Origin of the sequence: Planomonospora antibiotica, assembly GCF_014647955.1 — a bacterium.
In the GTDB taxonomy this organism is placed as follows: Bacteria; Actinomycetota; Actinomycetes; order Streptosporangiales; family Streptosporangiaceae; genus Planomonospora; species Planomonospora parontospora.
This window is the reverse complement of sequence record NZ_BMQE01000054.1, coordinates 1-41,528: the sequence shown is the minus strand read 5'-3', so window position 1 is coordinate 41,528 and position 41,528 is coordinate 1. Positions and strand designations below refer to the sequence as shown.

The 41,528-nt window shown below is 74.3% G+C and carries 39 protein-coding genes; 22 read left to right on the top strand and 17 right to left on the bottom strand.

Translation table 11 applies throughout. The annotated features are described in order from the left end of the window. The coding region (locus tag IEZ06_RS37760; RefSeq protein WP_373293966.1) for a biotin carboxylase N-terminal domain-containing protein at positions 1–70 on the bottom strand (70 nt) is incomplete at its 3' end. Positions 71–161: 91 nt separating this feature from the next. Then, positions 162–902 (bottom strand): SDR family NAD(P)-dependent oxidoreductase, encoded by a 741-nt coding sequence (locus IEZ06_RS31030; protein WP_189240235.1) that lies wholly within the window; start codon positions 900–902, stop codon positions 162–164. A 157-nt stretch (positions 903–1,059) separates the two neighbouring features. Here IEZ06_RS31030 and IEZ06_RS31025 point away from each other — a divergent pair, with 157 nt between their 5' ends. After that, positions 1,060–1,332, top strand: a complete 273-nt coding sequence (locus IEZ06_RS31025; RefSeq protein ID WP_189240234.1) for a WXG100 family type VII secretion target — start codon at positions 1,060–1,062, stop codon at positions 1,330–1,332. Between the two features lie 78 nt (positions 1,333–1,410). Here IEZ06_RS31025 and IEZ06_RS31020 read toward each other — a convergent pair whose 3' ends face one another. Continuing rightward, positions 1,411–6,354, bottom strand: a complete 4,944-nt coding sequence (locus tag IEZ06_RS31020; protein ID WP_229798960.1) for an FtsK/SpoIIIE domain-containing protein — start codon at positions 6,352–6,354, stop codon at positions 1,411–1,413. A 168-nt stretch (positions 6,355–6,522) separates the two neighbouring features. Beyond that, positions 6,523–7,062 (bottom strand): hypothetical protein, encoded by a 540-nt coding sequence (locus IEZ06_RS31015; protein ID WP_189240233.1) that lies wholly within the window; start codon positions 7,060–7,062, stop codon positions 6,523–6,525. Between the two features lie 346 nt (positions 7,063–7,408). Between IEZ06_RS31015 and IEZ06_RS31010 the strand changes: the two genes are divergently transcribed. From IEZ06_RS31010 to IEZ06_RS30955, 12 genes are all read left to right on the top strand, one after another. Next, positions 7,409–8,113: a hypothetical protein gene (locus tag IEZ06_RS31010; RefSeq protein WP_229798958.1), complete on the top strand. Its 705-nt coding sequence runs from the start codon at positions 7,409–7,411 to the stop codon at positions 8,111–8,113. Position 8,114: 1 nt separating this feature from the next. Continuing rightward, positions 8,115–9,227, top strand: coding sequence for a CpaE/TadZ family protein (locus IEZ06_RS31005; RefSeq protein WP_229798962.1), 1,113 nt, complete (start codon positions 8,115–8,117; stop codon positions 9,225–9,227). A gap of 52 nt (positions 9,228–9,279) precedes the next feature. Beyond that, on the top strand, positions 9,280–10,581 hold the full coding sequence (locus tag IEZ06_RS31000) for a TadA family conjugal transfer-associated ATPase (RefSeq protein WP_189240231.1): 1,302 nt from the start codon (positions 9,280–9,282) through the stop codon (positions 10,579–10,581). Further along, positions 10,578–11,465 carry a type II secretion system F family protein gene (locus IEZ06_RS30995; RefSeq protein WP_189240230.1) on the top strand — a complete coding sequence of 296 codons (888 nt, stop codon included), beginning with the start codon at positions 10,578–10,580 and terminating at the stop codon, positions 11,463–11,465. Before IEZ06_RS31000 ends, IEZ06_RS30995 begins: the two co-directional genes overlap by 4 nt. After that, positions 11,458–12,435, top strand: coding sequence for a type II secretion system protein (locus IEZ06_RS30990; protein ID WP_189240229.1), 978 nt, complete (start codon positions 11,458–11,460; stop codon positions 12,433–12,435). The genes IEZ06_RS30995 and IEZ06_RS30990 overlap by 8 nt, the downstream gene beginning before the upstream one ends. Then, a complete protein-coding gene (locus IEZ06_RS30985) occupies positions 12,432–12,713 on the top strand; it encodes a Flp family type IVb pilin (RefSeq protein WP_229798955.1) in 282 nt (93 codons plus the stop codon). Before IEZ06_RS30990 ends, IEZ06_RS30985 begins: the two co-directional genes overlap by 4 nt. Next, the gene (locus tag IEZ06_RS30980; protein WP_229798954.1) at positions 12,694–13,143 is read left to right on the top strand and encodes a TadE/TadG family type IV pilus assembly protein; all 450 of its coding nucleotides are present in this window, start codon (positions 12,694–12,696) and stop codon (positions 13,141–13,143) included. The genes IEZ06_RS30985 and IEZ06_RS30980 overlap by 20 nt, the downstream gene beginning before the upstream one ends. Then, positions 13,140–13,583, top strand: a complete 444-nt coding sequence (locus IEZ06_RS30975) for a TadE/TadG family type IV pilus assembly protein (RefSeq protein ID WP_189240228.1) — start codon at positions 13,140–13,142, stop codon at positions 13,581–13,583. Before IEZ06_RS30980 ends, IEZ06_RS30975 begins: the two co-directional genes overlap by 4 nt. Next, positions 13,580–13,996 (top strand): pilus assembly protein TadG-related protein, encoded by a 417-nt coding sequence (locus IEZ06_RS30970; protein WP_229798951.1) that lies wholly within the window; start codon positions 13,580–13,582, stop codon positions 13,994–13,996. The genes IEZ06_RS30975 and IEZ06_RS30970 overlap by 4 nt, the downstream gene beginning before the upstream one ends. A 66-nt stretch (positions 13,997–14,062) precedes the next feature. After that, entirely contained in the window at positions 14,063–17,002 is a 2,940-nt protein-coding gene (locus IEZ06_RS30965) for a hypothetical protein (RefSeq protein ID WP_189240227.1), read from the top strand. Beyond that, positions 16,972–17,904 carry a hypothetical protein gene (locus IEZ06_RS30960; RefSeq protein ID WP_189240226.1) on the top strand — a complete coding sequence of 311 codons (933 nt, stop codon included), beginning with the start codon at positions 16,972–16,974 and terminating at the stop codon, positions 17,902–17,904. Before IEZ06_RS30965 ends, IEZ06_RS30960 begins: the two co-directional genes overlap by 31 nt. Continuing rightward, positions 17,901–18,887 carry a hypothetical protein gene (locus IEZ06_RS30955; protein WP_189240225.1) on the top strand — a complete coding sequence of 329 codons (987 nt, stop codon included), beginning with the start codon at positions 17,901–17,903 and terminating at the stop codon, positions 18,885–18,887. Before IEZ06_RS30960 ends, IEZ06_RS30955 begins: the two co-directional genes overlap by 4 nt. Before the next feature lie 124 nt (positions 18,888–19,011). On the opposite strand, the gene IEZ06_RS30950 is transcribed toward IEZ06_RS30955, so the two are convergent. From IEZ06_RS30950 to IEZ06_RS30935, 4 genes are all read right to left on the bottom strand, one after another. After that, positions 19,012–20,298, bottom strand: a complete 1,287-nt coding sequence (locus IEZ06_RS30950; RefSeq protein ID WP_189240224.1) for an ArsB/NhaD family transporter — start codon at positions 20,296–20,298, stop codon at positions 19,012–19,014. Between the two features lie 300 nt (positions 20,299–20,598). After that, the gene (locus IEZ06_RS30945; protein ID WP_189240223.1) at positions 20,599–21,057 is read right to left on the bottom strand and encodes a CBS domain-containing protein; all 459 of its coding nucleotides are present in this window, start codon (positions 21,055–21,057) and stop codon (positions 20,599–20,601) included. Positions 21,058–21,194: 137 nt separating this feature from the next. Then, positions 21,195–21,467: a cation:proton antiporter regulatory subunit gene (locus tag IEZ06_RS30940; RefSeq protein ID WP_189240222.1), complete on the bottom strand. Its 273-nt coding sequence runs from the start codon at positions 21,465–21,467 to the stop codon at positions 21,195–21,197. A 40-nt stretch (positions 21,468–21,507) separates the two neighbouring features. Next, positions 21,508–22,272 carry an SPFH domain-containing protein gene (locus IEZ06_RS30935; protein WP_189240221.1) on the bottom strand — a complete coding sequence of 255 codons (765 nt, stop codon included), beginning with the start codon at positions 22,270–22,272 and terminating at the stop codon, positions 21,508–21,510. Positions 22,273–22,491: 219 nt separating this feature from the next. Between IEZ06_RS30935 and IEZ06_RS30930 the strand changes: the two genes are divergently transcribed. Together IEZ06_RS30930 and IEZ06_RS30925 are read left to right on the top strand one after the other, a co-directional pair. Beyond that, a complete protein-coding gene (locus IEZ06_RS30930) occupies positions 22,492–23,469 on the top strand; it encodes a HAMP domain-containing sensor histidine kinase (RefSeq protein WP_189240220.1) in 978 nt (325 codons plus the stop codon). A 93-nt stretch (positions 23,470–23,562) separates the two neighbouring features. Continuing rightward, positions 23,563–24,219 (top strand): response regulator, encoded by a 657-nt coding sequence (locus tag IEZ06_RS30925; RefSeq protein WP_229798949.1) that lies wholly within the window; start codon positions 23,563–23,565, stop codon positions 24,217–24,219. A 73-nt stretch (positions 24,220–24,292) separates the two neighbouring features. Here the strand turns inward: IEZ06_RS30925 and IEZ06_RS30920 are convergent, their stop codons facing one another. From IEZ06_RS30920 to IEZ06_RS30900, 5 genes are all read right to left on the bottom strand, one after another. Continuing rightward, entirely contained in the window at positions 24,293–24,964 is a 672-nt protein-coding gene (locus IEZ06_RS30920) for a methylated-DNA--[protein]-cysteine S-methyltransferase (protein ID WP_229798946.1), read from the bottom strand. Next, the gene (locus IEZ06_RS30915; protein ID WP_189240218.1) at positions 24,961–26,460 is read right to left on the bottom strand and encodes an AlkA N-terminal domain-containing protein; all 1,500 of its coding nucleotides are present in this window, start codon (positions 26,458–26,460) and stop codon (positions 24,961–24,963) included. Before IEZ06_RS30915 ends, IEZ06_RS30920 begins: the two co-directional genes overlap by 4 nt. A 75-nt stretch (positions 26,461–26,535) precedes the next feature. Further along, a complete protein-coding gene (locus IEZ06_RS30910) occupies positions 26,536–27,477 on the bottom strand; it encodes an NYN domain-containing protein (RefSeq protein ID WP_068894511.1) in 942 nt (313 codons plus the stop codon). A gap of 101 nt (positions 27,478–27,578) precedes the next feature. Continuing rightward, positions 27,579–27,776 (bottom strand): acyl-CoA carboxylase subunit epsilon, encoded by a 198-nt coding sequence (locus tag IEZ06_RS30905; RefSeq protein ID WP_189240217.1) that lies wholly within the window; start codon positions 27,774–27,776, stop codon positions 27,579–27,581. Continuing rightward, on the bottom strand, positions 27,773–29,365 hold the full coding sequence (locus IEZ06_RS30900) for an acyl-CoA carboxylase subunit beta (RefSeq protein ID WP_189240216.1): 1,593 nt from the start codon (positions 29,363–29,365) through the stop codon (positions 27,773–27,775). Before IEZ06_RS30900 ends, IEZ06_RS30905 begins: the two co-directional genes overlap by 4 nt. A gap of 146 nt (positions 29,366–29,511) precedes the next feature. Here IEZ06_RS30900 and IEZ06_RS30895 point away from each other — a divergent pair, with 146 nt between their 5' ends. The 3 genes from IEZ06_RS30895 (at position 29,512) to IEZ06_RS30885 (ending at position 34,730) form a co-directional block, all read left to right on the top strand. Continuing rightward, complete coding sequence (locus IEZ06_RS30895; RefSeq protein WP_189240215.1) at positions 29,512–30,291, top strand: ABC transporter ATP-binding protein; 780 nt, start codon at positions 29,512–29,514, stop codon at positions 30,289–30,291. After that, complete coding sequence (locus IEZ06_RS30890) at positions 30,267–32,018, top strand: hypothetical protein (RefSeq protein ID WP_229798944.1); 1,752 nt, start codon at positions 30,267–30,269, stop codon at positions 32,016–32,018. The genes IEZ06_RS30895 and IEZ06_RS30890 overlap by 25 nt, the downstream gene beginning before the upstream one ends. A 75-nt stretch (positions 32,019–32,093) precedes the next feature. After that, the gene (locus tag IEZ06_RS30885; RefSeq protein ID WP_189240214.1) at positions 32,094–34,730 is read left to right on the top strand and encodes a phosphoenolpyruvate carboxylase; all 2,637 of its coding nucleotides are present in this window, start codon (positions 32,094–32,096) and stop codon (positions 34,728–34,730) included. 110 nt (positions 34,731–34,840) lie between these two features. Here IEZ06_RS30885 and IEZ06_RS30880 read toward each other — a convergent pair whose 3' ends face one another. From IEZ06_RS30880 to IEZ06_RS30865, 4 genes are all read right to left on the bottom strand, one after another. Further along, positions 34,841–35,212, bottom strand: coding sequence for a type II toxin-antitoxin system VapC family toxin (locus tag IEZ06_RS30880; protein ID WP_189240213.1), 372 nt, complete (start codon positions 35,210–35,212; stop codon positions 34,841–34,843). Between the two features lie 2 nt (positions 35,213–35,214). Beyond that, a complete protein-coding gene (locus IEZ06_RS30875) occupies positions 35,215–35,466 on the bottom strand; it encodes a type II toxin-antitoxin system Phd/YefM family antitoxin (RefSeq protein WP_189240212.1) in 252 nt (83 codons plus the stop codon). Between the two features lie 107 nt (positions 35,467–35,573). Then, the gene (fdhD, locus tag IEZ06_RS30870) at positions 35,574–36,470 is read right to left on the bottom strand and encodes a formate dehydrogenase accessory sulfurtransferase FdhD (protein WP_189240211.1); all 897 of its coding nucleotides are present in this window, start codon (positions 36,468–36,470) and stop codon (positions 35,574–35,576) included. Beyond that, the gene (locus IEZ06_RS30865) at positions 36,467–38,686 is read right to left on the bottom strand and encodes an FdhF/YdeP family oxidoreductase (protein ID WP_203872273.1); all 2,220 of its coding nucleotides are present in this window, start codon (positions 38,684–38,686) and stop codon (positions 36,467–36,469) included. Before IEZ06_RS30865 ends, fdhD begins: the two co-directional genes overlap by 4 nt. 152 nt (positions 38,687–38,838) lie before the next feature. Here IEZ06_RS30865 and IEZ06_RS30860 point away from each other — a divergent pair, with 152 nt between their 5' ends. From IEZ06_RS30860 to IEZ06_RS30845, 4 genes are all read left to right on the top strand, one after another. Further along, positions 38,839–39,672 (top strand): biotin--[acetyl-CoA-carboxylase] ligase, encoded by an 834-nt coding sequence (locus tag IEZ06_RS30860; protein ID WP_189240209.1) that lies wholly within the window; start codon positions 38,839–38,841, stop codon positions 39,670–39,672. Between the two features lie 33 nt (positions 39,673–39,705). Continuing rightward, positions 39,706–40,227, top strand: coding sequence for a PH domain-containing protein (locus IEZ06_RS30855; protein WP_189240208.1), 522 nt, complete (start codon positions 39,706–39,708; stop codon positions 40,225–40,227). Further along, positions 40,224–41,204 carry an adenylate/guanylate cyclase domain-containing protein gene (locus IEZ06_RS30850; protein WP_189240207.1) on the top strand — a complete coding sequence of 327 codons (981 nt, stop codon included), beginning with the start codon at positions 40,224–40,226 and terminating at the stop codon, positions 41,202–41,204. The genes IEZ06_RS30855 and IEZ06_RS30850 overlap by 4 nt, the downstream gene beginning before the upstream one ends. Before the next feature lie 116 nt (positions 41,205–41,320). Further along, the coding region (locus tag IEZ06_RS30845; protein ID WP_189240206.1) for an alcohol dehydrogenase catalytic domain-containing protein at positions 41,321–41,528 on the top strand (208 nt) is incomplete at its 3' end.

Genomic DNA, 41,528 nt, shown 5'->3' with positions numbered 1-41,528 from the left:
CGGCGTCCTTGCAGGCGCGGGCGATTCGCACGGCGATCTCACCGCGGTTGGCGATCAGGACCTTCTGCACCGGATCGTTCCCTTCGTACACGCGAGCAGGCGGCTGCGAGCCTTCAGGGAGTGTAAGCGTCTCCTGATGTCCAGGTCTTGTCGGGGACCGCTCAACGGCCGAGATGAGCGCCGCCGTTGACGTGGACGACCTGACCGGTCAGGTGGCGGGCCTGCGGGGAGGCGAGGAACCTCACGGTCTCCGCCACGTCCTCGGGCGTGCCGGCGCGTCCGTTCCTGGTGTTCTCCACCCGGCGCCGGATCCCCTCCTCGGTGAGTCGGCCCCGGAAGAACTCGGTGTCCACGACCAGGCCGGGGGAGACGACGTTCGCGGTGACGCCGCGCGGGCCGAGCTCGGCGGCCAGGTCGGCGGTCCACGCCTCCACGGCCGCCTTGGCCGCGCCGTACGAGCCGGACCCGGTGCCCTTGGCCGCGATCGAGCCGATCGTGACGATCCGGCCGTCGTCGGCGAGCCGGGGGAGCAGCGCGCTCGTGACCAGTACGGCCGACATCAGGTTGGCGTTGAGGTTGGCCCACCACCCCTCGGCCACGTCCATCAGGTCGCCGTCGTCGGCCGTACGGTCCAGGTCCGTGTTCCCGCCCGCGTTGTTGACCAGCACGTCCACCCGGGACGGCAGCCTGTCCAGCGCCTCGCCCACAGCGACCGGGTTGGCCGCGTTGAAGGCCACGGCGGCGACGAGCCCACTGTGACCGGAGCTCAGCCGGTCGGCGGCCTCCTTCAGTACGTGTTCCCGCCGTCCGGTGATGGTGACCCGGTCGCCCTGGGCGACGAAGGCCGCCGCGATGGCGTAGCCGATCCCGGTGCCTCCACCGGTCACCACGATCTCACGCATTGCCGTTAGTCCCTCATACGCGGATAAGCCAATAAAAATCGCAATGATAACTGGTGGAGATCATAACCGATAGGTATAAAGCTGATAGTGAGTGATCCATGCGCGTACCGTGAGTTCGATTAGTGTCCGCCCTGATACTGACCCCGAAGGAGACGGCATGAGTCAGCCGATGCTCGGCGGCAACATCGAGGAAATGGAGGGCATGGCTCGCCAGTTCCAGCAGCGGGCCGGCCAGGTGCGGGAAGTCGTGGCCGCCCTGAACAACGAGGCGAGCAAGGTCGGTGTCGCCTGGACCGGTCCGGGAGCCCAGCGGTTCGGTGAGGCCTGGCAGAACTACAGAGTCGCCTTCGAACGTATGGCCGAGGAGCTCGACAGAGCTTCGGAGGTCATCAGGTCCTACCGCGGCAATATCGAGTCCGCCACGCGCTGACCCGATCCGCCACGGCGCCGTCCCGGCACCGAAACGCCGCCGGGGCGGCGCTGTGGCGTTTCACCACTCACGGCCGCCTCACCCCGGCAGCGCCGTCTGCACCGGGGTGACCGTGCCCAGGGTGAGCAGCAGGCCCCGTCCCGGAGGGCCGCCGACCGCGCCGCGCGGCAGCCGTACGGTGAACAGGTCCCCGTCCGCGGGGCTCTGGACCGAGAGCAGCAGGCCGGTGCGGGACTTGCGGGCCTCGGCGGCGAACCCCCGGTAGGCGGTGGTCAGGTCGCCGGTGGCGCCGGCGACGATCAGGCCGTGCTCGCCGTCCCGCCCGGTGCGCAGTACCTGCTCCAGGGCCGTGCCGAGCGGGCTGTCGACGGAGACCAGTTCGGCGTCGTCGACCAGCACGACGTAGCGCTCCAGGCCGGCGACCGCCTGGCCCAGGTCGCCGCCGCCGTCGAGTACGGCCAGCACCCCCTCGGTGCTCTCCAGGGTGCGCAGCGGGCTGCGCCGGGGGGTGACCAGGACCACCGGCGTGCCCCGGGAGAGCAGCGACCGGGCGGCCGTCAGCAGCGCGGAGGAGCGGCCGGACCGGGGCGGGCCGCCGATGACCGCGCCGGGGCCCTGGGCGAGCAGGTCGACGCCGAGCGGCGCCAGGGAGTCGCCCCCGACGCCGAGCAGCGCCCACAGGGGGGAGGGCGGCTCGAAGGACGGCACCAGCTCCATCGCCTGGGCCGCGGTGATCCGGGTGGGCAGCGGATCCACCCGCAGCGGCGGCTCGCCGTCCCAGATCCACGCACCGGACCTCCCGGAGATCTCTCCGGCGCCCCCGGCAGACCGTCCCGCGCCCCCGCCTGCGACACCTGAGACGCGGTCGGCGCCGTCCCCCGCGATGCCGTCCGGCCCTCCCCCGGCCGGGCCGGGGAACCTGGCGGGCACTGTGCGGGCGAGCGACTGCACCACGGCGACCTGGGCGGGGCCGGAGGGGTCGTCGTCGAGCAGGGCGATCTGGCTCTCGGTCAGGCCGTGCTCGCCCATGGACAGCGCCCGGCCGGGGCCGAGGGAGGCGGGCAGGTCCTTGACGGGCAGCCCGGCCAGGCCGTAGTCGGCGGGGTCGGCCAGGCGCAGGACCAGCCGGTCGTCGAAGACCGTGGAGATCTGCCCGATCAGCGCGGACCGGTCGCCGGTCACCACGGCCCGGAGCCCGACCGCCGGGCCCTCCCGCAGCAGCTGCAGCATCGAGTCGATCAACCGGCCGTAGTCGTAGCCCTCGAACGCGGCGACGAACCCCTCCCAGCGGTCGAGCATCAGCACCATCCAGGGCAGCCGGGGAGTCCCCCCGGCGGCCCGGAGCTCGGCCAGGGAGGCGTATCCGGCCTCGGCCAGCAACTGCTGGCGCCGCCCCACCTCGGCCCGCAGCCGGGTCAGCAGGCGCTCGACCCGGTCGAGCTGGTCCCGGGTCACGACGGCGCCGCAGTGCGCCATCGCCACCAGGGGCAGCAGCGCCCCCGAACCGCAGTCGATCGCGTGGACGTGCACGTCCTGGGGGGAGGCGCCCGCCGCGATCGCCCCGGCCAGCGTGCGCAGCGCGGTGGACCGGCCGCTGCGCGCCGTACCGGCGACGAGCAGGTGCCCGCCGTGCGGCAGGTCCAGCGTCAGCGCCCGCCGGTCCTGCGCCCACGGCAGGTCGGTCGCCCCGAACACCAGGGGCGGCACCTCGTCCCTCCCCGCCCGGTACGGCGGCGTGCTTCGGGGCCCGGGGACCACGACGAGGTGGGGGAGCGGCTCCAGCCAGGGGCTGGGCTGCTCGGGGATCCCGGCGACGCGGGCCGCGTCCACCAGGGCGTCGACGAGCAGCGACAGGTCGGTGGCGGCGGAGCCCTCCGGTCCCGCCTCCGGCGCGGCCGGGGGGTGTCCCAGCGCCCGCCAGCCGACCTCCGTCACCCGCGTCCTGGCCTCGCTCGCGGCCGGGCTCCGCCCGCCGATCCGCGCGGTCTGCACCGCCGCCGGCGTGCCCGTCCCCGACCGCACGTAGCACCGGCCGGGCGTGGACTTGGAGATGTGCGCGGCGTCGGGTGTGCCGATGACGTCGGTGGACTCGGCGGCCTCGGTCACCCGCAACGCGATCCGCAGCGACGTGTTCGCCTGGATGTCGGCGGTCACCACGCCCCCGGGCCGCTGGGTGGCGAGGATCAGGTGGATGCCCAGCGAGCGGCCCCGCCGGGCGATGTCCACCAGCCCGGTCATGAAGTCGGGCAGCTCGCTGACCATCGCCGCGAACTCGTCGATCACCAGGGCCAGCCGGGGCAGCGGCGCCAGGGGACCGCCGCCCCGCCCCCGCAGCGGCGTGATCGGCGCCCCGCCCGGTGCCCCGGCCGATGCACCGGCCGGGGCGCCGATCGGGGAGGGCCCGCCCGCCACCAGCAGGTCGCGGGACGCGCGGGCCGTCTGGGCGTCGCGCAGCGCGTGGTAATCCTCGATGTCCTTGGCCCCGGCGGCCAGCAGCAGCCGCTCCCGGCGCCGGATCTCGGCGGCCAGGGAGGCCAGGGCCCGCTGGGTCAGGTGGCCGTCCAGGTCGCTGACCATGCCGACCGTGTGCGGGAGCCGTACGCACTCCTTGAAGGCCGCCCCGCCCTTGTAGTCGATCAGTACGAACGTCATCTCGTCCGGCCGGTTGGCCGCCGCGAGCGAGCAGATCAGGGTCTGCAGCAGCTCCGACTTGCCCGCGCCGGTGGTGCCCGCGATCAGGGCGTGCGGCCCGTCGCGGCTCAGGTCGACGGAGAACGGGCCGTCCGGCCCGGCGCCGATCACCGCCTCCGTGGAGCGGCCCCACCGCCCGGCCAGGACCTTGCCGCCCAGCGGGTCCGGCGAGCCCGCGGGGCCCGCGGACGGGAGCCCGAGCAGGTCCAGCAGGCGCGCGGAACCGGGCAGCGCCACGCCCGCCTCGTCGCGGCTGACGTCGCGGATCGGGGCCAGCGAGCGGGCGAGCCGGTCGCACCAGGAGGCCGGGACCTGGTCGGCCAGGATCTCGCCGAGGCTCTCCATGCCGCCGCCGAGCAGCCGGAGCCGGCCGTCCGCGCCCGCCCGGACGACGGTGGCGCACTCTTCGGGCAGCAGCCGCTGCTCGTCGTCCAGGGCCAGGGTGTGGACGCCCGCGCGGGGTCCCTGACGCAGCACCTGCGGCATGCCGGGCAGCGCGCGCAGCACCCGCGCGCCGTCCAGGAGGACCAGCACGTCGTAGGGGCGCTCGTCGTAGCGGGGCGGATCGGCGGAGTCGCAGCCGAGACCGCCCCAGCCGGACGGGACGCGCGGCGCGGCGGACCTGAGCGGCCCGTCGCCCTCGCCCAGGCGCTCGTCGATCAGGGCGGTCAGCTCCGCGACCCGGCGGGCCGCGGCCTCCGGGTCCGCGCCGACCAGTGCCAGGCAGTCCTCGCCGCCGTGCGGGGCGCAGTGCGGCAGCCAGCGCACCCAGTTCCACCGCTCCTCGCCGTCACCGTGCGCGGACAGCACCACGATCGCCAGGTCGCGCGGGCTGTGCAGGGCGGCGGCCTGGCCGACGAGCCAGCGGGCCAGACCGGACACGGTCTCCCTCGGGCCGGTCAGGCCGGCCACGCCGAGCCGCCGCATAGCCAGCGCCACCGGCACCGCCCGGCAGGCCGGCGGCTCCGGCAGCGGGGAGTCCGGCGGGGCGCCGCGCTCCGGTACGAGCTCCAGCGCCGCGGGGAGGTCGGCGAGGCCGACCCGGAGGCGGAGCGCGTCGGGGTCGTGGTCGCGGCGCTCCCAGAGCCTGCGCCGCGGGCCGGTCGCGGTGAGCAGCACCTCGGCGGGATCGGGCGCGGCGGCGCGGCGGGCGGCCTCGTCGGCGGCGCGGGCCCGCTCCAGCTCGGTCTCGAAGACCGCCAGGCGCTCCCGGTAGTCCTTCAGCTGCTGCCGGTGCCGCTTGCGGCCGTGCCGCCGGTCGCTCCACCACTGCCCGATCATGATCGTCGGACTGAGCAGCGCGAACAGCAGGAAGTACCAGATCTGCAGCGCCCAGGCCATGCCCACGCCCAGCACCAGGGGCAGGAACGCGGTCAGCAGCTGCAGCCGCATGCCCTCGGCGCGCCGGGGCTCCACCGGCACCTCCAGCCGCCGCGCGGGCTCGGGGGGGCGGATCCGGGGCGGCCGGTTGTAGGCGAGTCCGCCGTCGGGCCGGCCGTCCAGATGCGCGTCGGGCGGCTCGACGGCCGTCAGCGTCAGCACCGAGGAGCCGCAGGTGAGCACCGCGTGCTCGGGCCAGTCCACCGCCTCCTCCACCGGCTCGCCGTCCAGCGCGGGCCCCGCACCGCCCGTCTCCGGCCCCGCACCGCCCGTCTCCGGCCGCGCACCGCCCGTCTCCGGCCCCGCGCCGCTCGTCGCGCCGCCCGCTCCCCGCCTCCCGCCGCCCGCTCCCCGCCTCCCGCCGCCCGCTCCCGGACCGGCGCTCTCCGCCGCTCCCGGCCTCGTGTTCCCGGCTGCCGGTACGGCGGGCCCCGCGGTGCCGGGTGCGGCGGGCTCCACCGTGATGGCGTCGGGCGTGAGCCGTACCACGGCGGCCCGGCCGGGGAGCGAGGGATCCCGCAGGGCCACGGCGCAGGCGGGATCGGAGCCGATGGTGTGCACGCCGAAGCCCAGGCGGTGCACGGACCCGGCGCAGGGCCCGCCGGACACCCGGATCTCCACGATGCCGGCGGGCTCCTCGGCGAAGGTGGAGACGGCCAGGCGCCGGTCCAGGGTGACCAGGTCGCCGTCACGCAGGAGGCCGAGCACGGGGGCGTCGGCGGGGAGGACCCGGCCGTCCAGCCACAGGTCGGGGGGCGCGGCCCCGGCGCCGGCGCGGCCCAGGCCGTAGGGGGCCCGGCTGCGGGTCAGCCGCACCACGTTGCCGGAGCGCTCGCCCGGAGGCTGTCCGGCGAGCGCCTCGGCGAGCCGGGCGACCGTGGTCGACTCGTCGCCCTCGACCAGGACGTCCCGGTCGGCGTGCTCGCTGAGCACGGTGAGCATGATCCGCATCGCCGCTCTCCTCGGTCCGGTCCTCCGCCCAAACCTAATGACTGGGAACGGCAGGGGAAGGGGTGTTCGCGGCAGAAGTGCGGCCTCGGGGGCAGCATGTGGAAAACGCGGCAACCTGTGGATAACCACCGGTCGATGCCGACTTGTTATAGCGGTTCATGTGGGGTGTCACCGCGATGGGAGCTTTTCGTCATCTGGGGAGCACCCGGACCGGCCTGTGGAAAACTCGGTGGAAAACTCCCGGGAAGCGGGCGGATCCGGCGCGCGCTCCCGGTCGCGGGCCCGGGCCCGCAGCTCGTCGGCCTTCTCCTCCAGCAGCTCCGCATAGGCGTTGACCTCGGAGGTGACCTCGGCCAGCCCGGCCGCCGCCCGGTGCAGGCGCGCGGCGGTCCGCTCGGTGACCCGGACGGCGGGCGGCCGCCGGGCCCCTCCGGCGGCCCTTCCCGAGGAACCGCTCCGGGCGGCCCTTCCCCAGGAACCGCTCCGGGCGGCCCTTCCCGAGGAACCGCTCCAGGCGGCCCTTCCCCAGGAACCGCTCCGGGCGCCGCTTCCCGGGGAGCCGCCCCGGGCGGCGCCGTCCCCGCGCACGCCGCCTTTCCGGTCGGCCTCCCTCCCGGCGTCCCGGCGGCGCAACCGCGCGGCGGCCTGCCGGACGATGCGGCGGAGCCGCCCCGAGCTCGGCGGGAGCCATCCGAACCACGTTCCCATGCTTCCAGGGTGCCACTTTTTGAACTGGTTCAGGATGAATCACTATGAAAAGTGGCGCACAACCGCCGGTCCCGGAGGGGTGAAGGCGTCCGGCCCGTGATCCGAATGACGCCTGAAACCATTGTGACGGTTGTTATCGGGATTTGTTGCTGTCCTTATCATCCGGATAAGTCAGGTGTCACCTGCCGGAAGCGTAAGGTTTCAGTGGATCTCCATTGACAAACCCGTTCCTACCAAACGAGCATTGGTCCTCGCTTTTGCCCTACGGGACATCGGCAAGGTGCGCATAATGGCGTAAATTCGATCAGTAGCCCGCAAAATGATCACTCTGGGAGCCCCCACGCCCATGAGGACGAGCGAGAAGCCATCCAGCCGCGCGCCGGCGAACGCCGACCGGCCTGTTCCGGCGGGCACCCTGTCAGGGCCGGCGTCACGCAAGCTGCCCGTCTCCCCCCGAGAGCGCAAGCCCGCGCTCGCGGCGCTCGCCGTACTGCTCATCCTGGGCGGCGCGCTCGCCACCACCCTGCTCGTGCTGCGCAGCGGCGACCGGGTCTCCGCGATCCAGATCGTCCAGCAGGTCGGCACCGGGCAGCCCATCGCCCAGACCGCGATGCGGGAGGTGCAGATCGCCGACACCGGCATCGGCTACGTGCCCTACGCCGAGCGCGCCCGCGTCGCGGAGAACTTCGCCCGGGTCACCCTGCTCCCGGGCACCCTGCTGACCAGGGAGATGGTCCTGTCCTCCAGCGAGGAGCTGGGCCCGGGCAAGGCCCAGGTGGGCCTGGCGCTCAAGCCCGGCCAGCTGCCCGCCACGCTGCGCCCCGGCGATCGGGTCCAGGTCGTCCACGTGCCGGGCCGGGGCGGGGACTCCGAGTCCGCGGCCGGACGGATCCTCGCGCAGAGCGCGCTCGTCCACGGCGTCGGCTCGTCGGGCCGGAACGGCTCCGGCGGGCAGATCACGATCATCGTGGACGCGACCATCTCGCCCACGGTCGTGACCTACGCCGCCCGGGGCGAGATCGCCCTGGCCGAGCTGCCGGGAGCGCGCTGACGTGGCGCTCATCGTGCTGGCCGCCGACAAGGGCGCGCCCGGCGTGACCACGGCGGCCACGGCGCTCGGCGCGGTCTGGCCGCGCCCGGTGCTGCTGGCCGAGTGCGACCCCGCGGGAGGGGACGTCGCCTACCGGCTGCCGGCCGCCGACGGGGGCGTGCTCAACCCCGGGCGCGGGCTGCTCACGCTCGGGGCCACGGCCCGCCGCGGCCTGACGACGGCCCTGATCCACGAGCACACCCAGAAGATCGTCGGCGGGCTGGACGTGCTGGCCGGGCTCACCCACGGGGAGCAGGCGGCCGGGCTGACCTGGCTCTGGGGGCCGCTCGGCCGGGCGCTGGCCGCGCTGCCCGGTGCGGACGTGCTGGCCGACTGCGGCCGCCTGGGCGGGCACCCGGAGCTGGGGGAGCTGATCGCCGAGGCGGGACTGGTGGTGCTGTTCACCCGGGGAAGCCTGGACCACGTCGCGCACCTGCGCGAACGCCTGCACGTGATGCCCCGGGGGGCGCGGGTCGGGGTCGTGGTGATCGCCGACCCCCGGCAGTACCGCGGCACGATCGAGGACGTCCGCCGGATCGTGGCCGCCACCAGCAAGGACGTCGTCTTCGTGGCGGGGCTGGCGCACGACCCCAAGGGAGCGGAGCTGCTGCGGGGCCAGTGGGGCGGCCGCCTGGACCGCTCGCTGCTGATCCGCACCGCCCGGGAGCTCGCCGGCCGCCTGGCCGCCGAGACGGCCCCGCGAGAGGCCCGGAGCGCCGCCGCCCCGGCACCGGGAGCGGCCCCGCACGGCGCCCGGAGCGCCGCCGCCTCCGCACCGGGAACGGTCCCCGCCACGATCTCGGGCGCGGCCCCGGGTGCACCGCACCGCCCGATCCCCGGCGCGCCGCCGCGTACCTCTCCGGGCCGGGATCCCGGCCCGGAGCCCGGAACCGGCACCCTCCGGGGTGCGGTCCCGGGCGCTCTCCCTGGCACCGGCCTGGGGGCCGCCCAAGGCGCCGGCCCGGCCGCCGCGGCTCCCCGCACGGCCCCCGGCCCCTACGGCGAGGCCCCCGCCCCGCACGGCGCCCCGGCCCCGTACCCCGCCCCGGCCGGATGGCGGGAGGAGGGCACGTGAGCGGGCCGACCGGAGGCGCGGCGGCACTCGCGTGGCCGACGGAGGAGGTCGCATGAGCATCGACCACACCCTGGTGAAGCGGTTCCGGCAGGAGGTCGGCGACCGGCTGGCCCACCAGCGGCGGCTGGACCAGGCGAGCGGCCTGCCCCCGATGACCGGCGAGGACGAGCGCCAGTTCGCCCGCGCGCTGATCGCGCAGGTGCTGGAGGAGTACGCCCGCGGCGAGATCGGCGTCGGCCGCACCCCGCCCACCGCCGAGGAGGAGGAGGCGCTCGCCTCCGGCATCCACGCGGCGCTCTTCGGCGTGGGCCGGCTCCAGCCGCTGCTGGACGACCCCGAGGTCGAGAACATCGACATCAACGGCTGCGACCGGGTCTTCATCGGCTACGCCGACGGACAGGAGCTCATGGGGGAGCCGGTCGCCGAGTCCGACGAGGAGCTGGTCGAGCTGATCCAGATCCTCGCCGCCTACAGCGGCCTGTCCAGCAGGCCGTTCGACACCGCCAACCCCCAGCTGGACCTGCGGCTGCCGGACGGCTCGCGCCTCTCGGCGGTCATGGACGTGACGGTCCGCCCGTCGATCTCCATCCGCCGCGCCCGGCTCGGCAAGGTCTTCCTCAGCGACCTGGTGGGCAACGGCACGCTCACCCCGAAGCTGGGCCGCTTCCTGTCGGCCGCCGTGGCGGCCAGGAAGAACATCATGATCGCCGGGTCCACGAACGCCGGGAAGACGACCCTGCTGCGGGCGCTGGCCAACGAGATCCCGCCGTACGAGAGGCTGATCACCGTCGAGCGCGCGCTGGAGCTCGGCCTCGACCAGTTCCCCGAGCTCCACCCCAACGTGGTGGCCTTCGAACAGAGGCTGCCCAACTCCGAGGGCCAGGGCGAGATCAGCATGGCCGAGCTGGTCCGCCGGTCCCTGCGGATGAACCCCTCCCGGGTGATCGTCGGCGAGGTCCTCGGCGACGAGATCGTCACCATGCTCAACGCGATGACCCAGGGCAACGACGGCTCGCTCTCCACCATCCACGCCAACTCCTCGATGGAGGTCTTCAACCGGATCGCGACCTACGCGCTCCAGGCCACCGAGCGCCTGCCGATCGACGCGACCCACATGCTGATCGCGGGCGCGATCGACTTCGTGGTCTTCATCGAGAAGCGCAACGAGTACGCCCAGGGCGGGACGCTGCGGCGCTTCGTGTCGAGCGTGCGCGAGGTGGCCGGGGTCGACGGCCGGGTGCTCTCCTCGGAGGTCTTCGCCGCGGCTCCGGACGGCCGCGTCCTGCCGCACGCGCCGCTGTCCTGCATGGAGGAGCTCGCCCGGCACGGCTACGACCCCGGGGAGTGGGCGTGATCCCCATCCCGCCGGGGCTGTTCGACCCGCTGGCGCTCCTGGCCGGGGCCGCGATCGGCGGCGGCCTGTTCCTGCTCGGCCTCGCCCTGTACGGCGTGCGCCCCCGGCCGGCCGCCCCCGGCCGGAAGGCCGCCAGGCGCGAGTTCCTCCGGGCCCTGTCCACCAGGACCGCGGCCGGAGTGATCTCCGGGGTGGCGGTGCTCCTGGTGACGGGGTGGCCCGTGATGGCGGCCGGCGCCGTACTGCTCGCCCTGGGCTGGCGCGGCCTGTCCGGCGGCGCGGCCGAGGAGCGTACGGCGATGCACCGGCTGGAGGGGCTGGCCGCCTGGACCGAGTCCCTGCGCGACACCATCGCCGGGGCCTCGGGGCTGGAGCAGGCGATCCCGTCGTCGATCCGGGCCGCGTCGCCCACGCTCCGCCCGCACCTGCGCGGGCTGGTGGACCGCCTGCACACCCGGATGCCGCTGCCCGACGCGCTCCGCCTGTTCGCCGACGAGCTGGACGACCCCTCCGCCGACCTGGTGGTGGCCGCGCTGATCCTCAACTCCCGGCTCCGCGGTCCCGGCCTGCGCGACGTGCTCGGCGCGCTCGCCGTCTCGGCCCGCGAGGAGCTCGACATGCGCCGCCGCGTCGAGGCCGAGCGCCGCTCCACCCGGCGCAGCGTGCAGATCGTGGTCGGCACGGCGGTCGCCTTCGCGGCGATGCTGGTGGTGTTCAACCCCGACTACGTCGCCGAGTACGACGACGCCCTCGGCCAGGCCGTCCTGGTCGTGGTCGCGGCCTTCTTCGGCGCCGGGTTCGCCTGGATGCGCCGCCTGGCCCGCTTCGACAAACCCGCCCGCCTGCTGGGCCTGTCCACCGGAGGCGAGGTCCGCGATGACTGAGGCGCTGCTCGCCGGAGGGGTGCTCGGCCTCGGCCTGTTCCTGCTGGTCCGGGCGCTGTTCCCGGCGCGTCCGGGGCTGGTGACGCGGCTGCTGGCGCTGGACGCGGCCCGTGAGGGCACCGACGCCCCGCGGATGCAGCTGGTCCTGCCCGACGAGGAGGTCAGCGCCTTCCGGCGCGGCCTGGGCGTGCGGCTGGCCCGCTTCTACGCGGCCCGGGGCTGGGAGGTCCGCTCCGCCAGAGCCGACCTGGCGCTGCTGGGCAAGTCCTTCGAGGGCTTCCTGGCGACGAAGGCGCTGCTGGCCGTCTCCGGGCTGCTGGCCTTCCCGCTGCTGGCCGGCTGGCTGGCGCTGATGGGGTGGGGCGTCTCGCCGACCGTGCCGCTGTGGGCCGCGCTCGTGGTCGCCGTCGTCTTCTTCTTCCTGCCCGACCTGCAGATCAGGCGGGACGCCGCCCGGATGCGCCGCGACTTCCGGCACGTGGTCGGCGCCTTCCTCGACCTGGTGGCGATGAACCTGGCCGGCGGGCGCGGCGTGCCCGAGGCGCTGATGATGGCGGTCTCCGTCGGCACACCGGGGGCGTCCGGCGCGCCCGGAGCCGGGGGCGCGGGGGGTGCGGCGGACTCCGGCGAGGGGGCGAACTGGGCGATGGCCCGGATCCGCGAGGCGCTCGGCAACGCCAGGATCGTCGGCATCACCCCGTGGCAGGCGCTCGGCCAGCTCGGCGACGAGATCAACGTGGACGAGCTGCGCGACCTGTCCGCCGCGCTCGGCCTGGTCGCCGACGACGGCGCCAAGGTCCGCGCCTCCCTGACCGCCCGTGCGGCCACCCTGCGCCGGCGCGAGCTCGCCGAGGTGGAGGGGCAGGCGGGGGAGCGGTCCCAGTCGATGCTCGTCGCCCAGCTCCTGCTCTGCGCAGGTTTCGTGATCTTCCTGAGTTTCCCGGCCGCTATGAAGATGTTGGGGTCATGACCATGATCAATCATCCGTGGATCGTCTATACGGTCGCCCTGCTGAACGTGCGCATCGACAGGGCGCGCAGCGCCCCCACCCGCGGTGCCTCGGCCGTCGAGTGGGTCATCATCACCGCGATCATCGCCGGGGTCGCCCTCGGCCTCGCCACGCTCATCAGGACCCTGGTCCAGGACAAGCAGGCGGAGATCTCCGACCAGTTCGGCGGAGGCGGAGGCGGGGGCGGGGGCGGGGGCGGGGGCACCGGAGGTGACGGCGGTGGCTCCACCGAGCCGTGACCGGCCGTACGGCGTCCGGAGGCGCCGTGACGGGGAGCGGGGTGCCACCGCCGTGGAGCTGGCGATGATCATGCCGGTGGTGCTGGTCGTCATCCTGCTCGTCGTGCAGTTCGCCCTCTGGTTCCACGGCCGCCAGGTGGCCGACGCCGCCGCGCGGGAGGGGGCCCGACTGGCCCGGCTCGACACCGACTCCTGGCAGCAGGACGCCGAGGCGCGAGCCGCGGAGGTGCTCCGGGCGGTCGGCCCGGAACTGCTCTCCGGCGCCACCGCCACGGCCTGGGAGGAGGGCGACCGGCGCGGAGTCGAGATCACCGCCACCGCCGTCCAGGTCGTCCCGCTGCTGCCGTCCACCACGTTCACCGTCACCGCGCGATTCGGAGGTCCCGTCGAGTGCTTCCGCCCCGACGACGGCGGCGAGGACTGTCAGTGAGCCGCCGGTACGGGGGTGAACGCGGGTCGCTCTCGGCCGAGAGCCGCCGGTACGGGGGTGAACGCGGGTCGCTCTCGGCCGAGACGGTGCTGCTCGCCCCGGTGTTCCTGCTGTTCCTGCTCTTCTTGGTCGGCGCGGGACGCCTCGTGGAGGCCCAGGGCGAGGTCAACGGCGCGGCCAGGGACGCGGCGCGGGCCGCGTCGGTGGAGCGCACGCGCGCCGACGCGCAGGCCTCCGCCGCCGAGGCGGCCGGGGCGTCGCTGGAGGGCGAGTGCGAGCCCTCGGTCGAGGTGTCCGACGACGGCTGGGAGGCGGGCGGGCAGGTCAGGGTCGAGGTGACCTGCTCCCTGGACCTGGGCTTCCTCGGCTTCGGCGCGGCCAAGGAGGTCAGCGGGGACTCGGTGGTCCCGCTGGAGCAGTTCAGGCGGGTGGAGGAGTGAGCGGGGACCGGGGTTCGATGGCGGTCTTCACGGTGCTCTTCTCCGCGGTGGTCTTCCTGCTGGCCGGGCTGCTGGTGGACGGCGGGGCCGCGATCAACGCGCGGCTGCGGGCCGCCGACGTCGCCGAGCAGGCCGCGCGCGCCGCCGCCGACCGGATCGACGTCGAGCACCTGCGGGAGACCGGCCGGGCCCGGCTGCTGGAGGGCGACGCCGTCTGCGGCGAGGCCCGGGAGATCGTCTCCGCGCACGACGGCGGCGACGTCGAGCTGGTCGCGTGCGAGCCCGGCGGCGAGCAGGTGGAGGTGACCGTCTCCGTCCGCTGGGAGGCGTTCTTCCTGGCCGCGCTCGGCTTCCCGGGTTCGGCGATGGAGGCCTCGGTCACCGCCGGTCCCGACATCGGCGAGCAGACCTAGACCGAATACGCCGAACCACTGGCCGAGCGGGCGAAGGACGACGAACCTGGACACGGAGGAAGACGCATGCCGACGCGACAGCCCATGCGCATCAGGCCGAGGCGCACGACCGGCGACCTGCTCGCCGGGCTCGGCGCGCTGGCGGTGCTGGTCGCGCTGCTCGGCGGCGTCCCGTACGCGCTGCTCCGGCTCGCCGGGCCGCCGCTCACCCCTGAGCTGCTCGACCTCGACCTGCTGACCAGCCGGGTCGGCACCGGCACGATCGTGGCGATCCTGGTGCTGCTGGTCTGGCTCGCCTGGCTGCAGCTGGTCGCGTGCGTGCTCGTCGAGCTGTACGCCGGGATCCGCCGGGTCGGCATGCCCGCCCGGGTCCCGCTGGCCGGGGGCACGCAGGCTCTGGCCAACCGGCTGGTCTCGGCGGTCCTGCTGCTGTTCACGGTCTCGGCGGTGGCGGTCCCGCTGCTGCGGCCGGCCGGTCCGCCCGCCGACCGCCCGGCCGCCGTCGCGGCCGGGACGTCCCCGCTGGCCGCGCCGGCCGCCGCGGAGCGGGCGCCGCTGGTGCCGGTGGGGAAGGCCAAGAAGGTCTACGTCGTCCAGCCGCCGCACGGGCGGCACCACGAGAGCCTGTGGGAGATCGCCGAGAAGTGCCTCGGGGACGGGCGCCGCTACCCGGAGATCTACCGGCTCAACCAGCACAAGGAGCAGCCCGACGGGAGCCGGCTGCGCATTGCGGACCTGATCAGGCCCGGCTGGGTGCTCGACATGCCGGACGACGCGCGCAACGTCCACATCGTGCCCGCCGCCCAGCCCCGGCCCGCCACCCTCGACGACCACCCGGACAGGCCCGCCGAGCTCGACGGCCGGACCCGGTACGTCGTCCCGGGCGGGGCCGGTCTCCCCGCGGAGGCTCCCGCCGAGTCGCGGGAGCGGCCGGCCGTACGGCCCGAGCCGGTCCCGGAGCGGGCCGATCCGCCCGCGGAGGCCGACAGGGCCCCCGCGGCTCCGGAGGCGGAGGGTTCCCCGGGGTCCGGGGACTCCACCGGTTCCCCGGGATCCGGGGGTGCGGGGTCCGAGGGCCCGGGTGCTGAGGGCTCGGGTGCTGAGGGTCCGGGTTCCGCGGACGAGGGGGACCCCGGCCGCGGCTCCGGCGACTCCGTCGGCTCCGGTGATGCCGGCCTGGGGATGCTCGACTACCTGGCCGGAGCCTCGCTGGCCGCGGCCGGCCTGCTGGCGGCGCTCGGGCGCAGGCGCAGGGAGCAGCTCTGGCACCGGGCGTTCGGACGCCGGATCGTCCGTCCCCGGGAGGACGCCGCCCAGGCCGAGCTGGCGCTCAGGCTCGGCGCGGACGCCCCCGGGAGCCGGATGCTGGACATCGGGCTGCGGCTGCTCGGCCGGTCCCTGGCGGCGGCCGGGCGGGTCCCGCCGACGGTCTACGCCGCGCACCTGTCCCCGCGCCACCTCGACCTGTGGATCCATCCGCCGGACCCGGACGCCCCCGCACCGTGGGCCGCCCACGACGGGGGCCAGGTCTGGCGGCTCCCCGCCCACGAGGGCCGGATGCTGGACGAGGCGGCGCTGGCCGACGCGCCCGCGCCGTACCCCGGACTGGTCTCCCTGGGCGGGGACGGCGAGGGGCGGGTGCTCGTCGACCTGGAGGCCGCCCACGGCCTGATCGCCGTCAGGGGCGCGCAGACCACCGCGGCCCTGGCCGCGCTCGCCGTGGAGCTGGCCACCAACCGCTGGTCGGACCGGATGCGCGTCACGCTCGTCGGCTTCGGCGAGGAGCTGACCGTGATCGCGCCCGAGCGGATCAGGTGCGCGAGCGGCCTGGAGGAGGTCCTGCCCGAGCTGGAGGCCGAGGCCCGGGCGGCGGCCGACCGGGGGCACGGCGCCGAGGTGCTCACCGGGCGGATCCACGGCCGGGCCGGCGACCCCGTCTGGTCGCCGCACTACCTGCTCTCGGCGATCCCGCCGACCGCGGAGGAGGCCCGCAGGCTGGCGGTGCTGGCCCGCACGGGCGCCCGGACGGCCGCCGGGTACGTCATCGCCGGGGACGTCCCGCACGCCACCTGGAACTGGGAGATCGACGGGGACGGCCGGGTGCGGGTGGACGCGCTCGGCTTCGAGGTGGCCGCGCAGCTGCTGCCCCGCCGCCAGTACCGGGCCCTGGTCGAGTTGTTCCTGACCGCCCGGCGGATGGAGGGCGAGCCCGTGGACGACGAGGCCGGGCCCGTCACCCCGGACCCGTCGGTGGAGGTGCGGATCCTCGGCCCGATCGAGATCGCGGGCCCGCCGCCGATGGAGGAGGGCCGGGCCGGGCTCGCCGTCGAGATGGTCGTCTACCTGGCGACCCACCCGGGCGGCGTGCACCCGGTCGTGCTCGGCGGGGTGCTGTGGCCGCGCGGCGTGCAGGCCGTGGTCAGGGACGCCACGATCGCCCGCGTCGTCGCCTGGCTGGGCGCCGACTCCGAGGGCAGGCCCAACCTGTACGCCGACGAGTCCGGGCGGCTGCGCCTCGGCCCCGGGGTGCGGACCGACTGGATGCTCTTCCGTGAGCTGGTCCGCCGCTCCCACGCGGACGCCGCGGCGCGCGCCGTACTGCTGGAGCAGGCGCTCGGCCTGGTGCGGGGCCCGCTGCTGAACGGCCGCCCGCGCGGCCGCTACGCGTGGCTGGCCGCCGACGACCTGGAGTACGACGTGGCGGCGGGCGTCGCCGACGCGGCGCACCGGGCGTGCGAGGTGTGGCTGGCCGCCGGGGAGCCCGGACGGGCGGTGGCCGCGGTGCGGGCCGGGCTGCTGCTGGCCGCCGACGACGAGGGGCTCTGGCGGGACCTGCTCCGGGCGACCCACCGGACCGGGGACCCCGCCCGCCTGCGGGCCGTGGCCGAGGCCCTGCACCGGCGGGCCGAGTCCCACCCCTACGGGGGCGGGATGGCTCCGGAGACCGAGGCCCTCATCGACGAGCTGCTGCCCGCGTGGCGGATGAGTTCGGCGCCGTCGGCATGAGCAGCGTGTGGACCGGGACGGAGGCAGGCATGGGCACCTCGGCGGAGGGTCCGCGGAAGACCCCGCGCAACGGGCTTCGGGGAACGCCGGGGACGGCCCGGCACGGGATCGCGGCGGCCTCGCACGGGATCGCGGCGGCCTCGCACGGGATCGCGGCGGCCCCACACGGGGTCCCGGTCGTGCGGCGCGGGGTCCCGGTCGTGCGGCGCGGGGTCACGGCCGCGGTGGCCGTGCTGGCGCCGCTCGCACTCGCACTCGCACTCGCAGGGTGCGCTCCGCCGGCCGCGGAGCCGTTCGTGCCGTTGGACGGGACGGCGGGCGCGACCGCGGCGACCGGGCCCTCCGGCCCGTCGCCGGGAGCGGACGGCACACCGGGGGCCGGGCGGAGCCCGCGGGCCGAGACGGTGCAGGCCGGGCCGGACATGCGGCTGGTGGTCGAGCCGCCGGCCGCGGCCGACGCGGTCACCGCCGGGGCGGTCGCGGCCTTCCGCGCCTACTACGCCGGGTCCCTGCGGATCGTCTCCCTCGGCGACCGGGATCCGACCGGGAGCGACACCGCCTACCTCGACCTGCTCGGCGAGGAGGCGGTGCGCCAGGACTACGACTGGGTGGCCTCCTATTGGCGCGACCACCACGCGCTGCACGGGACGGTCCGGCTGTACGGGTTCGTGACCGAGCCGCTCGCGCAGGGCGGCGTACGGCTCGGCGCGTGCGTGGACATGGCCGGGACGCGGACGGTCGACACGCGCACGGGCGGGGAGGTCGCGCCGCGGGACGCGTGGATGGCCGAACCCTTCCTGCACGCCGCCGACCTGCGCGAGGACGGCGGCGGCGTCCTGCGGATCCAGTCCTTCAGCCACGCCCTGTACCCCAGCGAGGACGCGAAGAGGTGTCTGCGATGACCGTGAGAAGAGCCGCCGGCGTGATCCTGCTGGCCCTGGCGACGGCGGGGGCGGCACACGCCGCCCAGGGCGCGGCGGCCCGCGCGGCGGCGGACGACCCGCCGTCGGGCGGGGTGACCCAGGACGGCAGGCGGGCCGGTGTCTGGCTGAAGAACTCCCGGATCGTGATCAGCGGGAACGGCGCCGGGGCCGGGAAGGGCGACGGTTACCGCCTCAAGCGCCCGTGCTGGTACGAGCCGTCCCTGGACGGCCTCGACATGCTGGCGCAGCAGCAGCGGGGCAAGGCGTGGTGGACGCGCGACCGGGAGAACGCGAAGGCGCAGCAGAAGTTCGTCGAGCAGTTCAAGGAGAAGGCCGGCGAGAAGGGCCGCTGGTGGCTGCCGGCCCACAACGAGGGCGACCCCGCGGGGCTGGCGTGCGCGCAGGGGCTCGACTCCTACGTGTGGGTGCCGGAGGGCTCCCCGCCCCCGCCCGGCGGGATCACCATGGCCGAGCTCGCCGACATCGCCCGCGCCGCGCTGACCGTGCCCGAGCCGAGGATCAGGTTGAACCCGGACGTCAGGAGCTACGTCAACCTGCCGACCTGGGTCTGGCTGGACGGGACGGGGGAGACCACGCGGTCGGTGACGGCCACGCTCCCGGGCGTCATGAGCGCGACCGTGACCGCCACGCTCGACGACATCGAGATCGATCCCGGCACGACCGCCGACCGGGCCGAGGTGAAGAAGGACTGCGGCGCGCGCGGCAGGCCGTACGCCAGGGGCCGGGAGTTCACCTGCGGCGTCCGCTACCTGCGGGCCTCGGTCGACCAGCCGCGCGGGGTCTACGAGCTGACGGTGACCTCGGTGTGGGAGGTGACGGCCCAGGGGCAGGACCAGAGCGGCGTGGCGCCGTTCGCGTTCGACCCCTACGACCCCGTCCAGGTGGGCGCCACCCGCGATGTCCCGGTGGGCGAGGTGCAGAGCGTCGTCCGGGGCGACTGAGCCCCGGCGGCGCCCCGGCCGGGTGTCGGCGCGGTCCGGCGATCCGGCCGCCACGGCTCGCCGGACCCGTCGGCCGGCCGGACCCGTCGGTCCGCCGCACCGGGAGTCCGGCGGACCGGCCGGCTCAGGTGAAGTAGCGGAGCCAGACGTAGACCCAGGCCATCAGCGAGCTGAGGGCCGTGACGAGGATGCCGTACTTGGTGAACTGCCAGAAGGAGATGGGGTGGCCGGCGCGGGCGGCGATGCCGATGACGACGACGTTGGCGCTGGCGGCCACCGCGGTGCCGTTCCCGCTGAAGTCGGCGCCCAGCGCGAAGGCCCACCACAGCGCCTGCCCGGTGGCCGGGTCGGGCGCCTGGGCCACGAGCCCCTCGACGATGGGCGCCATGGTGGCGGCGTAGGGGATGTTGTCGAAGAAGGCGCCCAGCACGGCGGAGCCGAACAGCAGCGCGGTCGCCGCGCCGAAGAAGTCGTCGCCCACCACGCCGATCGCCCAGTCGCCCACGGTGGAGATGACGCCGGTGTGCACCAGCCCGGCGACCATGACGAACAGGCCGGTGAAGAACACCAGGGTCGGCCACTCGACCGCGCGGAGGGTCTCCTGGACGTCGGTGCCCGAGACCAGGACCATCACCCCGGCGCCGACCAGTGCGACGATCGACGGTTCGACGTGCAGGACGGAGTGCAGCCCGAAGCCGACGATGACGAGACCGAGCACGGCCAGGCAGCGCGTCAGCAGGTGCGGGTCGGTGATGGCGCGCCGCTCCTGGAGGGCCATGACGGCGGTCACGCGGTCGGGGTTGTAGCGGAACGACTTCCTGAACAGCGCGCGGGTCAGCAGCACGAACGCCGTGAAGGTCACCACGACGATCGGTGCCATGTGGACGAGGAAGTCGTTGAACGTCAGCCCGGCCCGGCTGCCGATGATGATGTTGGGCGGGTCGCCGATGAGCGTGGCCGCGCCGCCGATGTTGGAGGCGAGGATCTCGGCGATGAGGTAGGGCTGGGCGGGGACGCCCAGCCGGTTGCACACGACGACGGTGACCGGGGCGACGAGCATGACCGTGGTGACGTTGTCCAGGAACGGCGAGGCGACGGCGGTGATGATCATCAGCATCACCATCAGCCGGTACGGCCTGCCCCGGGACTTCTTGGCGGCCCAGATGGCGAGGTAGTCGAAGACCCCCGTCTGCTTGAGGACCCCCACGATGATCATCATGCCCAGGAGCAGGAAGATCACATTCCAGTCGACGCCCTCGTGCTCGGAGAAGAACACCTCCGAACCGGGGATCAGTCCGAGCACCGCCATGACCCCGGCGGCGATGAGCACCACCTTGACCTTGTCCGCCTTCTCCGTGGCGATGTAGAAGAACGCCACCACGAAGACGGCGAGTGCGGCGAGGGCGCTCATCGGTCACGCCTCGGCGGTCCGGTCCGGGTCACGGCCGGGGCGGTGGGCCGGGTCCGGCGGGACGGTGCCGGGAGCCGGGGCATGCCCAGGGGGCGTCGCCGGAAGTCGTGCATGGGAAATCCTCCGAACGGCGTGTGCGCATGCGGGATCCCGGACGTGCGGGATCCCGGGCGCGCGGAACAGGACCGGGGTGGTGTACGGCGGGCGGGAAAGGTCCGGCCGGGGCGCTCCGCGAGGCGCCGGCCGGGAAGATCGTCCGGGGCGCTCCGCCCGAGGCGGTCCGGGAGCGCCCCGGCGGGGTCAGTCGTCGGGGCCGGACAGGGCCAGACTGGTGAGCAGGCGGTCCAGGGTGATCGTGCCGACCAGGACCCCGGCGTGGTCGACCACCGCCACCAGCGGGCTGCGCAGCCGCGCCATGAGGGCCGCCACCTCCAGCAGCGTCGCGTCGAGGGCCACCGTGGCGGGCTTGACGGGCTGGCGCGGCAGGCAGTCGCCCACCGTCAGGTCGCCCTGCTCCTGCCAGAACAGGTCGGCGCGGGCCTCGTCGACGGTCCGGGCGAGCGCCGGGTCCTCCTGGTAGGCGCCGGGGACCGTCATCCGGAGCACCTGCGTGCCGGGCAGCACCATGCGGGGCCGCGAGTCGTCGTCGACGACGATCAGTCCCGGCAGGCGGGCCAGTGTCATCACCCGCACCGCTCTGGTGACCGGGTCGCCGACCGTCACGGTCGGCAGTCTCACGGCGATGTCCCGTGCCAGCATCACACCGTCCCTCTGGGCCTTCCGGACGCGGTCCGATTCCGAGCAGTGGCGTTTCACATCCGGAGCGTGCACCGCCGGTATCCGGAAGTGCCTCTCCCGTGTCCTCGGGGAAGGGGCGCCGTCCCTGCCCGTTCTCGTCACGGGGCCCCTCCGGTGAGTGCGGCGATCCGGTGCTCGAGGTCGGCGACCCGGTCGGCGATGGGCCGGGGCTGGAGGATCTCCGCGAGCTGGGCGGCCTCGTCGCGCTCCATGACGACGCACTCCACCGCGAGGTCGGGATCGTCGGGGCCGTACACCATCAGGGAGAGACGGTCGGTCTCGTCCACCAGCATGGAGAACCGGTGCCCGCCCCTGGTTCTGAAGTGGTGCACGGTGCCGGTGCCGGGCACGGTGGTGTGGGTGATCTCCATGTTGATCCTCCGTTCTCGTGGGTGGGACGGGAGGGCGGGGTCAGCGGCGCGGACGGGCGAAGCGGACCGCTCGGGAGCACTCCTCTCGGGTGTGGGCCGGTCCGGTGCGGATCGGCCGGGTGTGGGCCGGTCCGGTGTGGATCGGCCGGGTGTGGGCCGGTCCGGTGTGGATCGGCCGGGCGCGGGCGGTCGGGCGGGTGCGGAGGCCGGGGCCGGCGCTGAAGCCCTCCGCCCAGCGGAGCAGGCCCGCGCCGAGCGGGATCTCGATCCGGCCGAGTTCGGCCCGGGTGACCTCCACGCCCTGCTCCCGGGTCCTGGCGGTGATCCGGGAGGCCAGCTCGCGCCGTTCACCGCCGGGCGGTACGGCCAGCTCCGCCAGGTCGCGTCCGGCGACGTGGCGGCGGACCTCGTCCTCCGCCGCGGCGGTCACGGCGGAGAGCGGAGAGTCCCCGGCCAGGCAGTGGCGGACCGGGTCGCGCACCGCCGCGAGCACGGCGCCGTTGACCGTCACGGTCACGCCGTCGCGGGTGGTGGCCTCCAGCCAGAGCAGGTCGACGCGGACCGGACGGAGCGGAACCCGTACGCCGCGCTCCAGGAGCGGCAGCACCAGGGCGATGCCCGGACCCCGCACCCCGACCGGTCGGCCGAGCCTGAACAGGACGAGGCGCTCGCCGGAGCGGACGAGGCGGACCGGGCAGGCGGCGAGGGCCGCGAGCGCGCCCAGCGCCACGGTGCCCGCGACGATCCAGGCGGGCAGCGCCTCGACGGCGAGTGCCGCCTGCGGGCCGTTCCCCAGTACGGTCATGACGTCCCCCTCCTGAACTGACTGCCCTGTTTTGGACATTTTGCGCGAATTGCCCTGTTTCAATTGTGTGCCAGACCCTCTCGCGGGACCATCGGGGCCGACACCCATCTCCGGTGGGGGACGACATGTAGAAGGACCAGGCGGGAATGGGAGGAGGCGCGGCCCTGTGGGGGGCGCCCCGCATGGACAGACGGGTCCGGCCGCGATGGGGTTGGAGACATGAGCGATTTCCGGAGGACACCGGCGCAGGCGCTGTTCCGCAGGCTGTTCGCGATCAATGGCCTGGTCTTCACGGTCGGCACGCTCGTCCTGGCGCTCTCGCCCGCCACGGTGTCCTCGCCGGTCCTGCTCACCGAGGTGCCGGTCCTGGCGGTCGGGCTGGCGCTGATCCTCACCGCCAACGCGCTGCTGCTCCGCACCGGCCTGGCCCCGCTCGGCGCGCTCACCGCGCTCATGCAGCGGGTGGACCTGCTGAGACCGAGCGACCGGCTCACCGACAGCGGCAACGGCGACCTCACGTACGTGATCGACGCCTTCAACGCGATGCTCGACCGGCTGGAGGCGGAGCGCAGCGCGAGCAGCGCGCACGCGCTGGCCGCGCAGGAGGGCGAGCGGCAGCGCATCGCCCGGGAACTGCACGACGAGATCGGCCAGAGCCTCACCGTGGTGCTGCTCGGCCTGAAGCGGGTGGTGGACCGCGCACCGGAGGACCTGCGGGAGGAGCTCCACGCCGTGCAGGAGACGGTCCGCGCCAGCCTGGACGAGGTGCGCCAGGTCGCCCGCAGGCTCCGCCCCGGCGTGCTGGAGGACCTGGGGCTGCTCAGCGCGCTCAACAGCCTGGCGACGGAGTTCTCCCAGACCAGCGGTGTGCAGGTGGCCCGCAAGCTGGCCGCCGACCTGCCCGCGCTGGGATCGGAAGCCGAGCTCGTCCTCTACCGGATCGCGCAGGAGGGCCTGACGAACGTGGCCAGGCACGCCCGCGCCACCCGGGCGGAGCTCTCGCTGACCGCCGAGGACGGCGCGGTGGTCCTGCGCATCACGGACGACGGGCGGGGAGGCGAGCTCATAGAGGGCGCGGGCATCCGCGGCATGCGCGAGCGCGCGCTCCTCATCGGCGCCCGCCTGACCTTCGCCCCCGCTCCCGGCGGCGGCACCGAGGTGCGCCTGGTCGTGCCCGCGGCGGCGGACCGGGGATGAATCCGGTGGACCCTTTCGTGCCCGCGGCGGCGGACCGGGGATGAATCCGGTGGACCCTTTCGTGCCTGCGACAGCGGATCGGAGATGAATCCGGTGAACCCTTCCCCGACGCGGATCCTGCTGGCGGACGACCACGCCCTGGTCCGGCACGGGCTGCGGCTGATCCTCGACGCCGAACCGGACCTGACGGTCGTCGCGGAGGTCGCGGACGGCGCCGAGGCGGTCGAGGCCGCCTCGGAGGCGGAGGTCGACCTGGCGATCCTGGACATCGCGATGCCCCGGATGACCGGGATCCAGGCCGCCAGGGAGATCTCCCGGCGGGCTCCGGGCATCCGCATCCTGATGCTGTCCATGTACGACAACGAGCAGTACTTCTTCGAGTCGCTCAAGGCCGGGGCCTCGGGCTACGTGCTCAAGTCGGTCGCCGACCGGGACCTGCTGGAGGCCTGCCGGGCGGCCATGCGCGGTGAGCCCTTCCTCTATCCGGGCGCCGTCACCGCGCTCATCCGCGAGTACCTGCAGCGCGACCGGCAGGGCGGGCGCCTGCCCGAGAGCATCCTGACCCCCCGGGAGGAGGAGATCGTCAAGCTGATCGCCGAGGGGAACTCCTCCAAGGAGATCGCCGAGACGCTGTTCATCAGCGTCAAGACGGTCGACCGGCACCGCGCGAACATCCTGCAGAAACTCGGCATGCGCGACCGGCTGGAACTGACCAGGTACGCCATCCGGGCCGGACTGGTCGAACCGTGAGGCCGCTCCGGGGCCGCCGGTCCGGTCCGCGGGTTCCGGAGGCGCCGGCCCGGTCCGCGGAGCGGCCGCCCGGTCAGGCGGTCCCGGCCTCGTGGGCGAGCAGCCACTGCTTGACCGGCGTGCCGTAGTAGTAGCCGCCGTAGCCGCCGGTGGACGGCAGGACGCGGTGGCAGGGCACGAACGGGGCGATCAGGTTCTGCGCGCAGGCCCCGCCCGCCGCCCTGGCGGCCGTCCGGGGCATGCCCGCGCGCTCGGCCAGCTCGGCGTAGGTCACCGTGGCACCCGGCGGCACCTCGCGCAGCGCCGTGAGCAGCCGCTGCCGCCTGGGGCTGCCGGGCTGGCTCACCGCCACGCCGTCGAGCGCCTTCAGGTCGCCGTCCAGATAGTCGCGTACGGCCTGCGCCGCGTGGCCGAGGTCCTCGACCCGGGTCATGCCCAGGGCCCGGAGGGCGGGTGAGACCCGGGCGAGCATCTCGTCCGGGTCGGCGGTGAATCCCGCCGCGACGAGCACTCCCTCATGGGAGAGCAGCGACAGCGGTCCGGTGGGGGTGGGAAGGATCTGCGCCTCGATCATCAGGGCTCCTCGGTCGTCGGAGAGGCCGCCCGGGAGGCCGGAGCCGCCGGACGGGTGGGGAGGACGGCCGTACGGGACGCCGGTGGCGTCACCGGACGGGCCGGTGGGAGGGGCGTCGGATCCCCTCGCGGCGTGGAGGATCCCCGTCTTCAGGTGCGGGGAGGGGGTCATTCGGAACTCCAGAGATGGAGGGCTGCGTACGCCCGCCAGGGGCGCCACCGCTCGACGTGGTCGTCGGGGATGCCCAGGCACGCCATGGCCCGCCGCAGCCCCAGGTCGCCCTCGGGCCACGCGTCGGGGTCGCGCAGCGCCCGCAGCGCGACGTATCCGGCCGTCCAGGGCCCGATCCCGGGCACCCGGAGCAGCTCGGACACGGCCTCGCCGGGCTCCTGCGCGCCGTCCAGGTCGATCTCACCGCCCGCGACGCGCTCCGCGAGCGCCCGCAGCGTGGCGGTCCGCCGCCCGGTCAGCCCGAGCCCGTCCAGGTCGGCCTCCAGGAGCTCCCCGGCGGTGGGGAACAGGCGGTGGACCTCCGGCGCGTCCGCTTCGGGGAACCCACCCTCGACTCCGGGTACGGCGGGCCGCCCGGCCCGGGCCGCGATGCGGCCGAGGATGGTGCGGGCCCCGGCGACGGAGATCTGCTGGCCGACCACCGCGCGGACGGCGACCTCGAACCCGTCCCACGCGCCGGGCACCCGCAGGCCGGGACGGGCCTCGACGAGCGGGCCCAGCGCGGTCTCGCCGAGGGCGGAGGCGATGGCCCCGGGGTCGGCGTCGAGGTCGAGGAGGCGGCGGCAGCGGGCGACGACGCGGGCCAGGTGGCGGGTGTCGCCGAGACGCGCGTCGAGACGCACGTGGCCGGGCAGGGGCGTCAGGGTGATCACCCCTCCGGGGACGGCGCGGGTGTAACTCCAGCCGTCCGCCCCGCCCGGTCCGGCGTCGCCCTCCCGGCCGGAGGCGACGGAAGCGCCGGGGCCGGAGACCCGCTCCAAGCCCGGGACCGCCCGGCCGGCCAGGAACCGCATCAGCGCCCCGGCGTCGTACGGCTCCCGCACGTGCAGCCGGAGCGTCAGAGCGTCACCGGCCCCGGCCGCCCGCCCCGCCGCGGCCCGCAGGTCGCCGGGGGTGAAGCCGTAGGTCTCCTTCATCGTCGCGTTGAACTGCCGCACGCTCCCGAATCCCGAGGCGAACGCCACGTCGGTGATCGGCAGGCCGGTCTCGGTCAGCAGCTGCTTGGCCAGCAGCAGGCGCTTGGTCCTGGCCACGGCCAGCGGGCCGGTGCCCAGCTCGGCGGTGAACAGCCGGCGCAGGTGCCGCTCGGTGACGTGCAGCCGTCCGGCCAGCCCCGCCACCCCGGCGTCGTCGGCCGCCCCCTCGTCGATCAGCCGGAGCGCCCGGCCGATCAGGTCGCCTCGGTGGTCCCAGCCGGGGTCGCCGGGGCTGAGCTCGGGGCGGCACCGGCGGCAGGGCCGGAACCCGGCCGCCTCGGCGGAGGCGGCGTGCCGGTAGAAGCGCACGTTGCGGGAGGCGGGCGTGCGGGCCGGGCAGATCGGGCGGCAGTAGATCCGGGTCGAGGTGACCGCCGTGTAGAACCGCCCGTCGAACCGGGCGTCCCGCGCGGCGACGGCACGGTAACAGGAATCGAAGTCGAGCTCTCTCACGGACACGTCTACGACGCTATCCGCAGCGCAGGCCGTACGACTGGCGGGAATCGGACGCGACCGTGACCGCTCGCGGCGCGATCACTTGGAGGAGATGCCGACCCCCAGGTCGAACTCGCGGTAGACGCGGGCCCAGAAGCCGTCGCGGAGCCAGACGCGGGCCTCGGGGAACGGCCGCAGGGAATGGCCGAGCTCCTTCTCCGCCTCGATCAGCAGCTCGGTGTCGATGACCGTGGGCAGGATCGGGCCGGGGAGCAGGTCGCGGATGTTGTCCCGGCCGCGGGTGAGGATCCACTTCTGGGCGACGTGCTCGCCGACCTCCTCGACGCGGGGGCGGCTGGGGCCGAGTTTGGCGACCTGCCCGGCCGGGATCTTCGGTTTGATCGCGGCCGGGGTGCGGCCGGCGAAGACCTGCGCGGGGGAGGGGGCGGCCGGTGGGACCGGGACGGGCTGGGGGGCGCGGCTGAAGAAGTCGCGGAGGAAGTCGGCGCTGAGGATCTCGACGGTGTCGGCCTCCCAGACGAGCCGCTCGGCCTGGTTGGTGCCGTACGGCGGCTCGACGCCCCACAGGTGGATGCGCACGCCGTAGGCCTGGGCGGCCTCGACCGCCGGGACCATGTCCTCGTCCCCGGCGAGCAGGATCGTGTCGCTGACCGCGTGGTGGCGGGCCAGCGCCTCCAGGTCGCTCCTGATCTGCGCGTCCACGCCCTTCTGCTGGCCGCGGGCGTTGAGGTTGCCCAGGCGGACCTTGACCCAGGGCAGCTGGGCGATGACGCGCTGGTCGACGGTGGGCACGCGGTCGCGGGCGGCGTCGTACCAGTAGATCCGGAGCAGCTCGCCGTGGATGCGCGCCTCGGCGTGCTTCTGCAGTGCCTGGATCAGCTCGTCCGCGGCGACCTTGTACTCCTTGCGCTCCTTGGCGCCCAGCAGCACCTCGCCCGCCGCGGCGTACAGGTAACCCACGTCGACCAGCACGGCGTACTTCGCGGCGACGGGGTGAGCGGTGAGGTCAAGGATGGCCATGTCGTCCTCCAGGCCTCGTGGCTAGCTGATCGGCTGACTATATGCGCCCATTTCTTAGATGGTCCCAACTCTCACGCCACTTGACACCCTGTTCCGGGGATCTATCTTGGCAGTCCGCTCGATCTCCATGCGCCTTGTCCGACCGGGAGAGGCTTTCGCATTCGATGGGCGGGATTACGCCAATTTTCTGATTTTCGTGTGACTTTCTCGGGTGAAATGCTGCGCGAGGTCAGGGCGAGGACCAGCGCGGCGACCTCCTCGGGCGTCGCGTCGCCCCGGACGATCTTCAGGTGGGTCATAGCGGGATGTTCCCATGCTTCTTCGGCGGCAGGGCCGCGCGCTTGTTGCGCAGCGCGCGCAGCGCCCTGACGATCTGCACCCGGGTGTCGGACGGTCGGATCACCGCGTCCACATACCCTCTTTCGGCCGCGAGATACGGGTTGGCGAGGGTGTCCTCGTACTCGGTGACGAGCCGGGCCCGTTCGGCGTCCGGATCGGCGGCCGCGGCGAGCTCGCGCCGGTAGAGGATGTTGACCGCGCCCTGCGCCCCCATCACCGCGATCTGCGCGGTCGGCCAGGCCAGGTTGACGTCCGCGCCCAGGTGCTTGGAGCCCATGACGTCGTAGGCGCCGCCGTACGCCTTGCGGGTGATCACCGTGACCAGCGGCACGGTCGCCTCGGCGTAGGCGTACAGCAGCTTGGCGCCGCGCCGGATGATGCCGTTCCACTCCTGGTCGGTGCCGGGCAGGAAGCCGGGGACGTCGACGAACGTCAGCACGGGGACGTTGAAGGCGTCGCAGGTGCGCACGAACCGCGCGGCCTTCTCCGAGGCCGCGATGTCGAGCGTGCCGGCGAAGTTCATCGGCTGGTTGGCGACGACGCCCACCGAGCGCCCCTCGACCCGCCCGAAGCCGACCAGGATGTTGGGCGCGAACTGGGCGTGCAGCTCCAGGAACTCGCCGTCGTCCAGCACGGACTCGATCACCGTGTGCATGTCGTACGGCTGGTTGGCCGAGTCCGGGATCAGCGTGTCGAGCCCGCGGTCGGCCTCGGTGACCTCCAGGACCGGGTCGGCGTCGAATGCCGGGGCCTCGTCCATGTTGTTGGACGGCAGGTAGGACAGCAGCGCCCGGGCGAACTCCAGGCAGTCGGCCTCGTCGGCGGCCTCGTAGTGCGCCACGCCCGAGCGGGAGTTGTGCGTGTGCGCGCCGCCGAGCTCCTCGAAGGTCACCTCCTCGCCGGTGACCGTCTTGATGACGTCCGGCCCGGTGATGAACATGTGCGACTTCTCCGAGACCATCAGGACGAAGTCGGTCAGGGCGGGGGAGTAGACCGCGCCGCCCGCGCACGGGCCCATGACCAGCGAGATCTGCGGGATCACGCCGGAGGCGTGCACGTTCCGCTTGAAGATCTCGGCGTAGAGGCCGAGGGAGACGACGCCCTCCTGGATGCGGGCCCCGCCGGAGTCGTTGATGCCGATCACCGGGCAGCCGGTCTTGAGCGCGTGGTCCATGACCTTGACGATCTTCTCGCCGAAGACCTCGCCCAGGGACCCGCCGAACACCGTGAAGTCCTGGGCGAAGACCGCGACCGGACGGCCGTCCACCGTGCCGTGGCCGGTCACCACCCCGTCGCCGTAGGGGCGCTCGCGCTCCAGGCCGAAGCTCGTGGACCGGTGCCGGGCCAGCTCGTCGAACTCCACGAAACTGCCCGGGTCCAGTAGCGCGGCGACCCGCTCGCGGGCGGTCATCTTGCCCTTGGCGTGCTGCTTCTCCACCGCGCGGGCGGAACCGGCGTGGGCGGCCTCGTCCAGGCGGCGCTCCAGGTCGGCGATCTTGCCCGCGGTGGTGTGGATGTCGATCCCGGGGGAAACCGGCTCGGCGGTCATTCGGCGGCTCCATGCTCGCGTCTCCGGAGGTCCATGCCCAGCAGGGTAACCGCTCGCTGACAATCAGAACCAACAGGGGCGCCCGTTCGTCGCCCGGCTTGGGGATAGGCTGAGCAAACCGTAAATTTGGCAAATTAGGGGCCGTAGTGGACGTTGCGGATGCGGTACGCACACAGGGGCTGCTGAAGAGATTCGGGCAGCAGGTGGCCGTGGGCGGTGTCGACCTCGTGGTGCCGCAGGGCAGCTTCGCGGGGCTGGTCGGCCCCAACGGCGCCGGCAAGACCACCACGCTGAGCATGGTCACGGGCCTGCTCCGCCCGGACGGCGGCGGCGTGTGGATCGGCGGCGCCGACGTCTGGCGCGACCCGGTGGCGGTCAAGGCCCGCATCGGGGTCCTGCCCGAGGGGCTGCGCCTGTTCGAGCGCCTGTCGGGCCGCGAGCTGCTCTCCTACAACGGCCAGCTCCGGGGCATCCCCAAGGACGAGGTGGCGCGGCGCGCCGAGGAGCTGCTGCGCGTCATGGACCTGACGGAGTCGGCCGACAAGCTCGTCGTCGACTACTCCACCGGCATGCGCAAGAAGATCGGCCTGGCCGCCGCGCTGCTGCACAACCCCCGGGTGCTCTTCCTCGACGAGCCGTTCGAGGGCGTGGACCCGGTCAGCGCCAACACGCTGGTCGAGGTGCTGCGGCGCTACACCGCCTCCGGTTCCACCGTCGTCTTCTCCAGCCACGTCATGGAGCTGGTCGAGCGGTTGTGCGGCTGGGTCTCGGTGATGAGCCGCGGCCGGATCGTCGCGCAGGGCCCGCTGGACGAGGTGCGCGGCGGGCGGAGCCTCAACGAGGCGTTCCTCAGCCTGGTCGGCGCGCCCGCCGAGCACGGCGGCGGAGAGGAGGGACTCTCGTGGCTGGGCGCGACCTCGGCGTGAACGGCGACGGCTCCACCGGCCCCGCCGCGGGCCCGGACGCGGCGGGCCCGGACCCCGGTGCGGTCGCGGACACGGGGCCCGGCGCGGGATCGGGTGCGGGGCCCGGCGCGGTCGCGGGATCGGGTGCGGGCGCGGCCGCGGGGCCGGGCGCCGTCCCCGTGGGGCCCGCGGTGTTCGCCCGCCTCAAGCTCCGGTTGATCGCCGGGAACCTGCGCGGCGACACCACCCGGCTGCTCGGTTTCGTCTTCACCCTGCTGGCCGCGCTCGTCGTCGCGGCCCTGGGCTTCTCCGCCATGGCCATGCTCCGCTCGGCGCCCCCGCAGATCGCCGCCGACGCGGTGACCGTGCTGTTCACCCTGCTCCTGGTCGGCTGGGTGGTCGTCCCGCTGCTCGCCTTCGGCCTGGACGACACGCTGGACCCGTCCCGCCTCGCGCTGTTCCCGCTGACCACGGGCCGGCTCGCGGCCGGCATGTTCACCGCCTCGGTCACCGGCGTCTGGCCCGCCGCCACGCTGTTCGCCACGTTCGGCGCGGTCGCCGGCCTGGCGGCGGGCGCCGGCGGCGTGCTGGTCGGCACGGTGGCCGTGCTGCTCCAGTTCGCCCTGTGCATCGTCACCTCGCGGCTGGTCACCACCTCGCTCTCCGGCGTGCTGCGCACCCGGCGCGGCCGGGACGTGCTCGCGGTCTCGGTGGTCTTCTTCATCCTGGCCGCCCAGCTGCCCAACCTCCTGCTCAACCAGGGCTTCTCCGGCAATCCACGGGAGATGCTGCACGGGATCGCCTCGGTGCTGCGCTGGACCCCGCCGGGCATGGCCGCGCACGCCGTCGCCGACGGCGGGCCCGCGGCCCTGGCCGAGGTCGCCTTCCTCGCCCTCCTGGCCGCCGGGCTCGGCTTCCTGTGGATCGCCGCCCTGCGCCGGGCCATGGTCACCACGGACGCCTCCACCGAGGGGGCCTCCGTGCGCAACTCCCGCGGCCTGCTGGCCCGCTTCCTGCCCGACGGCCCGCTCGCCGCGGTCGCCACCAAGGAGCTCAGGTACGCCCGCCGCGACCCCCGCGGCCGGGTCGGCTGGTTCGCCGCCCTCGCGGTCACCGGCGTGATGGCCTTCTCCCTCAACAACGGGAACGAGGGCGTGACCCCCGGCCCGGCGCTCGCCATCGGCCCCGCCTGCCTGGGCGCGCTGATGATCGGCCTGCAGTCGTGCAACTCCTTCGGCATCGACGGCCGCTCGCTGTGGATGAACTCCATGGTGTACGGCACCGCCCGCGACTGGCGGACCGACCTCGCCGGGCGGCACCTGGCCGTGGCCGTGATCGCGGTTCCCGCGCTCACCGTGCTGGCCGTGGTCGCGGGCTTCCTGGCCGGGGACCCGCTCTGGGCGGTGCCCGCGACGCTCACCGCCTGGGGCGTGCTGGGGGTGGGGCTGGGCGTGGGCGCGCTGAGCAGCGTGCTGCTGCCGTACACGGTGCCCGAGCGGCTCAACGCCTTCACCGGCGCGGCCCCGGGCCAGGGCGGCATCGCCTTCGCGGGGTCGTTCGCCACGATGATCGGCACCGCCCTGCTCGCGCTGCCCGTCGCGCTGCCCGTGCTGCTCGGCGTCACCTGGGTCTGCGCGGTCGCCGTGCCGTACGGCCTGCTGGTCGCCGCGGTGGGCCGCAGGATCGCCGGGAACCTCGGCTTCGCCCGGTATCCGGAGATCCTGGCCTCGATCTCGCAGCCCGCCTGAGCGGCCCGCGATTGGTCTAGTCCAATAGGTGAGACCGGTCGCCGCGGGGGAAAACGGACTCGATACCCTGTCGGCATGTCCGCCAGCGCGCCCAACCAGGCAGAACGTTCTTCCGCTGTCACCGAGATGCCCGACGAGCTCCGCGCGGACGTGCGGCTGCTCGGCGGGCTGCTGGGCCAGGTCATCGCCGAGCACGGCGGCGACGACCTGCTCGCCGATGTCGAACGCCTCCGCAAGGCCGTCATCGCGGCCCGCCGCGGGGAGATCTCCGTCGACGAGATCACCTCGATGGTCGCCGGATGGCCGGTCAGCCGGGCGGTCAAGATCGCCCGCGCCTTCACCTGCTACTTCCACCTGGCGAACCTGGCCGAGGAGCACTTCCGCATCCGTACGCTCCGCGTCCGCGACACCGGCGAGGAGCCGCTGCCCGAGTCGCTGGCCCAGGCCGTCCAGGAGCTCGGCGGCGAGCGCGTCGCCGAGCTGGTCGGAGACCTGCGGCTGCACCCGGTGCTGACCGCGCACCCGACCGAGGCGCGCAGGCGCGCGGTGGTCACCGCGATCCAGCGGATCAGCGCCCAGCTCGCCGCCTACAACAGCCCCGAGCGCGGCGCCGCCGAGCGCGCCGAGACCCGGCGGCGGCTGCTGGAGGAGATCGACCTGCTCTGGCGGACCGCCCAGCTCCGGCACACCAAGCTCGACCCGCTGGACGAGGTCCGCACCGCCATGGCGGCCTTCGACGAGACCCTGTTCCGGATGGTCCCGCAGGTCTACCGGACGATGGACGCCGCGCTCGGCGAGGGCAGCGGCACCCGCGAGCCGCTGGCCCGGCCCTTCATCCGCTACGGCAGCTGGATCGGCGGCGACCGCGACGGCAACCCCAACGTCACCGCCCGGGTCACCCGCGACGCCGTGCTCATCCAGGCCGAGCACGTGCTGATCGCGCTGGAGAACGCCACCTCGCGGATCGGCCGGACCCTCACCGTGACCGCCGAGTACACCCCGGCCTCGCCGGAGCTGCGGGCCGCGCTGACCCAGGCCGAGCACGACCACCCCGAGCTGGTCTCGGAGATGGCCACCCGCTCGCCGCGGGAGCCGCACCGCCAGTGGCTGCTGTTCGTCGCGGCCCGCATCGCCGCCACCCGGCAGCGCGGCCTCGACCTGGCCTACCGCTCGCCGGAGGAGTTCCTGGCCGACCTGCGCCTGGCCCAGGACTCCCTGGCGGCGGCCGGGGCGAGGCGGCAGGCCTACGGCGAGCTGCAGCACCTGATCTGGCAGGCGGAGACCTTCGGCTTCCACCTGGCCGAGCTGGAGGTGCGCCAGCACTCCCAGGTCCACGCCGCCGCCCTGGCCGAGATCGCCGAGGGCGAGACCTCCGAGCGCACCGAGGAGGTCCTGGCCACCATCCGGACGATCGGCTGGATCCAGGAGCGGTTCGGCGTTACCGCCTGCTCCCGCTACGTGGTCTCCTTCACCCGCTCGGCCGCCGACATCGCCGCCGTCTACGACCTGGCCGCGCACGCACTCGGCGAGCGCGCCCCGGTGCTCGACGTGGTGCCGCTCTTCGAGTCCGGCGCCGACCTGGCCGCCGCGCCCGCCGTGCTCTCCGGGATGCTGGAGATCCCCGGCATCCAGGCGCGCCTCGCGGCGAGCGGCAGGCGGCTGGAGGTCATGCTCGGCTACTCCGACTCCGCCAAGGAGCTCGGCCCGGCCGCCGCCACCCTGAAGCTGTACGAGGCGCAGGAGGCGCTGGCCGCCTGGGCCGCCGAGCACGACGTGAGGCTGACGCTCTTCCACGGCCGGGGCGGCGCCCTGGGCCGGGGCGGCGGCCCGGCCAACCGGGCGGTGCTCGCCCAGGCCCCCGGCTCGGTCGGCGGCCGGTTCAAGGTCACCGAGCAGGGCGAGGTCATCTTCGCCCGGTACGGCCACGAGGCCATCGCCCGCCGCCACCTGGAGCAGGTCACCTCGGCGGTGCTGCTGGCCTCCACCCCGACCGTCGAGGCCCGCACGGCCCAGGCCGCCGGCCGCTTCCGCACGCTGGCCGAGCAGGTCGCCTCCGCCTCGGAGAAGGCCTACCGCTCGCTCACCGAGGCGCCCGGCTTCCCCGAGTGGTTCTCGCTGGTCAGCCCGCTGGAGGAGATCGGCTCGCTGCGCCTGGGCTCCCGCCCGGCCCGCCGCGGCCTGGGCGCCCCCAAGTCGCTGGACGACCTGCGGGCCATCCCGTGGGTGTTCGCCTGGGCGCAGACCCGGGTCAACCTGCCCGGCTGGTACGGCCTGGGCAGCGGCCTGGCGGCGGTCGCCTCCGAGACCGGCATGGAGGAGCTGCGCGCCGCCTACCGCGAGTGGCCGCTGTTCGCCGCCCTGCTGGACAACGCGGAGATGTCGCTGGCCAAGACCGACCGGGACATCGCCTCCCGCTACCTGGCCCTCGGCGGCCGGGACGACTTCCTGGAGCAGGTCCTCACCGAGTACGACCTGACCCGCCGCCTGGTCCTGGAGGTCACCGGGCACACCCGCCTGCTGGAGAACCGCCGGGTGCTGTCGCGCGCGGTCCAGCTCCGCGACCCGTACGTGGACGCGCTCTCGCACCTGCAGCTGCGCGCCCTGTCCCGGCTGCGCGCCGACGACCTGCCGGACGAGGAGCGCGACCGCCTGTCCACGCTCCTGCTCCTGTCGGTCAACGGCGTCGCCGCCGGCCTGCAGAACACCGGCTGACCCGAGCCGCGCCGTACGGCCCCCGCCACAGGGCCGTACGGCGCCCGGCCGGCGGGCTCGGGCCGGGACCGTGCAGGCCGCCGGACCCGGCGGTGTCAGGACCGACGGTGTCAGGCGCGGAGCAGCATGACGTCGTATTTCTGGATCTCCTCGTCCCGGGTGACCAGTGTCAGCCCTTCACAGCGCGCCTGCGCGATGAGCATGCGGTCGAAGGGGTCGCGGTGCAGGGGCGGCAGCCGGGCCGCGGTGAGGGCGTGCGTGGGCGTGATCACGAGTTCGCGCAGCTCGCAGCCGAGGATCTTCTCCGGGAGATCCGCCGGCGCGAGCTTGCCGAGAGCCTGCTTGATGCCCACCTCCCAGATGGTGGCCGCGCTCACGAAGACGTCGCTCTCCGTGTCGATCAGATCCTTGATCTCGCCGGACAGCGTCTCGTCGTCCGAGAGCCACCAGAGGATCACGTGGGTGTCCAGCAGCAGCCGCATGGTCAGAGCCCGAACTCCTCGGCGATGCCCTCGTTGACCTGCGGTGCGTCCCAGTCATCGGCCATGGCGAGCGTCCCCCGCAGGGACCCCCGGCCACGACGGCGGACGGATGTCCTGAGCGGCACGACCTTCGCGATGGGCCGGCCCGCTCGGGAGATGACCACCTCCTCGCCGTGCTCCACCCGCTCCAGGATCCTGGAGAGCTGGGTCTTCGCCTCGTGGATGTTGAACTGCTCCGCCGCTTCGGCTGCCACGTTCCCCCCATGGATCCAGATTGACTAGACTTAGTCTAGTTCCATCATTTCCATCGGGTGGGGAAAATCACGGCGACCGTCGATCCTGCCGGATGGCGCCGTGGTGACTACGAAGCTCCGCCGACGCGGTCCGGGCGGGAGTAGACGTTGAAGCGCTCGCCGCGCAGGAAGCCGACCAGCGTGATGCCGAACTCCCGGGCCAGGTCCACTGCCAGCGAGGACGGCGCGGAGACCGCGCAGACGACCGGGACGCCCGCGGCCAGGGCCTTCTGCAGGATCTCGTAGCTGGTCCGGCCGCTCACCATCAGCACGTGCCCGGCCAGCGGCAGGAGGCCGTCCAGCAGAGCCCGGCCGACCAGTTTGTCCACCGCGTTGTGCCGTCCCACGTCCTCGCGGAGCGCCACCAGGGCGCCGTCCGAGGTGAACAGCCCCGCCGCGTGCAGGCCGCCGGTCTTGCCGAACACGCCCTGGGCCCGCCGGAGCGTGTCCGGCAGGCCGTACAGGGTCTGCGGGGCCAGCAGCGGGCCGGGCTCCGTCACCGGGGCCAGGCGCCGGGAGCGCAGGGCGTCGAGGCTGGCGGCGCCGCAGACGCCGCAGGCGCTGGAGGTCGTGAAGTGCCGTTCCAGCGTCGGCAGCGCGGGCAGGCGGGCGCCGCGCAGCCGTACGGTGACCGTGTTGCGGCGCGCCTCGGGGGCCACGTCCTGGTCGGTGCAGTAGGAGATCGACGTGATGCCGCCGGGTTTCCCGATGGATCCCTCGGCGGATCCCCCCGCGGGGACGACGCCCTCGCCGTGCAGGAACCCGGCGGCCAGCTCGAAGTCGTGGCCGGGGGTGCGCATGGTGACGGCGACGGTACGGCGCTCGCCACCCGCCGCCAGGCGGATCTCCAGCGGCTCCTCGGTGGCCAGGTCGTCGCGCCGGTCCCGCACCGCGCCGCCGGAGAACTCGCGGATCCGCACCCGGGTCGTCGGCCCCGGCGGCCCGGCGCCGTCGCCGGCGGTCACGAGGGCAGCTTCGTGATCGTGGCGAGGGCGTTGTAGTCGGGGATCCGGGCGTCGGGGGAGCGGCGGGAGGCGTCCAGCAGGACGTTCCCCTCCGGCCAGTGGATCTGCAGGTTGCCGGGCATCAGCGGGGCCCGCAGCACCCGGCCGCGGAACGCCCGCCCCCCGGTGACCGAGCGCAGCTCCACCGCGTCGCCGTCGGCCAGGCCGAGCCGGTCGGCGTCGTGGGCGCTCATCAGGACGGCCTCGCGGGTGGCGCCGTTGAAGCCGTCGCGCCGCTCGTGGACCATGCTGTTGAACTGCTTGCCGCGCCGGGTGGCGACCATGAACGACCCGTCCGGGCGCTCCAGGGCCGGCAGGGCGACGGGGGCGAAGCGGCCCCGCCCGTCGGGAGTGGGGAACCGGCCGCCGGGGCACAGGTGCCGCCCGCCGTACTGCACGTTGTCCCCGAACTCCGACAGCCCGGCGATGCCCGCGTAGAACGGCACGGCCCGCTCGATGTCCGCGCGGATCTCCGCGGTGCCGGAGTAGCGGAGCCGGTCGGCCAGCTCCGGCCGGGCGCGGGCGGCCAGCTCGGTGAAGATCTGCCACTCGGGCCGGGCCTCGCCGATCCGGGGGCCCTCGACCTCGGGGGAGAAGATGATCCGCCGCTCGGTGGAGGTCTCGGTGACGCCGCCGGCCATCTCGTAGCGGGTCTGGGCGGGCAGCAGCAGCACGTCGCCGTCGTCGGCGGGGACGAGCATCTGCGACGACAGGACGATGTCGACGTGCACGCGCAGCCGCAGGCGCGACAGGGCCTCGCGGCAGCGGCCGGGGTCGGGGAGGACCTCCAGGAAGTTGCCGCCGCTGGAGACGAGGGCGTCCAGCTCGCCGGCGTGGGCCGCGTCGATCATGTCGGTCGCGGTCAGGCCGGGCGCGGTGGGCACCTCGAAGCCCCACAGGTCGGCGAAGCGCCGGGCGTTCTCCTCGGTGACGGGCAGGCCGCCGGGCAGGCCGGTCGCGTAGGCGCCCATCTCGGCGCCGCCCTGCACGCCGCTGTGGCCGCGGATCGGCATCAGGCCGCAGTGGTCGCGGCCGACGAAGCCCCGGGCCAGCGCCAGGTTCACGATCGCCCGGACGTTGTCCTCGCCGTAGGTGTGCTGGGTGATGCCCATCGACCAGACCAGCACCGCCGACCTCGCCTCGCCCAGCAGCCCGGCCAGCTCGGCCATCCGCTCCCGGCTCGCGCCCGACAGCGCCTCCAGCTCCTCCCAGGACTGCCCGGCGACCGCCCGCCGCACCTCGTCGAAACCCGTCGTGTGCTCCGCGACCCAGGCCTCGTCCACCCGGCCGCTCTCGATCAGGTGCTTGAGCACGCCGTTCAGGAACCCGATGTCGCCGCCGACGTTCACCCCGAAGAAGTGATCGGTGATCTTCGTGCCGAACAGCGCGGACTCGGCGTTGGACGGCACCCAGTACTTGTCCATGCCGGGCTCGCGGTAGGCGTTGACCATCGCGACCTGAGTCCCGGCCTTCTTGGCGTGGTAGAGGTACTTCATCGCGACCGGCTGGTTGTTCGACGGGTTGGAGCCGATGAAGACGATCAGGTCCGAGCCGATCCAGTCGGTGTAGGAGCAGGTGGTGGCCGCCGCGCCGATCGACTGCTTCAGCGCCACGGTCGAGGGCGAGTGGCAGATGCGGGCCGCGTTGTCCACCGAGTTGGAGCCCAGCGCCCGCACCGCCTTCTGCGCGGCGAAGTAGTTCTCGTTCGGCACGCCCCGGCTGGTCAGGTAGACCCCGAACCGGGAGCCGTCGCGCAGGTGCGGCGCGGCCAGGTCCAGCGCCTCGTCCCAGCCGATCCTGGTGAAGCCGGGCTCGCCCGCCCGCCTCAGCATCGGGTACGGCAGGCGCCCCAGGTCGCGCAGCTCCGCGCTGCGCATCCGCTCCAGGCCGGAGACGTCGGCCAGCAGCGAGACGTCGAGCGCGGGCATGGTGTTCAGCCTGAGCAGCCGGAGCCGGATGTTGCACAGGTGGATCTCGTCCATGGTCCAGTCGCGCATGCCCTTGGTCCCCAGCGCGCACCCGTCGCAGGTCCCCTGCGTGAGGAGCCGCCAGGCGTAGCGGCGGTTGCCCTTCACCGACCGGAACGCCTTGACCAGCTCCAGGTAGTTGTTCGGCTTGCGCTCGCCGATCCCGAAGGGCTTCCAGCTCGCCCAGTTGCGCGGGTCGAGACGCCTCATGCGCGCGTTCCTCATACGGTCCATTCTTCGCCCTCTTCCGGCCGGTACGGGCGGCCGGGACCCGTCCGTCGGCTCAATATACGTTCGCGGCAGCCGCCGGCCGCCGCCCTGCGCGGGCACCGGGCGGTCGTGCGGGGAGGGAAGATGGAGAGGTGACAGCGTCCTCGTCGTCCCCCTTCACCGACCTCGACCGCCCGCCCCTCTCCCAGGCGGCGCTCACCCGCGCACTCGTCCGTCCCGGCGGGCTCTGGTCCGGCATCACCGTCGTCGGCAGGACCGGCTCGACCAACGCCGACCTGGCGCAGGCCGCGCGCGACGGCGCCCGGCAGGGAACCGTGGTCATCGCCGAGTCGCAGGCGGCCGGGCGCGGCAGGCTCGGCAGGGTCTGGTCGGCGCCGCCGCGCGCGGGCCTGACCTTCTCGATGCTGCTGCGGCCCGACCCGTCCCCGGCCCGCCAGGGCTGGCTCCCGCTGCTCGTCGGCCTGGCCGCGGCGTCGGCGGTGCGCCGGGTGGCGGAGGTCGACGTCCGCCTGAAGTGGCCCAACGACCTGCTGGTCGGGGAGCGCAAGCTCGCCGGCGTGCTCGCCGAGCGGGTCGACGACGCGGTGATCGTCGGCGTCGGGCTCAACGTGAGCCTGCGCGCCGACGAGCTCCCGGTGGAGACGGCCACCTCGCTCGCGCTGGAGAACGCCGTCTGCGCCGACCGGGACCCGCTCGTCCGGGCGGTGCTGCGGGAGGTCGAGACGCACTACCGCGAGTGGTCCGAGGCGGACGGCGACGCCGACGCGTGCGGGCTGCGGGCCGCCTACCTGGGCGCCAGCGCGACGGTCGGCAGGCAGGTCAGGGTGGAGCTGCCGGGGGAGCGGGTGCTCACCGGCCTGGCCGCCGGCGTCGACCGGGCCGGGCACCTGATCGTGGAGTCGGAGGGGCGGGAGCACACGCTCAGCGCGGGCGACGTCGTGCACGTCCGCCCGCGGGAGTCCTGACGCCGGACCCCGGGCCGTGCCACGATTCCTCCCATGGGTCTCCCCGATCACCAGCTGACGGAGGGGGAGCGGCGCATCCGGTCGTTCCGCCCTCACTGGAAGCGCCTGGCCGTCCCGTTCCTGGCGCTGCTCCTCATCGCCGCCGCCTCCGGCGCCGCGATGTACTTCATGCCCGTCTTCGAGTACGAGGGGTACGCGCGGGCGGCCGTGGCCGTCGTCTCCGTCGGCCTGCTCACCGTGTGGACGTTCGTGCCGTACCTGCAGTGGCGGAACACCTCCTACGTGCTCACCTCGCACCGGTTCACGATCAGCACGGGCGTGCTGAGCAAGTCGCACGACGACATCCCGATGAGCAAGGTCAACACGGTCAGCGCCGACCAGACCCTCTGGGAGCGGCTCTTCGGGTGCGGCACCCTCAACGTCGAGTCCGCGGGCGAGCAGGGCCGCATCACGCTCCGCGACATCCCGCGCATCCAGGAGGTGCGGGCCGAGCTGTTCCAGGCACTGGACGACGCCGCCGACGGCGAGCTGGACGACGAGGTGCGGCGGAGGTGACGGGCCGTCCGACGGCCGAGCAGATCGAGCGTCTGTTCGTCGGTCCGCCGCCCCGTTACACCAGGATCCAGGTCGCCGAGATCTCCGGGATCCCCCAGCCGTTCACCGAGCGGATCTGGCGGGCGCTGGGGTTCGCCACGCTCCCCGACGACGCGGTGGCCTTCACCGACGCCGACGTGGCCGTCCTCACGCGGGTCCGGGCGATGATGGAGAGCGGCCTGCTGGACGAGACCACGGTCATCCGGATGACCCGGGCGCTCGGCCAGACCACCGCCAGGCTCGCGCAGTGGCAGGCCGAGATCGTGATCGGCGCGACGCTCGACCCGGGCCGGCCGCCCGCCGACGCCGACCTGGCGGCGGTGATGGAGCTCGCGCGGGAGCTGCTGCCCGACTTCGAGCGGGTGCTGGTCCACGTCTGGCGCGCCCAGCTCGCCGCCGCGGGCACCCGGCTGCTCGCCATCACCGACCTGGCCGAGGAGCCGGCTCCGCCCACCCGGCTGACGCTCGCCGTGGGCTTCGCCGACCTGGTCTCCTTCACCCGGGTCTCCCGCGAGCTGGACGAGTACGGCCTCGCCGAGCTGGTCGAGGGCTTCGAGTCCCGGGCCGCCGACGTGGTGGCCGCGCACGGCGGGCGGCTGGTCAAGACCATCGGCGACGAGGTGCTGTTCACCGCGGCGGAGCCCGCCACGGCCGCCGAGATCGCGCTGGAACTCGGCGAGGCGGTCCGGCGGGAGGGACCCGACGTCCGGGTGGGGCTGGCCTACGGGCCGGTGCTGCCCATGATGGGCGACGTCTTCGGGACGACGGTCAATCTGGCCGCCAGGCTGACGGCCATCGCCCGTCCCGGCTCGGTCGTCGTCGACGAGGCCCTGGCCGGAGCGGTCGAGGGGGTCGCCGGGATCGAGGTGCGCCGCATCCGGCGCAGGCCCGCCCGGGGGCTGGGCGTCGTGCAGCCGTACGTCCTGCGGCGCCCCTGAGGAGCGCCCGGGAACGGGGTGCGCGGGGCCGGGTCTGATAGGCATTGACTCGGGGACGGGCCATGAAAAAGGCTGTCGCCGGTAGCCGGGATCAAGACTCGAAGGGCAAGGTGCGTATGCCGTACACCGTGCAGGGCGTGGTCGCGCGTGGCAAGGGGCAGGAGGTCTCGCTGGAGACGATCACGGTGCCCGATCCCGGGCCCGGTGAGGCGGTGGTGAACGTGCAGGCGTGCGGGGTCTGCCACACCGACCTGCACTACCGCGAGGGCGGGATCAACGACGAGTTCCCGTTCCTGCTCGGGCACGAGGCCGCCGGGACGGTCG

What these genes read in the sequence shown, in the direction of transcription:
- IEZ06_RS30940 (WP_189240222.1), bottom strand. Translation starts at nt 21,467, where the DNA reads ATGGAGATCACCCACACCACCGTGCCCGGCACCGGCACCGTGCACCAC.
- IEZ06_RS30865 (WP_203872273.1), bottom strand. Translation starts at nt 38,686, where the DNA reads ATGAGGCGTCTCGACCCGCGCAACTGGGCGAGCTGGAAGCCCTTCGGG.
- IEZ06_RS31010 (WP_229798958.1), top strand. Translation starts at nt 7,409, where the DNA reads ATGAGGACGAGCGAGAAGCCATCCAGCCGCGCGCCGGCGAACGCCGAC.
- IEZ06_RS30945 (WP_189240223.1), bottom strand. Translation starts at nt 21,057, where the DNA reads ATGCTGGCACGGGACATCGCCGTGAGACTGCCGACCGTGACGGTCGGC.
- IEZ06_RS30935 (WP_189240221.1), bottom strand. Translation starts at nt 22,272, where the DNA reads ATGACCGTACTGGGGAACGGCCCGCAGGCGGCACTCGCCGTCGAGGCG.
- IEZ06_RS31000 (WP_189240231.1), top strand. Translation starts at nt 9,280, where the DNA reads ATGAGCATCGACCACACCCTGGTGAAGCGGTTCCGGCAGGAGGTCGGC.
- IEZ06_RS30920 (WP_229798946.1), bottom strand. Translation starts at nt 24,964, where the DNA reads ATGACCCCCTCCCCGCACCTGAAGACGGGGATCCTCCACGCCGCGAGG.
- IEZ06_RS31020 (WP_229798960.1), bottom strand. Translation starts at nt 6,354, where the DNA reads ATGCGGATCATGCTCACCGTGCTCAGCGAGCACGCCGACCGGGACGTC.
- IEZ06_RS30930 (WP_189240220.1), top strand. Translation starts at nt 22,492, where the DNA reads ATGAGCGATTTCCGGAGGACACCGGCGCAGGCGCTGTTCCGCAGGCTG.
- IEZ06_RS30985 (WP_229798955.1), top strand. Translation starts at nt 12,432, where the DNA reads ATGACCATGATCAATCATCCGTGGATCGTCTATACGGTCGCCCTGCTG.
- IEZ06_RS30965 (WP_189240227.1), top strand. Translation starts at nt 14,063, where the DNA reads ATGCCGACGCGACAGCCCATGCGCATCAGGCCGAGGCGCACGACCGGC.
- IEZ06_RS30900 (WP_189240216.1), bottom strand. Translation starts at nt 29,365, where the DNA reads ATGACCGCCGAGCCGGTTTCCCCCGGGATCGACATCCACACCACCGCG.
- IEZ06_RS31030 (WP_189240235.1), bottom strand. Translation starts at nt 902, where the DNA reads ATGCGTGAGATCGTGGTGACCGGTGGAGGCACCGGGATCGGCTACGCC.
- IEZ06_RS30885 (WP_189240214.1), top strand. Translation starts at nt 32,094, where the DNA reads ATGTCCGCCAGCGCGCCCAACCAGGCAGAACGTTCTTCCGCTGTCACC.
- IEZ06_RS30955 (WP_189240225.1), top strand. Translation starts at nt 17,901, where the DNA reads ATGACCGTGAGAAGAGCCGCCGGCGTGATCCTGCTGGCCCTGGCGACG.
- IEZ06_RS30990 (WP_189240229.1), top strand. Translation starts at nt 11,458, where the DNA reads ATGACTGAGGCGCTGCTCGCCGGAGGGGTGCTCGGCCTCGGCCTGTTC.
- IEZ06_RS31025 (WP_189240234.1), top strand. Translation starts at nt 1,060, where the DNA reads ATGAGTCAGCCGATGCTCGGCGGCAACATCGAGGAAATGGAGGGCATG.
- IEZ06_RS30855 (WP_189240208.1), top strand. Translation starts at nt 39,706, where the DNA reads ATGGGTCTCCCCGATCACCAGCTGACGGAGGGGGAGCGGCGCATCCGG.
- IEZ06_RS31015 (WP_189240233.1), bottom strand. Translation starts at nt 7,062, where the DNA reads ATGGGAACGTGGTTCGGATGGCTCCCGCCGAGCTCGGGGCGGCTCCGC.
- IEZ06_RS30905 (WP_189240217.1), bottom strand. Translation starts at nt 27,776, where the DNA reads ATGACCCACCTGAAGATCGTCCGGGGCGACGCGACGCCCGAGGAGGTC.
- IEZ06_RS30950 (WP_189240224.1), bottom strand. Translation starts at nt 20,298, where the DNA reads ATGAGCGCCCTCGCCGCACTCGCCGTCTTCGTGGTGGCGTTCTTCTAC.
- IEZ06_RS30880 (WP_189240213.1), bottom strand. Translation starts at nt 35,212, where the DNA reads ATGCGGCTGCTGCTGGACACCCACGTGATCCTCTGGTGGCTCTCGGAC.
- IEZ06_RS30910 (WP_068894511.1), bottom strand. Translation starts at nt 27,477, where the DNA reads ATGGCCATCCTTGACCTCACCGCTCACCCCGTCGCCGCGAAGTACGCC.